This is a genomic window from Rhizobium altiplani (genome assembly GCF_001542405.1).
Classification (GTDB): Bacteria; Pseudomonadota; Alphaproteobacteria; order Rhizobiales; family Rhizobiaceae; genus Rhizobium; species Rhizobium altiplani.
The window spans coordinates 1-53910 of the sequence record NZ_LNCD01000086.1 but is presented as its reverse complement, the minus strand read 5'-3'; the positions used below and the strand labels follow the sequence as shown (position 1 = coordinate 53910).

Sequence of the window (53910 nt, the reverse complement as noted above, 5' to 3'; positions counted from 1 at the left end):
CCCCGCTTCGATCTTGCTCATGTCGAGCATGGTGTTGACGACGGAGAGCAGGTGCGCGCCGGATTCCCTGACAAGGCCGACATATTCCCGCTGGCGGTCGTTTTCGAGCTTGCCGAAATACTCGCCGAGCAGGATGTCGGAGAAGCCGAGGATGGCGTTGAGCGGTGTGCGCAATTCGTGGCTGACGGCGGCAAGGAACCGCGATTTTGCATCGTTTGCCGAGCGGGCGTCGGCGGCGCGGTTCTGCGCCTCCTGCCGTAACTGCTGCTCCACCGAGACATCGCGTAACTGGGCAATCACGCTGAAGAGCGTGCCCTCGCCGTCCTGCCGCGCGGTCATATCCATACGCAGGTAGGCAAACTGCCTGTTGTCACGCGAAACCGAAGGGCGCTCCAGCCGCAGATCGACCGCGGCAGTCGCCTCACCCTGGCGAAGCTGATCCAGCGCCTGCAGGAAAAGGATGCGGTCAGAGACATGTATCTGATCGACAAAGCCCTTGTCGATCGGATCACGCATCCAGGCGAGATATTCGCGCTTGTCACGACCGCCGACGGCAGTGACGTTGCCCTGCGGATCCAGGAAGAAGGCGAGACCGGCGGTTGCTTCCATGAAAAAGTCTTCGGCGACAGGCGCGGCAATCGGCGCTGTTGCCGTACCCTGACGCGACAGGGCAATGCTGCCCACCGCAGAAAACAGGAAGGCCGCGCAGACGGTTGCGACACCGACGGGTAGCGCAATGGCAGGACTGGTCACAGAAGAGAGCCCAACGGGGACCGCGACGAGAGCCGCCGACGAAAGCAGCGCCAAGCGGCGCAGGATCATCAATTCACGCTGGCGCACGGCTGTGCCCCCTCCTGTCCGGGAGAGCCAGCTTTCCACCGCCCGGTCCACGAGGGCTGCCGCCCGCTCTGCGATCTTACTCATTACACGCACGCAATACCCGCCCAAAAAAGGCTTTTTACCAGGGCCGACAATAGGCCTTGGGCGCTTAAGGAAAGGATAAGGGAAAAGCCGCCTCCACACCGCAGAAGAGCGAAATGTCCCGTTTTTGGACATATGGAAGCGGCTTTGTTTTTTACGGTTAACGGGCGGTAAGCGACGGATTTCGCTCACATTTCAGCTTGCTGTTAACCTTTGTGGCAGCTCTGCCGCAAGGTTTGCCTGCAATTACAGGAGGAGGCCGATGACATGCTTAACAGCGGTCGCTACAATTTGACCGAAATGCGGTGCAAATCCCGTTCATTAAAATTCGAACTAAATTTGAGGCAAATGCCGACGAGTTTTGAAAACTGGCATTCGCAACTCCGCTCTAAGGTCAAGCACACCGGAAGACCGGACCGATTCGGCGGTAAGACCGAACGGGAAAACAGGATGGCAACGACGATGTGGTTTCTGATCAAAGGATCATTCTGGTTCGGGCTTGTGCTCGTGTTGCTGTCGTTCTTCAGCGGCGAGAGCTCGACCCGCTCGCAGCCGACATTGCAGTTTTCCGACGCCTTTGTCGCGGCGACAGGCGCCTATGACTACGTGACAGGCATGTGCGGCGAGAAGCCGGAGGTCTGCGTCAAGGGTGCGGAGACCATGGCCGCGCTCGGCCACCGGGCCCGCGAAGGCGCCCGTGTCGCCTATGAGCTGCTGGACAGCCGTTTCGGTGACGACAACGCCGCCAAGCCTGCTGTCGCACCCAATGCGCCGATCACTCCCGTCGCGGCACTTGCGCCCTCCCATGCCGAGGCTCAGGCCGAGGCACAGGAACGCACCGCAGCGCTGAACCAGCCGATGCCCTATCGCCCGCCGGTTGACGACGGCGATGAAAGCCTTTCCGACACCGTGACGACGGGCACCATTCCGCTGCCGACGCCGCGTCCGGCCACCTGAGAATTCCGCGGGATTTTCCGCGACCAAGCTTGCACCGGAGATCCGCAAGCCGCGGAATGTCCCGTGCCTGACGTGCCTGCCCTGTTTATTTCCAGCTTTTGCTGCGCCGCGAGGATGCCCATCCTCCGCGGCGTTTCTTTTTAATGGTTCAAATCTGGCCGCGTTTCACCTATATGAAACCTGATAACGAAAGGCCACAATACATGACGTCCCTCGAGCAGATCATTGACGACTTCTCCTTCCTCGACGACTGGGAAGATCGCTATCGCTATGTGATCGAGCTCGGAAAGGCGCTTCCGGACCTTCCCGACGACAAGAAGACATCGGCCAACAAGGTGATGGGCTGCGCCAGCCAGGTCTGGCTCGTAACGCACACCGCGGGGGATCCGGACAATCCCGTCATGACCTTCGAGGGCGACTCCGACGCGCATATCGTGCGCGGGCTCGTGGCCATCGTTCTTGCAACCTATTCCGGCAAGACGGCATCGGAGATCGCGGCCCTCGACGCCTTCGACGTATTCTCGAAGATCGGCCTCGTCGAGCATCTCTCCTCGCAGCGCGCCAACGGCCTGCGCTCGATGGTCAACCGCATCCGCGAGGAAGCCCGCGTACGCGCGGTGGCCTAAGCAACCACCCGCCTCATCACGAATAGAGTTCGGGCCTGTAGCCCTCCGCACCCCAATGCTCCACGCGCGATCGGCGCGAGGGCGCCGGCGGTTTGTAATGCCGGGAGAGCGCCATCAGGGCCGTGCGCAGCATCAGTTTGGCCGATCGCGCCGGCCATTGGCGCTCGCGCTCGACGGTCTCCAACCCCTTCATGAAGCAGCAGACATCAAGCGCCACGCCGGCAAGTTCCGGTCCCATCGCTTCCAGCGCACGATTGACCGCGACGCGGGCGGCGATGGCGCTATCGGCAAGGTCCGCCATGCCGCCGCGTTCTCCTTTCGCACGGCTTGCCTGTTGCGGTTCCCAGGAGGCAGTGATGCGCGGCTGCAGCTGGCCGCGCGTGAAACCGGCAAGCAGCCTTTCCCCGGCTGCAAGCGCCTCATTCGGGAGGAATGGCCGGCCACTCCTCTCCTTCAGTCGCACAAGGCTTGAAAGCGGCGATTCCTCCCGGTTGATCCGAAGGGCTGCGGGCCGCCGTCCACATCTGCCACGGCATGGCCGCTTGCGCCGTGCTGCTCGATGAAGGCTTCCTCCCTCATGGAGGCGGCACGCCTGAGATAGGAGCGTGCGGCCGGACATAAGCCGTTCCGCCCGCCTGCCCGGCGGACCAGCCCGGCAGACACGGCCTCGGCCAGCAGACCCTCGGAAACGATGTGAAGCGAGGCGTCATCTGACTGCAGCGACCGGGCAGAACCCTCGCATGCCTGCTCCCGCGCCTGGCCACGTGCCAGAAACCTCAGAAGTTTTACCATGGCTCTGTTCGCATCACTCATTGCCGAGCACTCCGTTCGAACGAAATACAGACGTGACGGTCCGCTCGACGACCGCGACGAATTCGTCGAACGCTGGATCGTCGCGGCGATCCTCGACCACGTGGCAGGCATGGCCAACTGTCGTACGGTCACGGCCGAAGGCTGCGGCGATCTCATAAAGCGGGATCTGAAGGGCGACATGGCAAACATACATGGCGATCTGCCTGATATGGCAGAGCGTGCGGCGCCGGTCCCGACGCATCTGGATCCGATGGCTGGCAAGCATGACCATCTCGGTGACCGCCTCGGGAAAGGATGGCGCGGAGGCGCCTGGCAAAGTGAAATTGGCAATCGGCATATGAACACTCCTACGAATAGGACTTATTTCCTATGCTCTACACGGCTGCGAGTACGAACAAAAACGCGACGGCGCAATTTTCTGCTGATCCCATTGTTCATTTTCTTTAACAGGCGAAAACAAATAGGATTATTTTCCCCATTTCTTCCCCGACCAAAAACACAAAAGCCGGGCTTCCGCCCGGCTCTACAGGATCAAATCCTTGGCAACGATCAGCCGCGGCCGCGCTTGCGACGCTGGCCGAGCCCCATTTCCTTTGCGAGGCGCGAGCGCGCTTCGGCATAGGCCGGCGCTACCATCGGGTAGTCGACGGGGAGCTCCCATTTCTCGCGGTACTCTTCCGGCGAGAGATTGTGGTGGGTCATCAGGTGACGCTTGAGCGACTTGAAGTTGCCGCCGCACTCCAGGCATGTGATCTGTTCATCCTGAACGGATTTACGCACCGATACAGCCGGCTTCTGCTTCTCGACAACCGCCGTTGCAGCTTGCGGCGTCGACGTATTGCTAAGTGCCGAATGCACGTCAGAAATCAGGTTAGCGAGATCGCCAACCGGGACCACGTGGTTGCTGACATAGGCGGCAACAATATCTGCGGTGAGCTCGACCAGCAACTCCGGCCCGCTACCGGCTGCAGTATCCGTCATAATACGTTTCTCCTGTTTCAATGCTCCAAAGGTCTAAGCCTCGTCAGCCAAGACCGTCATCGTAGAGCCAACAGCAAAAAACCCAGGCTACGGCAACCTGTTTCGAAAAACTGAAATCCACCCCTAGATTCCTGAGGCCGAAACCCGTTCTTATACTGCCCGATTTCGAATTAGTACGCTACCACGCAGCCTTCTTCCTCAATTAAACACTGAAATCCAAAGCCAACGAGGAAATAAGCAACGTGATTCTAATTCAATATCAGAACTCTACTTGATCACCAATTATCACCGTTTTACGAAAACGCCAATTATTATTTCATATATATCTACCGAAAAATGTCTATTTCGCAAGAATTGCCTGCCACAAACCCAAACATTAACCATTAAGAAATCTGCAAAAGGGTGCAAAAATCAACTTAAAATACTGAATCGGAAGCGCTCTCATCTTTTGGCGAGGTCATCGCGCACCGATTGGGGGCCGAGGCGGTATCCAGACTGGTGCGCGGCCTTGGCAAGGAGGTGCGCCGCGACCGGCGCCGTCAGCAGGAAGAAGACGAAACCGGCGAGCGCCCGCGCAAAGACCGAAACCTCGCCCGCGGCGACACCGGCGGCGAAAAGCAGCATGCCGGAACCGACCGTTCCAGCCTTGGAAGCGGCGTGCATGCGCGTGTAGAGATCCGGCAACCGCACGACGCCGAGTGCGGCAACGAGCGCAAACAACGAACCGGCCAGCAAAAGGAAAGCGACAACAAGCGCTATCGCATAGTCCATCATTTCTTGCCCTTCCTGCCATTCTTGTCGCTGCGTTTGGCCGCGACTTTGGGCTTTTTCGGGGCACGCGCCTTTTTTTCGCTGTGCCGTTCCGCGACAGGAGCGCGCGACATCACGAAACGCGCGAAGGCGACCGTTGCCAGAAAGGCGACGAGTCCCAGCGAAATGGCGATGTCGATATAGAGGCTGAAGCCCGTCTTGACCGCCAATACGGCGATGAAGCCGATTGCCGTGCCTGACAGTGTATCGAGCGCCAGGATCCTGTCGGGCAGCGTCGGCCCGACGAGGACCCGCCATCCCGCCAGGAGAAAGGCAACCCCGAGGATGACCAGGGCAACCGCGGCGGCCGTGGACATGATGGCAAACGGGGAGATCATCGAAATGCCTCCATGATCCGGCGCTCGAAACCGTTGGCGATATCGCGCTTGGTCGCCTCGGGATCGGCGCAATCCAGCGCATGCACGTAAAGCGTCTTGCGATCGTCGGAGACATCGACCGACAGCGTGCCCGGCGTCAGGGTGATCATGTTGGCTAGAAGCGTGATCTCGAAATCGCGGTCGACGGTCAGCGGAAAGGCGAAGATGCCGGGTTGTAGCCGCATGTTGGGCGTCAGCACCGTGACGGCGACCTTCCAGGCCGAGATCGCCAACTCCTTGAGAAACAGAAGGGCAAGCCGCACGATCGCGAAGGACCGGCGAAGATATCCCCGGCTGCCATAGGGTTCGCGGATGATGGACAAGCACAGGGCGCCGATCGCAAAACCGAAGAGGAGGTTGTGCGGCGACGCGCTGCCGGTAACGGTCGCCCAGGCAATGGCGAGCAGCACGTTCAGCAACAGGGCGATCATGGCATCCCTCCATCCGGGAAGACCGACTGCAGATAAGCTGTCGGATCGATGAGGCCGGTCGCCGCAGCCTGCGCCATGTCCAGCAGCTGTTCGGGCAGGATGCCGAAAGCAACGACAATAGCTGTCAGGATGAAAAGCGGCAGCCCCGCCTGCCAGCTGATTGACACTGCCGCCTGCGGTGCCGTTGCCGGTCGCCAGTAGGCGAGCAGGAAGACGCGTCCGAATACGACCGTCAGCAGGAAGCCGCCGATCAGGATCGCGGCGGCCAGCCACCAGGCGCCGACGTCGATCGATGCTCTGACCAAAATCACCTTCGGCCAGAAGCCGGAAAAGGGCGGCAACCCACACGCGGCGACGAAGAGGATGAAAGAGAACGCGGCAAAACCGCCGCTCTTGCGATAGAGGCCGCCGAGCGCGGTCAGCGAGAAACTGCCGGCAAGGGCGGCAGCCTGCCCGGCGAGAAGATAGAGCGCCGTCATCAGCACCATCGAATGCAGCGCGTAGAAGATCGCGCCGGACAGGCCGCCGGGCGTGCCTAGCGCTATGCCGACCAGCATGTTGCCGATGCCCGAGATCACGACATAGCCGAGGAGCTTGCGGATATCGTCCTGCGCCAGCGCCCCAAGCGCGCCGACGACGATGGTCGCTGCCCCCACCGCCGCAATCAGAAGGCTCAATTGTTCGCGCTCGATCGGCAGCAGCATGACCATGACGCGAATGAGGGCGTAGACGCCGACCTTGGTCAGCAGACCGGCAAACAGTGCCGACACGACGATGCGCGGCGTATGATAGGAGGCCGGCAGCCAGAAGTTGACAGGAAAGGCAGCGGCCTTCATGGCAAAGGCCAGCAGCAAGAGGGCCGACAGGGTCATCAGCGGCGCGGTGTCGCGCACACTCTCCACCTTGCCAGCGATATCGGCCATGTTGAGCGTGCCGAAGACAGCGTAGACGATGCCGACCGAGATCAGGAACAGCGTCGTGCCGATCAGGTTCAGCACCGCATATTTCATGGCCCCGTCGATCTGCCCGCGCTCGGAGCCGAGGATCAACATCCCGAAGGACGAAATGAGAAGCACCTCGAACCAGACATAGAGGTTGAAGACGTCGCCTGTCAGGAACGCGCCGGAAACGCCTGCCATCAGAAGCAAAAGGAAGGGAAAGAAACCGTATCGGCGGCCGCTTTCGGTGACGTCCTTCAGTGCGAAGAGGCCGCCGGCAAGCGCGGCGATGGCGGCGGCCAGGGCCATCAGAGCGCCGAAGAGATCGACGGTGAAGGCGATCCCGAACGGCGGAAGCCAACGCCCCATGACCATGGTCAGCGGACCATCCGCGACGACCTTTGCCAATAGCGCGGCATCCAGCAACACCAGACCAGCGAGGCCCGGAATGGCGACCTGCGCCTGCAGCCGCAGCGAACCGCGCATCATCAGCAGCGCGGCGCCGAATGTAATACAGAGCGCCACGGGTGCAATGACGAGCCAGTTGGCGAGCGGCACAGGTGCCGTGACCATCGCAGACGAGAGATCGGTGATCGTGCTTACCGGAGCCGCCATCTAGTACCCCATCGGCGGCAGCGGTGGATCGACGGGTTCGGCGACACGCATTTCGTCGGTGTTGTCGGTGCCGATTTCCTGATAGGCGCGATAGGTCAGCACCAGCAGGAAGGCGAGGAAGGAAAACGAAATGACGATCGCCGTCAGGATCAGCGCCTGCGGCAGCGGATTGGCGGCGCCGTTAGGGAGCGTATCGAGGTTTGCCGCGATGATCGGCGGCACCTCGCGCGTCAAACGTCCTGCGGTAAACAGCAACAGGTTCACCGCGTTGCCGAGGACGGCGATCCCGAGCATGATCCGGATCGAGAATTTCGACAGCATCAGATAGATCGCGGCGGCGAAGAACAGGCCGACGAGGATCGCAAACAGCGGCTCCATCACTCGATCTCCCTTTCCTCAAGCGCCAGCGCGATCGAGGTGATGGCACCGACGACCACCAGGTAGACCCCGATATCGAAGAGCATGACGGTCGAGAGCGGCACCTCGACACCGGCTATCTCTGGATAGATCCACAGCCCGGTCATGAACGGCACGGCAAAGACGACCGACAGCAGACCGGCGGAGCAGGACATCAACAGTCCGGCCCCTGATATCGCCAGGGGATGGAAGACGATGGCGCGGCGCACGGCGCCGACGCCGCGGGCAATGCCGAAGATCGCCAGCGCCGAGGCGGCAATCAACCCACCGATGAAGCCGCCGCCCGGCTCGTTGTGGCCGCGCAGGAGCACAAAGACGGAAAAGAGCAGCATCAGAGCCGTCGACACCGGCGTGATCGTGCGGAAGATCAGCGTGTTCATGGGCGCTCGACTCCCAGATCCTCGGGCGCGTCAGGATCGTTTTCGGCAAGCTTGCGCTCAGTCTGCGCGCGGATGCGAATGAGGGCGAGGATCGCAAGGCCGGTGATGGCGACGACCGCGATCTCGCCTAGCGTATCGGTGCCGCGGAAATCGACGATGATGACGTTCACGACGTTGGCGCCGTGCGCGATGGTCTTTGAGTAAGTGTTGAAGAACTCCGTCAGCGCATTGTTGAACGGCCCCTGCGTGGCTTTCATCAGAAGCAGCGCGAAGCCAGAGCCGCAGGCGATCGCGATACAGCCGTCGAACATCTTCTGGCCGAGCGGCCGCCGATCGGTCGGCGACAATTGAAGGCGGGTCATGACAAGCGCCAGGATCACGACCGATAGGGTCTCCACCATGAACTGCGTGAAGGACAGGTCGGGCGCGCCGAACAGCAGGAAGATGATGGCGACGGAGAAACCCTGGATGCCAAGCGAGACGATCGCCGTCAGCCGGTCGCGCGCAATGACAACGCTGAACAGGCCAAGAACGGCGAGCAGGAAGATGGCCCATTCGTGGATCTGCACCTGCCGTGGCCAGACAGGCAGCGTCGGCATTTCGCCATAGAGCCAGAGGGGAACGAGCAGGATTGCGGCAAGGCAGAGGAAGGTGCAGGTGATGTAGAGTTCAAGTCGCCCCGGCTGGACGAACCGCGTTACGCGCATCGATAATCTAATCAGACCCACGATGAAGTAATCGAAGCCACGATCCGGTCCCGGTCCTAGCTTGCGCAGTACCGTCGCCATGGCCAGACGCGCCTGGTCTATCCGCCAATAAGCGAGCGTGCCTAGCGCAATCGTAAGAGCGGACAGAAGCAGCGGCAGGCCGACATGCGGGATAAGGGAAATCTCGAGCACGCTCGCCGATCCACGGATGGCGGATGCCGTTGGAGACGAGATGTAATGGTGCGCCGTTGCGGAGAACACCGCAGTCATCAGGCCCAATAGCGCCAGCAAGACAGGACCGACCCACAGCAACGGCGGTGCCTCATGCGGGTGCTTGGGCGTTGCAAGAACCGGTCCGAGAAACGGCTTTAGCGCCACAGCGAAGCCGACCGCGAACATCAGCGCATTACCTCCGACCGCAACCAGCGTAAAGACAATCGATCGCGGGTCCGCATGTGCCAGCGCGGCGTAAATCTCTTCCTTGGCGAGGAAGCCGAAGAACGGCGGCAGACCGCCCATGGAAATAGCCGCGGCGAGTGCTGCCGCAAAGGTCAGCGGCATCGCCGCTTTCAAGCCCCGCAGTCTGGTGATGTCGCGCGTGCCGGTCTCATGGTCGATGATGCCAGCAACCATGAACAGCGCACCCTTGAAGAGCGAATGCGCCATGAGGTAGAGCGCCGCGGCCTCTATGGCATAGGGCGCGCCGAAGCCGGTCAACAGCACGAGAAGGCCAAGCGAGGAAACGGTCGTATAGGCGAGTTGCAGCTTGAGATCGGTCTGGCGGATCGCAAGCAGCGTGCCGACGACCAGCGTCACGCCGCCGAAGAGCGGCAGCAAGGTCTCCCAGGCCGGTGTCCCGCCCATGACGGGATTGAGGCGCATCAGGAGATAGACGCCCGCCTTCACCATCGTTGCCGAATGCAGGTAGGCCGAGACCGGCGTCGGCGCCTCCATCGCGTTCGGCAGCCAGAAGTGAAACGGAAACTGCGCCGATTTGGTAAAGGCGCCACAGAGGATGAGGATCAGGATCGCCAGATAATATGGATTGCCACGCAGCAGATCGCCGGATTGCAGCAGCGTCGACAAATCAGTCGCGTTTGTCGTGCTCCAGATCAGGAGCAGGCCCGCCAGCAGCAGCAGGCCGCCACCGCCGGTAACGACGAGCGCCTGCAGGGCGGCGCGACGCGCTGCCTCGCGCTCGTGGTCGAACCCGATCAAGAGGAAGGAGGTAATCGACGTCAGTTCCCAGAAGATGAAGAGCATCAGCAGGCTGTCCGAGACGACGAGGCCGAGCATGGCGCCCATGAACAGGAAGATAAAGGAGAAGAAGCGCCCCTGATCCGGATGCCCCTTCATGTATCCGCCCGAATAGAGGACGATCAGCGTGCCGATCCCGGTAATCAGCAGCGCGAAGGTCAGCGAAAGACCGTCGAGCAGCCAGGAAAAGCGGAGGTCGAAGCTCGGCACCCAGGCATAGCCGCCTGTTATCACCTCGCCGCCCGCTATGACCGGCAGCAGGCTGGCGAAGTGCGCAAAGGCCAAAAGCGGCGCAAGCGCCAAGAGCCAAGCGGCGTTCGCCCCAAGGACGCGAACGAGAAAGGGAGCGAGAACGGCGCCGAGAAGTGGCAGACACAAGGCCGCAAATGTCAAAGCCGTGACACCGGCCATGTGCCCTCCTCTGCTGGCAGTGCTTCGTGGAGCCGGCGAAAGCCGGAAGTCCGTCAGGTTTACGAGAACAGGAGCGCGGTCACAAGTCTTGTTCGACCGGGAGCAACCGGCAGCGGCAGGATACTCACAGGGAACGGATCATCTCGGGTCGGTCAGCCCCTTGCAGTATCTTCGAAGCGTCTATTGAAGCGATAGTCACAGACTCTGTCCAGGGCGCCTCAAACCTCCGGGGCGATCGGTTTATCAACGAAATATCAACGGCATCGCCGTTTTCGCCGGAACGGGATGACGCTTTGACGAGCTCGGCATCCCTTGATCCATGCGACCTTTCGCACCACATTGCTGTCGAAAATCAAAGCCGCCCCCGGCGCGAAAGGAACAAGCCATGGCCGATACGACAATCGCCAAAGTTCGCAAGACCGACGCGGAGTGGAAGGAACAGCTGACTCCCGAGCAATACCGGATCACCCGCCAGCATGGCACCGAGCGTGCCTTTACCGGCCCCTATTGGGATTCGTTCGAAACCGGACTCTATCGTTGCGTCGGCTGCAATGCACCGCTGTTCCGCTCAGACACGAAGTTTGATGCCGGTTGCGGATGGCCGAGCTATTTCGAAGCTGTCTCACCCGACGCGGTGACCGAACTCCGCGATACGACCTACGGCATGGTCCGCACGGAGATCCGCTGCGGCACTTGCGATGCCCATCTGGGGCATGTCTTCCCCGATGGTCCGCCGCCGACCGGCCTGCGCTACTGCATCAACGGCCACGCGATGGTGTTCGAGCCGGAGAAATAAAAGCTCGCGTCCGAGCTGCTTAGAAGCGTTCGACGACTGCCTGGACGCTTTCATCCAGCGACAAGCGGGACGTATCCAATATCGCGCATTTCTTTGCCACGGCCTCGCGGCGGAGGAAGGATGCCCAGATCATCATTTCGGTGTTGGCAAGCTCTGGCTGCCGGCGTTCGACCGCCAGGCGATGCGTTCGTGTTTCGTCATCGCAGTCGGCCAGCAGCGGCAAATAGGCAATGCCTGTTGCTGTTGCCGCTTCTTCTAGAAATGCAAGGCGCATCTGGCCTTCGAGCAACTGATTTCGGCCGGAGTGCTGTGCCTCCGCGAGGCTCTCAAACCACTTGAAGGTCATGGCCCGCTGCCATCCGGCTGGCGAGCCGTAGTCCGCCGCCATCCGCGAGAGCGGGGGAACGCCGATGTCATCGAAATGGTAGACGTCGATTTCACCAGCGAACCGAGCGGCGATCGCCTTGGAAATCGCCGTCTTGCCCGATCCGGAAGCGCCAGTGAGAACGATGAGGCTCACTTCGTGACCCTAAGCTCCATGCAAGTCAGATCGAGCCAGCGGCCGAACTTCGTGCCGACCTCCGAGAAGGTGCCGGCAACGCGGAAACCAAGCTTTTCGTGCAGTTTGATGGACGCAGCGTTTGCCGCCTCGATGCCGGCGATCATCACGTGGATGTTGGCCTCGGCGGCACGCTCGATCAGCGCCCGCATCAGCAATTCGCCGATCCCCGCGCCGCGGCAATCCTTGTCGACATAGACTGAGTGTTCGACCGTGTGGCGGTAGCCGTCGAAGGCTCGCCAGTCACCATAGGAGGCATAGCCTGTGACCTTGCCATCCTTCTCCGCAACGATGACCGGGAAGCCCTTTGCCTTGCGGGCCTTGAACCACTCGATGCGGTTGTCGAGATCAACCAGAGTTTCGTTCCAGATGGCGGTCGTATGCTCGACAGCGTGATTATAAATATCGCGGATTGCCGGGAGGTCGGCTTCGGTGGCATCGCGCACGAGAACGGCGTGGTTCATATCAAGTCCAGTTTCAGTTCGGTTCCGGCAAGCGGCATACGCCCGGCATTCAGCGTTGTAAACCAACGAAATGACGGGACGAAAGCGATCATTCGCGATAGCAGAGAATTGATCGAAATGGACACGCAGGCCGGCTGATCAGACCCCGGAGCCTGCCATGCTGAAGCAGGTGAGCACCGCCGAGTAGTGCACGGCCGCCGCGGCGACCACGAAGCCGTGCCAGATGGCGTTCTGGAAGCGCAGCTTCTCCCAGACGTGGAAGATGACACCCAGGGAATAGATGATCCCGCCGATGAGGATCAGGAGCATCGATACAAAGGGGATGCGCTCCGCCACCGGCCCGGCCACGAAGACGCCGCTCCACCCCATGCCGAGGTAGAGAAGGATGGCAACCTTGTCGAAGCGGCCTGGAAGGGCGCACTTCAGGAAGATGCCGAGCCCCGCGATCGCCCAGATGCCGATGAGCATCCCGAACAGCAGCGGGCTGTCGGCGCCACGCTCCAGGAAGGGTGTGTAGGTGGCGGCGATCAGGATGAAAATCGAGGAATGATCGAGCCGGCGAAGGAACCACTTCGTCCGCGAAACCGGCCAGGCGTTATAGGAGAAGGAGATGCCGATCGTCAGCACGAGGCCTACGCTGTAGATCCATGCCGCCGCGAGTTCGCCATTGGAACTCCAGAGAGTGGCGTAGAAGATCAGAACGGTCGCGCCGATGAGCGCGAAAGCAAGCCCAATGCCATGGACGACCCCATCGGCGATCAGCTCATATTTGTCGTAAGCCCAGCCGATGCCGTTGAATTCTGTCATGCCGGGAAACCCCTCACCTTTCCAACCGATCGTCGCACCGAAACGGTGTGCAGGCAACACAACAGCGATGGCACGCCGTTACATCTTCGTGAGCCTTGGACGCTCTGGCTTCGGCGTGGAGATACACAGGTGGAAGGCAGAAGGGTAGCCTGAAAATGGGCCACCCTTGATGACATGCCACCTTAATGACTGAGAGCCTCTCAGCTCATGCAGTCTTCACAGAGCGGGGCATAGGGTACGGCGCCGAGACGCTTCTTCGAAATCGGCTCGCCGCAGCGGACGCAGGTGCCATACGTGCCTTTCGTGATCCGATCGAGGGCTGCGTCGATGGCGCGCAGCTCTTCCTGGCCGGCCTGGCCAAGCCCCTCCAGCACTTCGTCGTTCTCGCTCTCGATCGCGCGGTCGTCGCTGTCCTGCTCCTTGGTGCGCCCGAGATCAACGTCGATGCGACTCAGCCGCGATAGAAGCTCGCGCTGGCGGTTGCGTAGGATCTGCTCGTAGGTCTGCGTGTCGGTCATGGATATTCCTCCATCGGTCTTTTGCCGTTGTTCTTCTCAGCGCTGCCTATCGACCAGCACCGAGCATTTGGCATGCCTGACGACGCGGTCGGCGGTGGCACCGATGAAGTAGTTGCTGAAGTCGGGAATGTGCGAGGCGACGATGATCAGATCCGCATCATGCGCTTCGGCGGCAGCGAGGATACTGTGGGCGGGGCGGCCGTGACCGATCTCGATCATTGCCGGTATGCCGCTCGTGCGGATCAGCATGCCGAGTTTCTGTTCGGCATCGTCGATCGCGTTTTGCCGCAGCTCGGGCGGCAGATCGATCGCGACATAGGTGGGAACGTCCTCGACAACGTTGAGCAAAATGATCTCGCCACCTTTTTCAAGGAGCGTGGATGCCTTGCGGAGCGCCTTTTCGCCCCTGTCCAACCCGCCTATTTCTATCGGAACGATGATTCTCTTGTACATTCAGGCCCTCCAGCGCTGCCGTTTCTTACGGCCACATCCTCTCAAGAGATAAATAAGGCGCTTTGATCAAGATCAAGATCAGGATGGATTCTTGTCAACAGGCATCGAACGCTGAATCGTCAAAATCGGATCTTCTGTGAACAATCAGAATGCGCCATATAGGGATCAAGTACAGCGACCAAGGGAACCTCTGAGGCACATGAACCGGCGCAAATTCCTTGGTATTGCTACGGGCGGCGCTTTCGCCGCTACCGCCGGTATGCCTCCCCCATCCAAGGCAGGAGATACGCCCATGACCACTGAAACGTCCTACGCCCTGACCCGTCCTGCCTATGTCGATCAGTCGCATCTCGTCGTCACCGACCTGCCGCTGGTTTCCAATTTCTATCAATCGATGCTTGGCCTTAATGTCATCGAGAAAAGCGCGAGCGGCGAAATCCTCGGTGTCGACGGCACGCCGCTTCTGACGCTGACGACAGGCAAGGATGTGCGTGTCGCACCGCGCAACGCAGCCGGCCTTTTCCATACGGCCTTCCTGATGCCCAGCCGCACCGAGCTCGCCCGCTGGCTGCGCCACGCGGCGCACAACAATGTCGTCCTGGATGGCGCATCCGATCACCTCGTCAGCGAGGCCATCTATCTCTCCGATCCGGAAGGCAACGGCATCGAGATCTATGCCGACCGTTCCCACGACCAATGGAAATTCCAGCCGGACGGTCAGGTGGAAATGGCGACGCTTCGCCTCGATCTGCAATCGCTCTACAACAGCGCACCCAACGATGCCTGGAACGGAATGGCCGACGGAACGGCAATCGGCCACATCCACCTGCAGGTCGGCAACATTCCGGAAGCAGACACCTTCTACCGCGATATTCTTGGCCTGGAGCTGATGGCGCGCTATCCCGGCGCCAGCTTCTTTGCGACCGGCGACTACCATCACCATGTCGCCGCCAACATCTGGAACAGCCGCGGCGCCGGCACCCGCGCCGAGGGCATAACGGGCCTTTCCGACTACACGCTACGCTTCAACGACAAGGAAACGCTCAAAAAAGCTGTCACCAAGCTCGACGAACTGGAGATCAAGAGTGAAACGCGCAATGGCGGTGTCTTCCTGCATGATCCCTGGGGCATCGGCCTGACCCTGTCTGCCTGACCTTAGGAACCTGAAGGGGTTCCGCGCGTTTCCGTCGCGAAGCAACTGGGCTTCCGGGGATCGTCTATCGATGGGAATTGCCAACGGCATCCGCAAGCAGGCCAGCAAAATGACAGTGGGCACGACTCCCGTCAGCGCCTGGGCAGAAAAACTGACCCAGGACACGGAGGAGATGCCACAAGCGCCGATGCGTCGCCTGGAGAAGGACGGGCTTGATGTCAGCATGGCCTGGGCCGTCATCGGTATCTTTGGAGTGCTTGCACTATCGGCCATCTACATGATGTCGTTGATCCTCATTCCGGTGACGCTCGCCGTCGTCGTCGGCATGATCCTTGGGCTGCTGGCGGAAAAGCTCAGCAAGCTCGGCGTGCCGCGCATCACCAATGCGGTCATCCTGTCTACTGCGGTTGCGCTTGTGATCGCGCTTCTCGCCAATTCGCTTGCCGGACCGGTGACAAGGCTCGTCAACGAGGGCCCGGCCTTCGTCGAGAAGACCTTCAACCGCCTCATGCCCTATCTCGAGCGCATCAAGTGGCTGCACATTACGCCGGAGACTTTCCAGACCGGACCAATGTCGAGTGAGAAGCTTCTGGAGAACACTGGCAACGTCGTGCATCTCGTCAGCACCAATCTCACCCCTGCCCTCGTGCAGGCGTTGATCTTCTTCGCCGCGTTGCTGCTTTTCCTTGCCGGACGGGTGACGTTGCGCAAATCCATCATTATGGTGTTCCGGTCGCGCTCGCAGCGGCTTGCCGCCATCCGCGTGATCAACGGCGTGGAACAGGTTCTCGGATTTTATTTTGCGACGGCGTCGCTGATCTACGTCTGCCTTGGCCTCGTGATGATGGTGATCGCCTATGTAGGCGGCCTGTCGGCGCCGGTGCTCTGGGGCTTCTTCGCGTTCCTGTCGAGCTTCATCCCCTATCTCGGCATTACGATGATGACGCTGGCGGTCGCCATCGCGGGGATCATCACGCATGACGGCATCGTGGTGGGCCTTATGCCAGCGGCGGCATTCTTCATCGTCCACCTCGTCATGGAAAACCTGATCTTCCCGGCGGTCATGGGAAAGCGCCTGGAAATCAATCCCTTCGTGGTGTTTCTGGCGATCTTGTTCTGGACTTGGATGTGGGGCGCAGTTGGTGCTATGCTGGCACTACCACTATCGCTGATTGTCATGACCATCGTCGATGAACTTTTCATCGAAGAGAGACTGCAACCGCAATTGCCGAAATAATTGAGGTAAGAAGCGTCAGATGGCAGAAATCGATCTTGCAGATTCCAGCCAGAACCGGCTGAAGAGCGGCACCTCCCCTTGGAGCCACGCAGGAACAAAGCCCAATTACCAGCCACTTCAGGACAATCTCAAAGTCGACGCCATGGTGATCGGCGGCGGGATTACCGGCGCGCTGATGGGCCAGCACCTCGCGGAACGAGGTCTTTCCGTGGTCATCGTCGACCGCGAGACGCCGGGTCTCGGCAGCACGGCAGTGAGCACCGCCATGCTGCAGTGGGAGATAGACCGAACGCTCAGCGAACTCGAGCGTTTCCATGGCTTCGAACGCGCCGCCGGCATCTACAGGCGGAGCGCAGCCTCGGTCACCGGTCTCTCCAAGCTGATCGTCGCCCACCGGATCGCCTGCAACCTGCTTCCCCGGCAATCGCTGTTCCTCGCCAATAACCAGGAGGGCGCGGGCGATCTTCGCAGGGAGGTCGAGCTGCGTCGTCGTGCCGGACTGCCAAGCCGGTATCTGGAACATTGCGATCTCTTTACCGAGTTCGAAGTCGACCGCGATGGGGGCATCCTGTCGCGCGGCTCGGCGGAGGCCGATCCGCTGCTCCTGACCTGGGGCCTTCTGGACATTGCCGTGAAGCAAGGCGCGCGCCTGATCAGCGCCTCGGTCACCAAGCTACATAGCGAAGGCGGGCGGGTCAGCGCCGAAACAGACGGTGCGTTCGTCATCGAGGCAAAAACGGCGGTGCTCGCCACCGGCTACGCCATGCCGGGCATCGATATGCCAAAACAGCACCGGATGACATCGAGCTGGGCGCTGGCGACGATACCGCAGGATCCGGCAGCGCTCTGGCGCGATCAGGTGCTGATCTGGGAAGACAGCCACCCCTATCTCTACATGCGCACGACGCCTGATGGGCGGATCATCGCTGGCGGCGAGGATGACGACACCGTCGACCCCGCGGCCCGCGACGCCAAGCTGGCCGAAAAGATCATGACGATCCGGGAGAAGATGAAGCGGCTCTGGTCCAGCGCCGACACCCGCGTCGCGACGGCATGGTGCGGCACGTTCGGGGAGACGTCGGACGGCCTACCGCTGATCGGTCCGGTTCCCTCGATGCCACAAGTCTACGCCGCCTATGGCTATGGCGGCAACGGCATCACCTTCTCCTATCTTGCGACACAGGTTATCGGCGCACTGATCGGCGGAGGGTACCGCGACTGGTTTGATGATTTCGCGCTGGATCGCGACGCGCCCGACGTGCCCCTACCCTCGAACGTGAGTGAGGAAACGCTACAGAGCGCCCTTGGCTAGCTCACTGCGTCGTCCGGTCGTCGCCGGTGTCCTCGACATCCTGCAGCCGGACGAATTCGACACCCTTGGCCATGAGATCGACGATCGCCTTGGCGACGCCCTCGCCGGCGGCGTGGGTCGGCTGGTTGATGTGGGAGATCACGACGTCGCCGTCTTTGGCCGATGCAATGCGCTTTTCCGTGACAGCGGCGCCGAGCAGCGAGCCGCCGTCTCCATTCACCGAGTAACCGGCGATGCGGTACCCCATGTCGCGAATCTGGGCGATGGCGGAGAGGTCGTATTTGGCGGTCGAGCCGCGGAACCAGTGCGGCGGGGCAATACCGGCTGCGAGCATCGCATCGGCACCGCCCTGCACTTCCTGCCGCACGGCCTCGGGCGAGCCCGCGGACGCGATGCCATAGATCGAGACCGGCTTGTCGACGGCTGGAACGTGATTCTGACCGTGGTTCTCGAGTTCGAACAGATCGGGATTCTCAAGGAAGACCTGCAGCGCCTGCGGATTGTGCTTCAGCCAGCGCGCAGTGACGAAAATGGTCGCGGGAATGCGCTCCTGGACCAGCACCGAGAGGATGCGGTCGTCGGCCTGACCCATGCAAGCGTCAAAAGTCAGCGCCACCCGCGCGTGACCCTTGATGCCCGACCGGGCAATGCGCAGATGCGGCTCAACCAGCTTCGGCCCTGCTGCCATCTTGGGGGCCTGCACGACCTTCGAGGGCGCGGTGACGACCGGCGCTTCCTCCGGCGGAGGAGCGGCAGCGGACACAATCGAGGCGGATGCGATCAGCAACGCCGAAACGAGAAGAATACGATTCATGCCAAAGAGAAGCCGTTCTTGGTTCAAGCGCTGCATAATGCACACCGCGTTCAGGCGCCATGTGGTTTGATGCCGCCTGCGGTCGCTGCTGCGATTCGCCGCCGGCTTCAGCGGCAATTCTGATGCCTGAGGACTAAGGCTTCAGAAAGGCAACTCACGGCGCGCGCCGCGATCAATCATAGAGGTAATATTTTTCCCACTTCTCGCGCGGGACCTTTTCACCAATCTTGTATTGCAGATCGCGGACATTGATGTGCTGCGGGCCGGTAATGCAGGTGTAGGAGAGATGATACCAGTCGCCCTTGCTGCGGAAGACCGCGCCTGGCGCCTCCAGCCTGTCGTCGCTCGGAACGGGATCCTTGAACGTGTAGGCGATGACCTTGTCGGGCTTGTAGCCGGTCTCGTCCTTGTTGATTCGGCTCATCGCCTCCGTGTCACAGCTCTGTTCGAGGCGGGTCGCGGGATCAAGCTTTTCGAGTTGCTTCTTGATGGCGGGATCGACTGCGAAGGCTGGAAAAGCAAGGCTAAATGCGGACAGAAGCAACACGAGACGTTTTGGCATTACGGTGGGATTCCTTTGCATTCTCATTCCGGAATCGCCTGTGGAGAACCGTGGTTTGACGGTCGTACGAGGGGCGAATTCCGGGTGGCATAGCGGACTTTCTTAAACAATGTGGTGACATCAAGGCAACGTGAGCATTCCTTCGGTTTTGCCACAGGGCCGTCTTGGGCGCTTGATCCCAGGCATCCGCCTCTCTATCTCTTGCCCACCTGACATCACGTTTCCGGAGCTTTCCTTGACCGTCTTCAAGAACCTGCCGAACCCACCCGTCGCCGCCAAGAAGCCGATCTCCGATACGCGCCACGGCATCACCCGCACCGACGACTATGCCTGGCTGCGCGCCGACAACTGGCAGGCGATGTTCAAGGATCCCGCGATCCTCGATCCCGCGATCCGCCAACATCTGGAAGCCGAAAACGTCTACATGAACGCGGCCATGGAAGACACAAAGGTGCTGCAGAAGACGCTGTTTTCGGAGATGCGCGGCCGCATCAAGGAAGACGACAGCTCCGTGCCGATGAAGGACGGCGACTACGCCTACGGTACCTTCTTCGTGACCGGCGGCGAACAGCCTCGCTATTTCCGGATTCCGCGTAACGGCGCCGTCAAGGACGAGGCTATCCGCACCGTTCTGCTCGACGGCGACAAGGAGGCCGCGGGCAAGGCCTATTTCAGGCTCGCCGGCCTCGATCACTCGACCGACCACAGCCGTGGCATCTGGGGTTACGACGACAAGGGTTCTGAGTTCTATACGCTGCGCGTGCGCGACCTTGCGACTGGCGAGGACCTGGCCGACGTGATCGGGAACACCGGCGGCGGCGGCGTCTGGGCGCCCGATGGCAAGAGCTTCTTCTATTCTGCTCTCGATGAGAACCACCGCCCGTCGAAGGTGTTCCACCACATTCTTGGCACGCCTCAATCTGAAGACCGGCTGGTTTATGAGGAAAAGGATGCGGGCTTTTTCATGGGCGTCGGCGGTTCGCTGCTCGACGACTTCATCTACATCGACATCCACGATCACGAGACCTCGGAATACCGCCTGCTGTCCACCAAGGACCTGACGGCCGAGCCGAAGCTGGTCGCCGAGCGCGAGGAAGGCATCGAATATTCGATGACGGAAGGCGGCGACGTCTTCTACATCCTGACCAATGACGGCGACGCCAAGGATTTCAAGATCATGGAAGCGCCGATTGAAAACCCGGGCAAGGCGAACTGGCGCGAGGTCGTGCCGCACAAGCCGGGAACCTTGATCATCAGCCACATGGCCTATGTCCGCCACCTGCTCTGGCTGGAGCGCAAGGACGGCCTGCCGCAGATAATCATCCGTGACCGTCGCACCGGCGAGGAACACGCGATCGCCTTTGCCGAAGAGGCCTATTCGCTCGGGCTGCAGGGGGCCGCGGAATACGACACCGACGTCATCCGTTTCTCCTATTCCTCGATGACGACGCCGTCGCAGCTCTACGACTACAACATGGTGACGCGCGAGCGCACGCTGTTGAAGACCCAGGAGGTGCCCTCGGGCCACAATCCGGACGATTACGTCACCCGCCGCGTGTTCGCGCCCGCGTGGGATGGCGAACAGGTGCCCGTCACCCTGCTCTATCGCAAGGACACGCCGCTCGACGGTTCGGCACCCTGCCTGCTCTACGGCTACGGCGCCTACGGCATCACCATTCCGGCCGGCTTCAACACCAACTGCCTGTCGCTCGCCGATCGCGGCTTCGTCTATGCCATCGCCCATATCCGCGGCGGCAAGGACAAGGGCTTTGCATGGTACGAAGACGGCAAGATGGAAAAGAAGACCAACACCTTCAAGGACTTCATTGCCGCCGCTGACTATCTGAATCAGGAGAAGTTCACCTCCTATGCCAACATCATCGCCGAGGGCGGCTCGGCCGGTGGCATGCTGATGGGCGCCGTTGCCAACATGGCGCCGGAAAAGTTCGCCGGCCTGATTGCCGCCGTTCCCTTCGTCGACGTGCTGAACACCATGCTCGACGACACGCTACCGCTGACCCCGCCGGAATGGCCGGAATGGGGCAACCCGATCGAGAGCAAGGAAGACTACGAGCAGATCGCCGCCTATTCGCCCTACGACAATGTCGGCGCCAAGGCCTATCCGCCGATCCTGGCGCTCGGCGGCCTCACCGATCCGCGCGTCACCTATTGGGAGCCGGCAAAGTGGGCGGCGCGGCTGCGCGAAAAGACCACCGGCTCGGCACCGATCCTGTTGAAGACCAACATGGATGCCGGCCATGGCGGCGCTTCGGGACGCTTCCAGCGCCTCGAGGAGATCGCCTTCGAATATGCTTTCGCGATCAAGGTCGCGGGCAAGATATAATCGGCTGGAGGAGCCCGTGACGGTCTATGTGGCGCTCCTGAGGGCGATCAATGTCGGCGGCACGGGCAAGCTACCCATGGCGGAGCTGAAGGCGGTCTGCGAAGAGCTCGGCTTCAGCGACGTGAAGACCTACATCCAGAGCGGCAACGTGCTGTTTCGCGCCGATGCAGCAGAGGTCGAGGTCGAGCAGAAGCTGGACGACGCGCTGGGAAAGCTGCTCGGCAAGAAACCCGGCGTGATGCTGCGCAGCCGCAAGGAGTTGGAAGCGATTGCCGCCAACGCGCCCTTCCCCGATGCCAAGCCCAACTATCTCCTGGTAAGCTTCCTACCGGAAGCGGCGCCTGATGATGCACTGGACAAGATGGTGGCCCCCGATGGCGAAGAGGCCGTTCTCGCCGGGCGCGAAATCTATGTCCACTTCCCTGTTGGCTCCGGCAAATCGAAGCTCAAGCTGCCGGCCTTGAAACCAGGAACGGCGCGCAATCTCAATACCGTGCGCAAGCTCGCCGAGATGGCGGCTGCCATGGAAGACGACCGCTAGGCCGGATCACTGGCGAACGATCTGCGGCTGAAACAGCAGCTTCACGAAGCTGCGCAGCACGAGAACCTGGTCGGCGAGCCCCTGCGGTTCCTTCAACGCCTTCGACAGGACGATGCCGCCCTCGAGCACCGTCGAAACCATGTCGGCCAGTTGGTCGATCTCGATCGGTTCGCGCGGCGTGTAGACCACCATGATCTCCTCGAACATGCCGCGGAACCGCCGTCGCCAGGCGAGCACCGCCTGCTTGTTGATTTCCTGGATGTCGCGGTCGAACAGGCGTTCATAGTAGCAGACCGTGGCCACGAGGCAGCCCGGATGGCCGTTCGGCAGGTCGGACAGCAGTTCGGCAAGCAGCTTCAGACCGAGCATGAAGGATTGCAGCGGATCTTCGGTCAGCTCGCGGGCGCGGGTGAATATCTCGTCGTAGATTCGTTCGTCGTTTTCGATGTACCGCTCGAGCAGCGCCTTGGCGAGCGAGTTCTTGTCCCGGAAGTGGTAGAAGAAGCCGCTCTTGGTGATGCCGGTCTCGGCGATCAGCTCTTCGATCGAGGTGCCGCCGAAGCCCTTCTGCAGGACGGCAGTCTCGGCCACATCCAGGATGCGGGTTCTGGTCTCCTCGCCCTTGCGCATCAAATTCCCTGTACCGCCGGTACGGTTTTTGCCCGCCAGCTCTGGTCTATATGGAGGCCTTTTGTCATCCGCCCCGCGGAAGCGGCTGAAATCAAAGGCAAACATCATGCGATGCCCAACTATACCGCAAGTCGTCTAGTTTCGCAGCCCGGAAGCGGAGAACTTGTTCGTGAGAATTGCTTGCACATAGAGGGATTGTCATGGCCAAGTACAGACACAGCCTGCCGCAACTCAAGGGCGGCGCATTCGTCACCGACGGCGGCATGGAAACGACCTTCATCTTTCATGACGGGCTGCAGCTGCCGCACTTCGCATCCTTCGTGATGATGGCTTCAGAAGAAGGCCGCGACCGGCTGCGCGCCTACTATCGCCGTTACCTCGACATCGCCCGCAAGCATGGCGCCGGCTTCATTCTCGACAGCCCGACATGGAGGGCGAGCCCCGATTGGGCGGAAAAGCTGGGTTACACGCCGGATGCGCTGCATGACGCAAACGTTCAAAGCATTGCCCTGCTTGCGGGATTGCGCGAGCGGCACGAGGAGCCGGGGCGGCCGATCGTGCTCAGCGGCGCGATGGGGCCACGCGGCGATGGGTACAAGGCCGGCCGGATGAACGCGGCCGAAGCCGAGGATTATCACAGCGTCCAGATCAGCGGCTTTGCCGAGAGCGATGCGGACATGATCTCCGCCGTCACGCTGAACAACATCGACGAGGCAATCGGTATCGCCCGGGCGGCCTCGGCCCGGGATATGCCCTGCGTTATCTCCTTCACGGTCGAGACCGACGGCAAGCTGGTGACCGGGCGCAGCATGCAGGAGGTAATCGAGACGACGGATGCGGCGACGGGCGGTTCGGTGGCCTATTACATGATCAATTGCGCGCACCCGACGCATTTTGCCGAGGCGCTGGATCATCGCGCGGGATGGACAAAACGCATTCATGGGCTGCGGGCAAATGCCTCGCGCATGAGCCATGCCGAACTGGACGACAGCGAAACGCTGGATGCCGGCGATCCGGTCGATCTCGGGCAGCGGTACAGGGAGCTGATGCAGAGAATGCCGCAAATCAGGATCGTCGGCGGCTGCTGCGGCACCGATCACCGGCATGTTGCCGCGATCTGCGAGGCTTGCCTGCCGGCGCTTCCGAGTGCCGCGTGACGGTCAGTTCTCTGCCGCGTCGCGGTCAGTGTTCTGCGGTGTGCGCAGCCTTGCCGGCGTTATGACCGCTGATGTCGGCGCCGGCGCTGCGCGAAAAGCGCAGGTTCCAGAAGGTCGCCGTGATCGAGATCGCGGTGACGAAAAGGAAGGCGGCGGAGAAATCGTGGAGCTCCGGCGTCTCGCTGCCGTTGACCGTCATCGACGTGTGGAGCGCCAGCGCGCCGACGCAGATGCCGAGCGACAGCATCAGCTGCTGGAACGTCGTGTAGAAGCTGGTGGCCGAGCTCATGCGATCGCGGTCGATCTCATCGTAGGCCACCGTGTTGTAGGCCGTGAACTGGAACGACATGAAGAAGCCGCACATGACGAGGATCGCGAAGATCAGCCCCAGCGGCCAGTCGGGCCGGAAGGCGGCGCAGAGGGCATAGCCGCAGGTGGCAATGATGCCGTTCGCGACCAGGCTGCTGCGGAAGCCGAAATGGCGCAGTACGCTGGGTGCGACGGCCTTCATCGCCATCGAGCCGAGGGCCGCTGCGGTGACGAGCTGGCCGGCCTTGGCCGCCGACAGTCCGAAACCGAGCTGGAAATAGAGCGGCAGCAGGAAGGGCTGCGCGCCCTGCGTGATACGGGTCAGCGAACCGGCGATGACCGACGTGCCGAAGCTCGACACCTTCATCAGCGAAAAGTCCATGATCGGCGCCGGGTGGCGGCGGGCGTGCTTGAGATAGGCTACGCCGAAGAGCAGACCGACCGCGATGAGGAACAGCGAGAACGCACCCTCGCCCGGACGGCTCGAGCTTTCAAAACCAAACAACAGCGAGCCGAGCGCAATACCGGAGAGAATGAAACCAACCGTATCGAACGGGCGCTTCGCCTCGCCCTTGAAGTCCTCGATGAAGATCGAGACCAGGGTGAAGCCGATGATGCCGATCGGCACGTTGATGTAGAAGATCCAGCGCCAGTCGAGATAGGTGACGATCAGGCCGCCAACCGGAGGGCCGAGGATCGGGCCGATCAGCGCCGGCACCAGCAGCCACGACATGGCGTTGACCATGTCCTTGCGGGAGACGCTGCGGAGCAGCACGAGGCGCCCGACCGGCAGCATCATCGCGCCGCCAAGGCCCTGCAGCAGTCGCGCCAGCACGAGACAGAGGAGATTAGGCGACAGCGCGCAGAAGATGGAGCCTGTCACGAAGACGGCGATCGCCGAGCGGAAAACGGTGCGCGAGCCGAAGCGATCGGCAATCAGGCCGCTTGCCGGAATGAAAATCGCCAGGCTGAGAAGGTAGGAAGTCAGCGCGATGCTCATCGACGGGGCGCTGACGCCGAAATCGCGTGCCATGGTCGGCAGCGCCGTCGCCAGAACGGTGGCGTCGAGCTGCTCCATAAACATGGCGCTCGCCACGATCATCGCTACCACGCGGAAATTGGGCTTGGCGCGCCCGACGGCAGCCGCCTGATAGATCTGATCCGACATCGTCAGGGATCACTCGCAATGGCGTGGCCGGCGCGGAAGCGATGGCCGCGGTATGGTATGGCGTGATGCCAAAAGGGGATTAGAGATCCTTGTATACGCCCGCAAATGTGGCGTCGTTATGCTTATATGGAAAGGCAGCCGTGCCATCCGGGAATGGCTGGGCTACTGGAGCGCCGCACGACCAGCCGCAAGCTCGGAGCAAGGGCTCCCGGCTTGCGTCATGCGTGCCGGAGCCCTACCTAAAGCATATGACCCTTGCTCAGAATGCATCCCCTTCGCGGCCCTTCGCCTTCGACAACAGCTATGCGCGGTTGCCACAGCAATTCTTTACGCGCCAGGCGCCCTCGCAGGCCGCCGAGCCGTGGCTGATCAAGCTGAACGAACCGCTTGCGGAAGAACTCGGCCTCGATGTCGAGGCGCTGAAGCGCGACGGCGCGGCGATCTTTTCGGGCAACCTCGTGCCTGAAGGCGCCGATCCGCTGGCGATGGCCTATGCAGGGCACCAGTTCGGCTCCTTCGTGCCATTGCTCGGCGACGGGCGGGCGATCCTGCTTGGCGAGGTGATCGACCGAAACGGCCAGCGCTGGGACATCCAGCTGAAGGGTGCGGGCCAGACCGCCTATTCCCGCCGCGGCGATGGCCGTGCCGCGCTCGGCCCGGTGCTTCGGGAATATATCGTCAGCGAAGCAATGTATGCGCTCGGCGTCCCGGCAACCCGCGCGCTGGCCGCCGTTTCGACCGGGCAGCCCGTTTATCGCGAGAACATTCTGCCAGGTGCAGTGTTTACCCGTGTTGCCGCAAGCCACATTCGCGTCGGCACGTTCCAGTTCTTCACCGCGCGGGGCGATACCGACGGCGTTCGGGCGCTGGCCGATTATGTGATCGACCGGCACTATCCGGAACTCAAGGACAGGGACAATCCCTACCTCGCGCTCTACGAGACCGTCTGCGAGCGGCAGGCGGCCTTGATCGCCAGGTGGCTGCATATCGGCTTCATCCACGGCGTCATGAATACCGACAACATGACCATTTCGGGCGAGACGATCGATTTCGGCCCCTGCGCCTTCATGGACGAATACCATCCCGGCACGGTCTTTTCCTCGATCGACCAGGGCGGCCGCTATGCCTATGCCAATCAGCCCGGCATCGGCCAATGGAACCTGGCACGGCTTGGCGAAACCCTGTTGCCGCTCTTTGATGCGGATGCGGAAAAGGCCGTCGAGCTCGCCAACAGCGTGATCCAGCAATATGGCGAGCGCTTCCAGATCCACTGGCTGCGCGGCATGCGCGAGAAGATCGGCCTATCGACCGTCGAAGACGGCGATCTGGACCTTATTCAATCGCTGCTTGCCGCGATGCAGGCAAGCCAGGCCGACCTTACCCTCGCCTTCCGCCGCCTTTCCGACGCCGTCGGTCCAGGAGATGGCGAGGCACTGTTCCTCTCGGCTTTCCGGGAACCGGATGGGGCGCGCGAATGGCTTGCCCGCTGGCGCGACCGCCTGACCCGTGACGAGGGCCGGACCGAGGCCGAGCGCAGGGCGGCCATGCGCTCTGTCAATCCCGCCTTCATTCCGCGCAACCACCGCATCGAGCAGGCGATCAACGCCGCCGTCGAGGATGCCGACTTTTCGCTGTTCGAGGCGTTGCTTGCCGTTCTCGCCAAGCCGTATGACGACCAACCGGACTTTGCGGCCTACATGGAGCCGCCGAAGCCGGAAGAACGTGTGCTGCAGACCTTCTGCGGCACGTGATCGGATGCAAACCTATCCCCTCTGACACCTATGGTCGCAGTTGACGCCCATTGCGACCGCTCTATCTCGCTGATTAGAAGGCATTTTTCGCGCCTGACCGCACCCGGCTAACCTTAGCGGGAGTTCCCCATAATGGTAGTAATCGTCATTACCTCCGTTCTTTTCATGCTCCTCGGCCTTGCCCTGGTCGGCGGCGGGCTTTGGCTCATCATCCTTGGCGGCAGCTTCTTTTACCTCTTCGCCGGTGCGATGTTTCTCATCACCGCCGTCCTGCTTCTGCTGCGTCGTGCAGCCGCCCTGTGGGTCCACGCGGCTCTGATCATCGTTGCGCTTGTCTGGGCGATCTGGGAGGTCGGTTTCGATTGGTGGCAACTCGGCCCGCGCGGCGGTCTGATCATCCTGCTCGGACTGTGGCTGCTGACGCCCTGGATCCGTCGGCCCCTCGGCTTCCAGAGTCCGACCGGGACGTCCTACGCGTCCAGCCACTGGCCGCTAACCATTCCGGTGCTGATCGCCATAGCCGTTGCGAGCTTCTCGATGACGACCGACCCGCATGACCTGCACGGCAACCTGCCGACCGAGGCTTCCGGCACGACGACATTCGGCGGCACCGTTCAGGACGGCGAATGGCACCAGTATGGCCGCACCCCATTCGGCCAGCGCTACTCGCCGCTCGACCAGATCAATGTTAGCAACGTCAAGGATCTCAAGGAGGTCTGGCGTTATCAGACCGGTGACGTGAAGCGACCCGATGATGTCGGCGAAACGACCTACCAGGTGACACCTCTCAAAGTGGGCGACACGCTCTACCTCTGCACGCCGCATAACTGGGCGATCGCGCTCGACGCGACGACCGGCAAGGAAAAATGGAAATACGACGCCAATTCCGGCATGAACCCTGACCGGCAGCACCAGACCTGCCGCGGCGTCACCTATTACCACGATACGGCGACGGCCGCCGGCCAGTCCTGCGTCGATCGGGTCTACCTGCCGACCTCGGATGCGCGGCTGATCGCTCTCGATGCGCTCGACGGAAAGGTCTGCACGAGCTTTGCGGATCAGGGTGTGCTGCATCTTGAGCAGGGCATGAAGTACAATCCGGCCGGCTACTACTATTCGACCTCGCCGCCGGTCGCGGTCGCCGGCAAGCTGATCATCGGCGGGGCCGTCAACGACAACTATTCGACGCAAGAGCAGTCCGGCGTCATCCGCGCATTCGACATCAATTCAGGTGCTCTGATCTGGAACTGGGACTCCGGCAATCCCGATGTGACAACCCCCCTGCCCCAAGGCCGGACCTATACGACCAACTCTCCGAACAGCTGGTCGGTCTTCAGCGTCGATGACGGGCTCGGCATGGTCTACATCCCGCTCGGCAACCAGGTGCCGGACCAGCTCGGTATGAACAGAAGCGAGAACGTCGAGAAATTCTCCTCCTCGATCGTCGCGCTCGACATCAACACCGGGCAGCTGAAATGGGTTCAACAGTTCGTCCATCACGATCTCTGGGACATGGACGTGCCGGCCCAGCCGGTGCTCTTCGACATGAAGAAGCCCGATGGGACCGTCGTGCCGGCGCTGGTAGGCCCGACCAAGCAGGGCGACATCTACGTGCTTGACCGTCGTACCGGTGAGCCGATCATTCCCTTCAAGGAAATCCCCGCGCCATCAGGTGCCATCCCTGAGGATCATACGTCGCCGATGCAGCCGATCTCCGACCTCACCTTCTCGCCGCCGCCGCTGCAGGAGAAGGACATGTGGGGGGTGACTCTGCTCGACCAGCTCGCCTGCCGCATCGATTTCCACCGATACAAATATGAAGGGCGATATACGCCGCCTTCGCTCGTGGGCTCGATCATCTACCCCGGCAATTTCGGCACCTTCAATTGGGGCAGCGTTGCTGTCGACCCGGAGCGGCAGATCATGTTCGGCATGCCGACCTATCTTGCCTTCACCTCGCGGCTGGTTCCCGCCTCCGACATCCCGCCGAAGGGGCAGGATGAGAAAGGGAGCGAACAGGGCCTCAACCGCAACGACGGCGCACCCTACGGGGTATTCATGGGACCGTTCCTCGGACCGCTCAAGGTCCCCTGCCAGGCGCCGCCATGGGGCTACGTCGCCGGCGTCGATCTCCTCACCGGCAAGATCGCCTACAAGCTGAAGAACGGCACCGTGCACGACATGACGCCGCTGCCGCTGCCGTTCAAGGTCGGCGTACCCGGCATCGGTGGCCCGATGCTAACCAAGGGCGAGGTCGCCTTCCTCGGGGCTGCCGTCGACAACTACCTGCGAGCCTACGATGTCACCAACGGCCAACAACTATGGCAGGCCCGTCTGCCGGCCGGCGGCCAGGCGACGCCGATGACCTATACGACCAGCGACAACAAGCAGTTCGTCGTCATCGTCGCCGGCGGACATGGCTCGGTCGGCACCAAGGCCGGTGACTATGTGATCGGCTACGCCCTGCCCTGACGCCTCGAGACCCATTGGATGGCCGCCACTTGTCCCGGCCATCCGAGCCCGCCGACACAAGCTCCGGGCAGGACTGCCGCGCCATTCTCCGCGCATTGCTCAAAGGAGAATTTTCATGAAGATCGGCAGCAGCATTTCCAGCACCTATGGACTGAGCAACCTCTTCAGCCAATCCGGCCAACGCAACAAGCAACAGACGGGTGATATCGAACTCAGCGTTCGCCAGAGCGGCGCGGCACTGCAGCCAAGCAGCACGCCGACGTCGATCTCCAGCACGATGTGGGCGCTGCGGAGCAGCGCCACCGTGACCATGGACGGCACCGAAGATCCCGCGAAAGCACGCCATGACGCTGTTGTCTCCGAGTTTACCGATCTCGCCGACCAGACTCCGGCGGAGCGGATCCGCGACCAGGTCCTTCAGCGGCTCGGCCTGACCGAGGACGATCTCAAGGCGATGCCGCCAGAACAGCGCGAGGCCATCGAAAAGCAGATTGCCGACGAGCTGAAGCGGCAGCTGACCGGCGACGGCGACAGCAAGGACCAGCCGAGCACCGACACGATCATCGGTGCCTAGATGCGGAGCTGGCGTAGTCGCGCTTTGCAATCCGGTCGATCCGGCGGACCGTTTCTGACGACCAGAAGGCGGCAGAGCGGGCTCGATGACGGATTGGGGCATTTTTTGCTGTCGGCACTGGAGGGAGGATGATCTAACCGCACAAGCTGGATCCGCATCAACGTCCAGGGAGGGAAGATCGTGATGAAGAAGCGGTTTGCGATCGCGGCAGACGCTGCGCTCCTGCTCGCGAAGAACGCCGCAGAGGTCCCTGACAGCCACGCCTTGGTTGCCCCGACGCTCTTGCGATCCCAGGTATTGGCCCGCCTCTACTCGGCGGTTCGTAATGGCGATCTGGACAAGAGGGAAGCTGACGATCAGCTGGACTATCTTCGCGGTCTGAGAATTCGACTGCTCGGCGACCGCGTGTTGCAGCGGTACGCGTGGAACATCGCCAGCAAACTCGAATGGACGAATACCTATTGTGCCGAATACATCGCCGTCGCGCAGCTCCAAGCGGACGCATTGGTTACTCTGGACCCTGATCTTGCCGCGGCGGCGCAGTCCTTCGTCCGCGTTGCCTCGGTGGAGGATCTGCTCGCAACGATCGCGTGAGTATGGCGATAGGCGACAACAGGGCGGCTGCTTTCGGCGCAAAGCGGTCATGTTGAGTTGCCAAAGGACCAGTGGCGCCACATTTCACGAAACGTGCCTGGCACAACGCTTCAGTTCGGCGATGAAGCCTTCACAAACTGATTCAGATCGATGCGACGGAGATTCACGTTTCCGTAGCATCTCTTTGAGAAGAAAGCGCTATCCGACCATATCGGCCACGATCTTTCCGACCTCGGCGAAGACAGGGTTGATCTCGGAGACCGGCGCCTTGGCCTGCGTCACGTAAGCCGCGACCAGGATCGCACCGTGACCGGGCGGCCAGACGACGGCGATATCGGCAGCACTGCCGTTGTTTCCGGTGCCCGTCTTGTCGCCGATCTTCCACGTGTCCGGCAGGCCGGCGCGCAGCCGCGCGCCGCCTGTCGTGTTCGCCACCATCCACGCCACCAGCTTGTCACGCGACGGTTCCGACAGGGCCGAGCCCAGCGTCAGGTTACCGAGTGTGTCGACCATCGCGTCCGGCGTGGTCGTATCCTGCGGGTCGCCGTCCTTGGCTTCGTTGAGCGCCGTTTCCCAGCGGTCGAGCCGCGTCGATCGATCGCCGAGCGTGCGCAGCCATTTGGTCAACTCGGCCGGTCCGCCGAAGCTCTCCAGCAGCAGGTTGCCTGCCGTGTTATCGCTCGGTGTGATCGCCGCCTCGCAGAGTTCGCCGATGCTCATGCCCTCGCCGCCAACGTGCTTTTCCGTTTCCGGCGAATAGGTGACGAGCTTGTCCTGCTCGTAGACGACGCGCCGCTCGAGATTTTCCTGCCCCTTGTCGACACGCGCCAGCACCAACCCCGCAGCCAGGACCTTGAAGGTGCTGCAGAGGGGGAAGCGCTCGGTCTCGCGGTAACCGAAGGAGATGTTGGTCTCCGTGTCGATCGCCGACACGCCGATGCGACCGCCGATCGCCTTTTCGAGCGCGTCCATCCGCCGGTTGATTTCATCGTCGCTGTCTTCCGACCACGCAACGCGCGGCAGGAGCAAGGCAGGTGAAAGTAATGCCGAACCGAGAAGGGTCCGGCGACGGATCGAAAAGCCACGCATGAAAATTCCTCTGCCTCAAATCAACGAACACTTGGCTAGAGACTGATTGTGGCCCCGATGAGTCGCGTCAAGCGGCTGCGGACTGCGTGACCTCGACGGTAACATGCGAGAGGCCGGCAACGGGTCCGAGCTTTGCCTTGTAGAAGGCAGGACTTTCCGCCTGTGGGGTCACCAGAGCGACGATCGCGGCGTGGTGGCCGGGACCGACCTGCCAGACATGGAGATCGGTGATCCGCTCGCCGCCCGTTTCCAGCGCCGAACGAATCTCGTCCTGTAGATCTGCCTCCTGCGGCACGACATCGAGCAGCACGCGGCCGGACGACCGCATCAGGCCCCACGACCACTGGGCGATGATAAGGCCCCCGACGATGCCCATCAGCGGATCAAGCCAGAGCCAACCGTAGAGGCTGCCGAACAGCAGTGCGGCGATGGCAAGAACCGAGGTCAGCGCATCCGCGATGACATGGACGTAGGCGGCGCGCATGTTGTTGTCCGAGGCATGTGCGGAATGTGCATGGTCGCCATGGTGGGCATGATCGCCGTGATGGTGATGCTCGTGATGGTGGGAATGGCCATGGCTGTGGCCATGATGGTCGTCCTTCAGGAGCCAGGCGCTCGCCAGATTGACCAACAGACCGACGACAGCGACGCCGATCGCCTGGGCGAAACTGATCTGCACGGGATGGGTGATGCGCAGGAAGCTCTCCCAGGCCATCAGGAGCGCAATCAGCATCAGAATGATGGCGCTGGCAAAGCCCGCGAGATCGCCGAGCTTGCCGGTGCCGAAGGTGAAGCGCGGATTATGCGCCTGACGGCGGGCATAGAGATAGGCAACCGCCGAGATCAGCAGCGCACTCGCGTGCGTCGACATGTGCCAGCCATCGGCGACCAGCGCCATGGAGCCGTAGTAGGTTCCGGCGCCGATCTCGACCACCATCATGACGGCGGTGAGCGCAATGACGAACCAAACGCGCCGGGCGTTGCGGTCGTGGTCAGCACCCAGGAAAACGTGGTCGTGCTCAAGTGTTTGGGTCTGTGCGGCCATCGCACGCTCCTCATGTCGGTTGTCTCAGCGAATGTAGGTTCGCAGAACTTCGGATATTTCCTCGACGGCCTCCATCCGGGCCTTCTCATCGGCGGCATGCAGGACATGCTCGTGAAGGTGGTCGTCCAGCACTTCACCGGTCAGGCCGTTCAGGGCGCCGCGGATCGAGGCAAGCAGCTGCAAGATCTCTCCGCAGGGTCGCTCCGCCTCCAGCGCGCGCTCGACGGCCTCCAGTTGGCCTTTCAGACGGCTGACGCGAGCCAGCAGCTTCTTCTTCTGGTGCGTGGTGTGGGACATAAGCTTATCCATTTAGCATAGGGGGGTACCCTATATACAAGTATCCCTGAGATGAAAAGCGATATCAACGGCCTCGCGATTTCGGCGCCAAGAGTGATCAGCGGCGGCTAACAGATCGGCATGACACTTGCCGATCTAGCTCTCGATGTCGGTGACCGAGCGATCGGACGGCTGCGTCAGGCGACGCTGTTCGCTTCCAAGCGCGAGCTCATAAAACCCATTGACAAACACCGCGTTCTGGTTGATCTATCAACACATGATCAAGAACGCGCACATCACCAGCTCGTATTTTTGGCTGTACCTGTAAGGGGCGGCCGGACAGATCATATTGTCAACAAGCCGCCGTCAGGCGGCTTTGTTGTATCGGCAGCGTCCTGACGGCAGAACACCACACAAGGACGCGAAGACCATGCTTGAAATCGAAGACACCGAAATCTCATTGATCCGCCCGCCGGTGATCAATATCCGCGCCGCCAAGCCGCGTGACCTGCCCGAACTCAACGAAATGATCGGCCTGCTCGCCAAGCACCACGGCGATCCGGCCGCCTCGAGCCCGGAGCAGCTCGAGCGTGACCTGTTCGGTCCGGTTCCATGGATCAGCGCCCTGGTTGCCGAAAGCGATGAAGGCCTGATCGGCTACGCCATTCTTGTGCCGCTCTACAGGGCGCAGGACGGTGCTCGCGGCATGGATCTGCATCATCTCTTCGTGCGGGACGGCCATCGCGGCCATGGCGTCGGTCAGCATCTCGTCAACCGCGCCCGCGACACGGCCCGCAGTGCAGGCTGCGGCTATCTCTCAGTCAGCGCCGCCACCGGCAATGTACAGGCCCATCGCTTCTACGAGAATATGGACTTCGTGCCTCGCCCGGTCACCGGCATGCGCTATATGCAAGCTTTGGCATGAGCGGCATTGACCGCCCCGGACAGCCTGCAAGGAGAAACGGATGACCCGACTTGCAATCGTCCTCACCGATGGATTCGCCGACTGGGAGGTCGCCCAACTGACGGCCTCCGCGCGCTCCTATTTCGGCTTCGACGTGGTGATCGCAACGCCCGACGGCGCTGAGGTGCGCTCGATGGGCGGCATGCGCGTTGCGTCCGACACCGTCGCGGAAAACCTGCATGCCAATGCCTTCGACGGGCTGGTGCTGTGTGGGGGCACGATCTGGGAAACGGAAAAGGCACCCGATCTGAAGCCTGTGATCGACGACTTCACTACGCATGGCAAGCTCGTGGCGGGAATCTGCGGCGCGACTCTGGCGCTTGCGCGCGCCGGAGCATTGAATGCGACCGACCATACCAGCAACGCCGCCGACTTCATCGCCAGCGCGCCGGGCTATGCCGGCCAGGCGCACTACAAGGACAGCCCGCAGGCAGTGCGCGCCGGAAAGCTGGTGACGGCGCCGGGATCGGCACCGATGACCTTTGCTGCTGAAATCTACCGCGCCCTCGGGCACGCCGGCGACGACCTCGATCAATATGTCCTGATGTTCGGCGCCGAGCACCAGCCGAAGGCGGCCTAGGCCGACGCGCCGCTTGTCTTATCGAAGGACCGGCTCACCGTGGAAGCGGCGGCGTGAGGGCTTGGAAACACCGAAGCCCACCTCCATCATCAGACGCGGCTTCGTCTTGGCAACCGTGCCCAGATGAAAACCGAAGGGATCCTCGGCGAAGCCGAAGCCGGCCGCGCCGGTCAGCGTCATCACGCTCTCCTTGCCGTAGAATTCGAGGATCTCGTGCGCGGGGTGGCCGACCAGAAGGGTCAACTGGTGCTTGAGGCGCCGCTTGTTGTGGCTGCCCCTGACATAGACATGCGGACCGGTGCCCTCGTCGACATCGACGAGATAGAAAAAGAACTTCAGCATCCGCCAGTCATCGAGATCGAAGTGATACTTGTCGAGCGATGCCAGGCTGCGGTCGGCTTCGCTTGCTCTCGTCGGAAAACTCCACCAGGTGCGGGTGGTGATCAGCCGGGCCTGCGCACCGAGATAGCAGCGCGCAATCTCCGACAGAACCGGATCGCGCTGGACAGCACGAACGGCTGGGCAATCAAGCGCTCGCTCGAAATGGTGGCCGCTCAGGATCGACCGCCCCCATTGCTGCTCCACGGCTCGGTGATCGGACGCCAGGAACTCGATCTTGCGATCGAAATTTCCAAAGCATGGGGTCGCGCCTGCAAAGCTGGCGATTTCACGGGTGATCGCCTCGGGTAGGCTCAGGTTCGGAAATATCCCGTCGCGCCGCAGCGACGCGACGGCATCTGCATGATTCACGCCTTTGAAGAGCGTCGGCAGATTCTCGATCGCACCATTGCTGCGCCGCGCGGTCAGCCAATGCACCTTGCGCGCCGGGACGGTGCGCGCCAGCAGGAACATCGGCAGCCAGGCAGGATTTTCGCGGATGTCGGCCATGTAGGTCGGCAACCGGGCGACCATGCGCCGCAATTTGCCGCCCTTGCGGGCAACAGTTTCGAGATCATCCGCAGAGTTGACCGACGTAACATGCATGCGGCTGTCCTTTCGGAAGACGTTCTTGGGCGTCGTTCGGAAAGCGAACCGGGGTTCGCCACAGGGCATTCCAGTGCGTGGAGCCGAGTGGAGTGCTGCAATGCGGCATTTTTGAGATATCGCTAATATTAATGGCTCGGAACCGCCTTCAGGTAAGCTGCGATCGCCTCGAGCTCCGGCTTCGGCAGACGAGCGAGGTTGCGCTGCACCTCCGCCATCGAGCCGCCTGCCGTATCGAAGTCGGGCGTGAAGCCGGTTTCCAGATAGTTGGCGATATCGTCCTGGCTCCATGAGCCGACGGTCTTCGAGCCTGGCGTAATGTTAGGGATGCGGCCCCGGCCTTCCGGATTCGGTGCTCCCGACAGCCAGGTGTTTGCCACGAAGCCGCCAAGCCGATCGCGCGGCGTGTGGCATTCGCCGCAGTGGCCGGCGCCTTCGACCAGATACTGGCCGCGCTTGACCTTGTCGTCGACATTGGCCGCGAGCACGACGCGCGGCTCGTCGTTGAAATAGAGGAACTTCCAGCCGCCCAATGCCAGCCGGATGTTATAAGGGAAAGGCAAGTCGTGCGGCGGGGCGACGTTCCCGCTCTTCGGCAGCGTCTTCAGATAGCCGAAGAGATCGTTGATGTCCTTGTCGCTGATCCGGGCATAGGAATTGTAGGGAAAGGCCGGATAGAGATGCTGTCCGTTCGGCGAGACGCCACGCTTCATCGCATTGCCGAACTGCGCCAGCGTCCATGTCCCGATACCCGCCTTCTCATCGGGCGAGATGTTGGGCACGTGGAATGTGCCAAAGGGGCTCTTCAACGCCAGGCCGCCCGACAAGGTGAGCTTGGCATCGCCCTCCGATCCCGGCGCGGCGTGGCAACTGACGCAGCCACCCGTCCAGAAGACCATCTCGCCGTTCTTCAGGTCGGGGTCGCCGAGGTTGGCCCAGTGGCTTTCGGGGAGCGCGGTGGGCGCGGTGATGAAATAGAAGACCGCCCCGCCAACGACGAATACACCGACGAGACAGAGCAAATACCGGACGAACCTGCGGATCATTCACCGCTCCTGTTGCCAACCGCTTTGCGGAAAACATAAAACGATCCGCACCGGCGGCAAGGCTGGCACGGATCGTTCGAGCAAAATGCCTGGATCGCTATTCGGTCTTTATTCTGAATTTCTCATGACAGCCGCCGCAGTTGCCGCCAAGCGTCTTCAGGGCGCCGCCGACTCCGGCTGCGTCGGTCGGAAGCTGGGCGAGAACCTTGTCGGCATCCGCTGAAAGCTTCGCCGCACGAGCCTTGAAATCCTCGTGATCTTCCCAGATCTTCGGACTTGCTGCCTTATCCCCGGTTTCGGTGCCTGGCTTGAATTGATCCGGGAAAACCTTTGCCGTTTCCGAGATCGTCATCAGGGCAGCCTTCACCGCTTCCGCGTCATAAGGCTTCTCGCCCTTGGCGATCGCTGTCATTGCCCCTGCCGCGCCCCCGACCTTCTTCATCAGCGCAGAACGTGCTTCGTGCGTGCCGTCCTCCGCTGCAATCGCAACGCCTATCACCCCCAGACCGGCGATGAGCACTGCCGCGGTTATAGCTTTCAGTCTCATGTCTGCACTCCTGTTTGATTACCAAAGGTCCTCAAAGCCCCGGCTTCGCTGGACGGGCGGCATCATTGCAAATTTTTCAGACCAAAAAAGTAACAAGTGGGTGAGACATCAGGAAAGATGGACCGTCAGGTGGCGGCGCCCTCCTCATAGGGACACGCGCCAGCCATGCCATGCCGTCAGTATTGAGACGGCGATCAGAAGGGCGCCTGCGACCCGTCCGACGAGGATCGTCGCCTTGGGATTGGACACCAGCAAAGTGCGGCTTCGCGCCGCTGTCAGCGCTAGAGTGCCATAGACAGCCGCTTGGGTCGCCATCGTCATAAAGCCCATGACCAGGCCCTGCGCCCAGATCGGTCCATAGATCGGCTTCAGGAATTGCGGGTAGACGGCGATCATGAAGAGATAGGCCTTGGGATTCATCAGGCAGGTCGCCGCGCCCTGGCGGAATGCCCGCCAGCCCGAGCCCAGACCGCCCGCCCCGACGGTCTCCACGGTGATCGAACTGCGAATCAGCGTGAAGCCGATCCAGGCCATGTAAGCGGCGCCGGCAAAGAGCAGCGGGTTGAACAGGGTCGGCAGGAGGACGGCGAGCACACCGACACCGATAGCGCCATAGAGCGAATGCACCGCCCCGCCCGCCACGATGCCGGCGGTCGCAGCAATGCCCGTGCGCCTGCCGCCGCTCAGGGAGTTGGCCAGCACGAACAGCATGTCCATCCCCGGGACAATGATGATGCCGAAGAGAAGGGTGAAGTAGAGCCAGAGATTTTCGCTGTAAGTCATGTCAGTTGCCCGCTATCCAATTCAAGGTCGTTTTCCAAGACCGTGTTGATTTTCAATTCGATAGGGAAAGCTATACGACTGCCCAACTGACAGTGTATTGTCAGGAGCCTGGACCAACGGAGGCGAAAAATGCGCAAGGCCTCACGGCTTTTCGAGATCATCCAGATCCTGCGATTGGCGACCAGACCGATGACGGCGGCGGCCATGGCGGAGACGCTTGAGGTGACCGTGCGCTCGATCTATCGCGACATCGCCGCCTTGCAGGCGATGCGGGTTCCGATCGAGGGCGGCCGGGGCATCGGCTACATCATGCGGCCGGGCTTCGACCTGCCGCCGCTGATGTTCTCGGTCGAGGAAATGGAGGCCATCGTCTTGTCGCTGGCTTTGCTCGATCGAACCGGCGACGAGGAACTCAAGCAGGCGGCCAAGGGCGTCAACCAGAAGATAACAGGCGCCGTACCTGCGCCGCTGCGCCAGGCGATGGAACGAAAAGCGCTCTACGCCTGGGGATCGGTTGCCCAATCTCCTGTCGGGCTCGATCTTGGTCTGGTTCGTCGCGCCATCCGCGACGAACAGAAGCTGCAACTTGACTACCGCGACGAACTCGGCCGCGCGACGGAGCGCAGGATCCAGCCGATCGCCCTCATCTATTACTCGCAGACCGCCAACATTGTCGCCTGGTGCGAGCTGCGTCAGGCAATCCGCAATTTCCGCAGCGATCGTGTGGAGCATTGCGAAGCTGCAGACGCCTATTTCCGAGGCGAAGGCGACCGGTTGCGGCAGCTCTGGACGAGCGAGTGGATGAACACGCCAGCCACCGCAACCGCCTGAGTGGATGAAAGGTGCGCGCCAGTGCTCTCCGCTTTGCCCGAGTTTCACGGTCGGTGAAGTTGGCGCGAATCAGGTTTCGAACTCTTCGTCCAGGACAGGGGCGTCAGGCTTCTGCCGATCCAAACTCTCACGATAGCGGACGCAACCTCGGAGGAACTTCGGCCAGGGAGGCACCGCGATGTCGGGATTGAGCTTTTCCGGCAGCATTTCCCAGAGCTGAGGATGATGCCAACAGAGGTCGTGACCTGTGGCGTCGCGGTGTTTTCTGATCGCGTCGCGGAGGCGCTTCGCCTCCGTGATCAATTCGTTGCGCGACATCGTATCGAGGTCGGCATCCATCTTGCGTTCCTTCCAGTTTCATCGCTCGTGTTCACGCGTCGTCTTCGCGCTTGGGAACCTCAAGCTCGATCATCACTGGCGCATGGTCGCTCGTATGTTCCCAGCTCCTGGGCTTCCTGCGCACGCTCGCCGACTTGAGCCATGGGGCGATCATCGGGCTGAGCAGGAAATGGTCGATCCGGAGACCCGCGTCGCGTTCGAAGGAGTTTCGCCAGTACTTCCAGAAGGTATAGATGCGCTCGTTCGGATGCAGGTGCCTTACGGCGTCGGTCCAGCCTTGTGCGACCAGATCGGCATAGGCCTTGCGAACCTCCGGCCGGAACAAGGCGTCATCCAGCCAGCGCTCCGGCTTGTAGACGTCGATTTCCGTCGGCATGACGTTGAAGTCACCAGCCAAAACGGCCGGAATTTCGAGGTCGCGCAATTCGGCTGCATATTCGTGCAGCCGTCGGAACCAACGGAGCTTGTAATCGAACTTCGGGCCAGGGGCCGGATTTCCATTCGGAAGATAGAGGCACCCGACAAGGATGCCGTCGATGGCTGCCTCAATGTAGCGGCTGTGCGTGTCATCAGGATCGCTCCGAAGACCGCGCCGCGTCAGTATCGGCGTCGAGCCCCTGGATAGGATCGCGACGCCGTTCCAGCTCTTTTGTCCGTGCCAGATTGCGCCGTAGCCGGCCCGCTCGAGCGCACCGCGTGGAAACCGGGCGTCTTCCGTCTTCAGTTCCTGCAGGCATACGACGTCGGGCTTGTCCTCCTTCAGCCAGCGAAGAAGGATCTCGAGGCGTCCGTTCACGCCGTTGACGTTGTAGGTCGCAATCTTCAATTGCCGAGGCACGTTTCGATGGGTTTCGATCGAAGGGAAATGGAAAGCCAGACGCTAAAGTCCAGCCTCCAAAACGTCCGCTTCGGATTGAATGGGCGACGGGATTGTTATCACGACCACGACCGCGCCTCCGTCGCCCACCGTAACAGCAAAATAGGATAGGGTGATGCGGGTCTATTGCGGAGGTTACGCCATGCCAAGTCCGTTCGAAGCCGTCAGTGCGTACTTCCATGCGAAAGACGGGAACCGGCCGTTCCTGATGCGCCACGCCTTCTCCGAGGATATTGCGCTGGAGATGGTGGTCAAGACCGACGCCATCTCCTTTCCAAGTTCAGCCAAGGGCCTGCCTGAGATCGAACAGACTCTCTGCCGGCGTTTCGCGAACGACTTCGAAAATGTCTATACTTTCTGCCTGGCTCGCCCCACAGACGCCAATCGACGCCATTTTCCATGCCATTGGCTCGTCGGCATGTCGGCGAAGAATAACGGAGACATCCGAATTGGCTGCGGCCGCTACGATTGGTACTTTTCCGACATCCAAGGCCTTGTCCAAAGGCTAGTCATTCGCATCGATCGGATGGAGATCATTTCGGCGGATCATTTGGGAGCGGTCATGGATTGGATCACATCGCTCCCCTATCCGTGGTGCCAACCGGAGGACATCGTCCAAAGCATGCCCAGCATCGTCGAACTGGCGCCAATCGCACATTATCTGCAAGAGATCAGATCAATTCCCCCGGACTTCTGAGGCCAGCGCGTTTGGTGGAGGTCCGCTATGTCTTAATTAATAGCCATGCTGCGTCGCAGGCAGTATTATTCATGATCGGTCGGCATCTGTTGGCAACGGCCGCTTGGGAGTTTCGTGCTTCTGCCTGAGCGGAGCATCGAATGAAATGACAGACCTATCAAACGTGATCTCCTTTACAGATGACATCAATGTCGTGTTCGAGGCTCTTTCGGAGTGGTGCTACCTGCACAAGAGAGACCCGAATAGCCTCGAAGGCTGCCGAGCCGCCTCAACGCTCTTCGATCTTTTCCAAGATGGCTGCGACACAAAGGACGGCCTTTTGAGCGCGATGGATCGAAGCGAGATAGCACAGCAGGTGCAGCAAGCCCTACCGATGGGTTGAAGGCGGCACCCTTTGCCGGCCCTATCCAGGCAACGATTGGTAGCAGCCTAGCGGAGCTTCAGCGTCCGGCTGTCCTCACGGCCGAAACCGTGAACTTCGATGCGGTCGGCCCAGATTTCCACGATAGCGAAGGTATTCTCGGTCTCGGTATCGACCATCCCCTTGAAATTGAGGAAATGGCATCCCTCGAGCGTGCCGAAATTGCCGGCGTGGTTGTGGCCGCTGAAGTAGGCCGCGACATGTTCGTGCGCCGTCAGAAGAGTGATGATGCGCTCGCGGTCCCAGCTGTCGTGCGCGTTCGGCGGATAGACGGGGTAATGGTTCATGACGATAACCCGCTCGCCTGCAGCACGGGCTTTGTTAATCTGGTCGGAAAGCCAGGCGACCTGCTCGTCGCTCGGCATGGCGTTCCACTCCTGCGCGTTGACGGCGCCGGCTGCCCTAAGCTCGGCGAGCCGACGGGCGGCTATGTCCCGATAGGGATGCCCTTCCGGCGGCGCAAAGGTGCTGACCTCGTTGCCATCGAGAACGATGAACCGCCACCCCTGCCTGGCGAAGCTGTAGTAAGTCGATGCCAGACCGACGCGGGCGGCGACATCGGCCAACCGATCGGCTGCGACGGAAAAATCATGATTGCCGAGCAGGAAGAAATTTTCGTGTCTCAGGCGGTCGTAGACGGGGAGGATGTCGTCGAAGCTCTCGAAGTCCCGATCGATGATGTCGCCGAGCGTGATGACGAAGCTCAGTTCCTCGCCATTGAAAACCTCGACCGCCGCGGAGAGCTTGGCAAAGCTTCTGGCATAGTGGCGGTTCATTCCGACATGCGGCTCCCTCGCCGCATATTGCGAATCTGCGACGACGCCGAAACGGAGAATGGGAAGATCGGAAAAGGATGTCATGTCAGCGCTTTAGGCGCGCGGCATGACAAGCTTGTGACAGTCATCGAAAACAAAAACACCCGGCGTTTCGAGGCGCCGGGTGCTGACATCTTTTTTTGTGCGAGCCGATTACTTCGCTGCGGCTTCGTAGCGCTCCAGGACGTAGTCCCAGTTGATCAGGCTATCGACGAAAGCTTCCAGGTACTTCGGACGCGCGTTGCGGTAGTCGATGTAATAGGAGTGTTCCCATACGTCGACGCCGAGGATCGGGGTCGCGCCGTGAACGAGCGGGTTTTCGCCGTTCGGGGTCTTGGAGATTTCGAGCTTGCCATTCTTGACGGAAACCCATGCCCAGCCCGAGCCGAACTGGGTCGTGCCGGCAGCGATGAAATCGGCCTTGAACTTGTCGTAGCCGCCGAGGTCGGAATTGATGGCAGCTTCGAGCTTGCTCGGCAGCTTGTTGCCGCCGCCGCCCTTCTTCATCCACTTCCAGAAGTGGACGTGGTTATAGTGCTGGGCAGCATTGTTGAAGAGGCCGGCATTGGTGCCGAACGACTTCTTCACGACGTCTTCGAGGGAGAGATCGGAAAGGCCTGCCTCTGCCGCGAGCTTGTTGCCGTTGTCGACGTAAGCCTTGTGGTGCTTGTCGTGATGGAATTCCAGGGTTTCCTTCGACATGAAGGGCTGGAGCGCTTCGTAGTCATAGGGAAGTTCGGGCAATTCGAAAGCCATTGTGGGTCTCCTCTTGGCAATAGTTTGCGTAATCGGCAGGTGAGGCGGAACATAGGAGCGCAAGCATGGAGAGGCAACCTGCGAAATATCAAAAAAGACGGGCAGAGAGGAAAAATTGCCTTCGCCAAGCACTTGGCTTTGCAGCCCTAAATCGCTGATCATGGGCGAGTTTTACAACAGCTGGAAGACGGGCTTTTCAGATGCAGAGGAATAAAATCCGCTTTTGCATACTTGCCATGGCAATCGCTGCGGCGGGAACCGCCCGCGCCTCCTCAGGCGACGCCTGGCAGGAGTTCGCGTCCGAGGTTGAAGCCAAGTGCAAACAGGCGGCGCGCGCCTCGATCGAGTTTCCACATGCGGTCGTCGATCCGTTCGGCAGCGAGCACTACGGCATCGCCCTTGTAACCGGCAAACCGAAGGGCGCGAACGGCTTCGTTAGCTACTTTTGCGTCTACGACAAGCAGACGAAAAGTGTCGAACTCGGTAGCGAGCTTGAGACGGACGGCATGCGGATTCTCCCTGAGGAATAAGGTCGCCAGGCGGCTGTTGCGCGAATGTCACAGGTCAGCCCCTCGAACCTGTTGATTGTCATCTTGCGTATTTTGACAGCGACCGCGCCGCCGTTTCTAGATGCACGCACAGCATGCGTGTACGGAATCAAGGCAATTTTCGATAGGTTCGCTTAATTAGCTGAAATCCATATTTCGCCGGCGTTTTGACAGTACTTTTGGGGCATAAGTCATGGTCATGAGTTTTTTTCGTCGCGCAGAAGACGGCGGCAAGTCGCTGTCGACAACAGGATACCGACCCGCTTCGATAGCGGATCATCGCCCGGCCGCCGAAGAGCCGCTGCGCTATGCTATCCCTGACGTCAACGATTTCGCTGCTTTCGGTTCCGCACTGGAGGAAAACCAGCGGACGTCGGAAGACCTGCTGTCGAGCCTCACATCGCTGCAGGAGCGCGTTTCCTCGCTGCTCGGCACTCACAGCCAGTCGCTGAACGAGACCGGTGCGCTCCGCGCCGAATGCGCGCGCATCAGCTCGCTTCTCGACTACGAAAGCCATGCGCGTCAAAAGGCTGACCAGGACAATCTTCGCCTGACTGCCGAGAACAAGGCTTTTTACGCCGACAACGCGCAGCTTCGCTCCGAGATCGACGCCTTCCGCGACGAGCTGACAAGGCTGCAGAGCGTGCATCAGGTCACGCGCGAAGAATTCACGATCATCGAAAACCGGCTGCTCGATGCCGAACGTGAACTGACGGATCGCGCCATCCAATTCGATGAAGCCTCGACACTCCTGAAGCGCGCTCAGACGGAGCTCGACCAGCGCAGCCGCGAACTCTCGGCCACCCGCGAAAAGCTCGACAACGAGACGACGGCGCACCAGCTGCTCATCGAAACCTCGCGCCGCGAAAACGGCACCCAGGCGCGCGAAATGGCCCGTCTCAACGAGGAACGCAGCCATCTGAAATCCAGCCTCATCGAACAGGAAGCCCAGGTGCGCAACCTGCAGATGGCCGTTGCGAGCCTGAAGCAGGACCTCGCCCTCTTCGAGGAGCGCCACAAGCGGCTCGAAGTCGAGCACGAGACCCTGCAGGCCTCCTCGGCGCTCGAGATCGCCCACCTGACGACGAAGCACGAGGCGATCGGCTCCAAGGCCGAACTCGTGGAGAAGCTACTCGTCACGGCAAACGGCCGAAACAAGATGACGGATGAGGAACTGCAGGCAGCCCGCGCCGATCTCAAGCGCGTCAAATCGGAACTCGTCACCGCCCTCTCCCGCTCGGAGCGCCTTGCCGAGGAACTGCAGCGCGCACGCACGACCGGCGCCGAGAGCGAGTCCGCCCGCCGCGAACTCGCCACGCAGACCAACGAGCTGACGCTGAAGCTGCGTGAGGCGGAGAGCCTGCGCGTGCGCCGCGACCGGGATGCCGATGCGCTGCGCCGCGACATCGATACGCGCATGGATTCCGATCGCTACGAAATCGGCCAGCTGCGCACCAGCCTGGAGATTGCCAAGTCGGAGATCCGGCAGTTGCGCGCCGAGCGCGCCATCCTGACCGGCCAGCTCGAAGTCGCACGCAGCGAACGGCCGGGCGTCGTGGTCCCCACCGCCGCCCTCGAGGAACGCGACGAAGTCCGCATGCCGACAGCAGGCTTCACACCGATGATCGACATCTCCGAAAAGTCGTTGCGTGCGCCGTCGGCCGACAGCACGCCCGCCGAATAAGGCTTGACGGCGTCAGGCTTCGGCCTGATGCCAAGCCTTGCTTTTGCCGGTATTATATTGGTTTCTTAAGGGGCTAAGGCCGATCGCGTGAACAAAGACTTACGCGACCTGCCTTAGGTCTTTGTTCATGTGCATGTCCTTGCCTCGAACGGCTGCGCGCTTTCGGAAGGCATGCATTGGCCCGGAGGAGACCATGGCGCTCGGCACGTCGCATCGCTTGCAGGAAGGCATCGAATCCGTCGAGACCATGACCCGGTTCGCGTTCGCGATCCTGGCGCTCGCCTCCGGCGTCTACACCTATCTCGGCGTGCGGAGCATCCTCGACGGATCGGCAACCGCCGTGTTCTTCGCGGCGCTCATCTATTCCAGCGCCGTCTCGGTGGCGATCTACGCCTTCTGGACCTACATGGCCCGTTTTTATCCGCACGTGACCAGTACAGGCGGGCGGACGGCCATGCTTGGTGTCATGGCGCTCGGCTGCGCGATGATCATCGCCATGTCGAGCTGGCTCAACGCGGCCGCGCTGGCGGGTTCCGCGGCGCTCGAACAGCATCTGGCCGAAACGCTGGAAGACTACACGGCCGATCTCGACCAGGCGCACCAGAACGCGCTTGCCGCCCAGAGCCTGCTGCCCGACATCCAGCGCACGCAGGAACGGTTCCAGCGCCTCGCCGACCAGGAACGCGAGACCGGCGCGCTGACCGGTACGACCGGGGCCGGCAGCGTCGTGCAGCTCCTGTCGCAGATGGCCTCGCAGCTGACCGAGCTCGAAAACGGCATCAACGCCTCGCGCGAACGGGTGACGACGCTCTTCGACGCGGGCCGCAAGCATCTCGAGACGATGCGGACGCTGGTGTCGGCGCCGGGCGCGATCAATCCGCGCGCCGATCAGTTCGCTGCCGAAGTCGTCGGGCTTTCCGGCGTCATCACCTCGCTGGAGCAGACCTCGATCGCGCCGTCGGTCAAGCGCGCGGCGGAAGACCTGTCGCTCGGCTTCATCGCTCCGGTGGCGGATGGACGCGAGGCGGATCTTGTCACCCGGCAAGACCAGGTGATGGAAACGATCCGATCCTCCGTCGCGGCGCAATCGAAGGTGCTCTCACAGGCAGCCGACCAGATCCTCGAGCGCAAGCCGGTGTCCGAACGGCGGTTCGTTCCACTCTCCTCGGCCGAAGCGGTGCTGCGCTACGCCGGCGACTTCATCCCCAGCTGGGCCGGCGCCATCTCGATCGATATCTTGCCGGCGGTGCTGATCTTCATGCTGTCGATCGTCCACTCGACGCCGCGCCAGCAGGAGCAGCGCCTGCCCTTCGCCGAACGGATTACCGCGGCCGAACTGTTGCAGGCCCTGGAAGTGAGGCGTGAGATCCAGCAGCAGGGTGCCGACGTCGAGGCCGCCATGGATGCTGCAGAGCGCAGTGAAGCGGCGGACCAGTCGAATGTCGCGAGCTTCGACCTGTCAGGCAAAGGACCACGCAAAGGACCGCCGGCATGAGACTGGAAACGGCGGGGCAAAGGTTGAAGGACTACGTGCTCTCCGCCGATGACGGCACGCTGATGCGGCATGCCTTCCACGCTCTCCTCGCCGCAGCCGCCGTCTTCGTGGTGATAGACTGGCATGAAATCAGCTCCGACAGTCCCAACAGTCCGGCCTCCGATCCACTTACGCCGGGTGCCCTGCCCATGCTTCCGCCGGCTCTCACGCAGGGCAAACCCCAAAACGCACCTGGCGAGATCACCGCGGACCCCGAGGTCCTGATGAGGCCGATCCGCTTCGAACTGCGGGCGGACGGCGTGCTCCTTGCGCAGGGCACGATCGAACCCGGCGCGGCCGCACGCTTTGACGCCGAAATCCGGGCCCGTGGCGAGTACGTCAAAACAGTCGCGCTCGATTCGCCGGGCGGATCGATTGGCGACGCGATCGCCATCTCCACGGTTATCCGCGAACGCAAGATCGCGACCAGCGTCGCCAGCGGCGCGCTTTGTGTTTCCTCCTGCCCGATCGTCATGGCCGGCGGCGTCGTCCGTACGGCCGACAAGGATGCTGTCATCGGCGTACATCAGGTCTTCAACGCCACCAGGGAGAAGCTGTCGCCTGATCTCGCCATGTCCGAAGCCCAACGCACCACCGCCGATATCACCCGACATCTCGACGACATGGGAATCAAGCCGGACCTCTGGATCCACGCCATGGAAACGCCCCCCGACAGGCTCTACTACCTGTCTCCCGACGAGATGAAGGAATTCGCGCTGGTTGCGCCGGCTGTGGGGGTGGTGTCCAGGAAGACGAAATAGGCAGCCTGCCAATGCCCTAAAGCACGTGGCGATCTTCCGATTCTCTTGCCGCGCCTTGTTCTCGGCAACACGCAACGAGTGCCAAAAACGACTGCTTACGGCTCGAAACGCTCCTCAGTATGAGGAGAGCGGCAGACCGCGTGATCGGAAATTCGAACCGCGGCCACCTTTGTCATTGCGCTATTACCCATCGGTCGAGACCGTGACGGATTTCCAAGCCTCAATCTCCTGCTGCAGGCGCTCGATCCTGTCAGACACGAGTTTGAGCGCATCGCTTCCAAGCAGGAGTTGCGGTGGAGGATTGGCAGACTCGATGAGGCTAAGCACGGCTGCCGCGAGTTTGTTGGGATCGCCAAGCTGCTTGCCGCTTTTTGCTTGCCGCGCTTCTCGGATCGGATCGAACAGCGCGTCGTAGTCGTCGATGGACCGCTCAGTCCTTACCATCGAGCGGCCGGCCCAGTCGGTCCGGAACGAGCCGGGGCAGAGTGCGGTGACGTGGACGCCGAACGGCGCCATTTCCGCACGCATCACCTCCGATATTCCCTGAAGCGCGAACTTGCTGCCGCAGTAATAGGCGATGCCGGGCATGGTGATCATGCCGCCCATCGACGTGACATTGACGATGAACCCGCGGCGCCTCTCGCGAAACCGCGGCAGGAAAGCCTTGGCAACCGCAACAGCGCCGAAGACGTTCACGTCGAACTGACGACGCATTTCGTCGAGCGGCGACTCCTCGAGGAGCCCTTCGTGACCGTAACCGGCATTGTTGATCAGGACGTCGACCGGGCCGTGGTCTATCTCAGCCTGCTCGACGACGTCCGGTATCCTGTCGAATTCGGTCACGTCGCAAAGGACGGAACGGACCGCCGGCAGGCGTTCCGCAAGCCTTGCTTGCGAGGCTTCGGAGCGGACGGTGCCAATGACGGTATGTCCCTGTTCGCTGGCTGCCGTCGCGACTGCCAGGCCGAACCCGGAATTCGCGCCTGTGATGAAGAAAGTCTTCTGTGACATGTTTGACAATCTCTTCTTGATTGGTGAGAACCATTTGACTGATAGTCTTTCCATACAGGTTCATCGATTGCGGAAACTATGAGTGTCTTGCTAAATCCTATAAATGCGAAGGGTGCGCCATCAAGGCGCCGGGAGCTTGTGGAACTGGCCGGACGCCTCGCCCCGCGTCACGGCTACAATCCGACGGGGCTTCACGGTGTCCGCATCCTCAGGACCGAAGAGGTCCTCCACGACATCCCCGTCCTCTACAAGCCTGGTGCGGTTTTCGTGCTGCAGGGTCGCAAGCAGGGAATGCTTGAAGACGAGGTCTATCTCTACGACGAAGAGCATTATCTGGCGGTCTCGGTCCCGGTTCCGTTCCGGATGGAATCCGTAGCCAGCGCAGAATGCCCCCTGCTCGCGGTCTATTTCGAATTCGACATGCAGCTCGCGGCCGAGATCGCCTCGGACGTCGAGGCACGGTGTTCCGGACCGGCGGGCACCGCGGCGAGAAGTCTTATGTCCAGCAGAATGGAACCCGACATCGAGGATGTCGTGCTACGCCTGTTGCGAGTGCTCAACGATCCCATGGAGATTGTGGTTCTGGGCGCAGGCATCCTGCGCGAGTTGCACTATCGCATCCTCGTCGGCCCGCAGGGCGCACAGATGATTGCGGCGCTACAGCAGAAAGGCACCTCCGGCAAGATCGTCCAAAGCCTCGCCCGATTGCGCGAAACCTACAGCTTGGAGATTTCAGTGACGGCGCTCGCACAGGAAGCGGGCATGAGCGTCCCCTCCTATCACGCACATTTCAAGGCGCTGACAGGCAGCAGCCCGATGCAATACGTCAAAGCGATGCGGCTTCACGAAGCAAGGCTGATCATGGCGCGCCAGGAAAAAACGATCGCAGAGGCCGCGCTGTCGGTTGGTTACCTCAGCCCAGCCCAATTCAGCCGCGACTTCAAAAGGCACTTCCGCCGCACCGCCTCAGAGGAGGTGAAATGGGTCCGCAGTCACCTCGGCGAGCTTGCCTTGCGACCATGAGGTGTCCGGTAGCGGCGCAAATGCGTGACGAATGTCGGAGATGCAACGCCTTCAGCGTCGGAGGCTGTTGGCAGCGGCAAGCATTTCCGCCGCGTTTGGAAAGATGCAGAGGCTGTCAGGCCCGTCGCGCGCTTCAATCTGCACCCAGCGAACGATGCCATCGCTGTCGATGAGGAAGTGCCCGACAAGCTGTGTGGGGTGGCTTGCGAAGATGGCATGATCGATTTCAGTAAGCTCGAAGCCGTCTTGGGCGTTGAGTAAGGCGTTGGCCGCCATCGGGTGTAACGCTTCCGGCAATTCACCCGTCGGGTTAATGCGAGCGGCCTCGAATTGCTCCATGCTTGCCCGATAGGGCCATACTGGTTTCTCGCCGCTGCCCTCGGGCAGGAACTCACCGTGCGGCACGCCGAAGGCCCGGTGCGTCGAGCAATCCTCGTCACATAGGAGCACGGCCGGCGTCGGCCGGTGCTCGAAATATATGCGGGCGCGCTCTACCGGCGTGTTGATCACGGCAACTGTTTCCACCCCCGCGGCGCGCAGGGCAGGCTGTAGACTACCGAGTTGTCCCACCTGACGCCGGCAGAACGGGCAGTGCAGCCCGCGGAAGAAGGCGATCAGAAAAGGGTGACCGTGGAGGCTCGCGAGTGAGACCGTTCCTTTTTGATTTGCCGACGGAAGTGCGAAGGCGGGAGCGTATTCCCCTGGTTGGAGCGGGCGCTTCTGGTCTCCCATGGCATTTGTCCTTTGCTAGGAGTTCAGGTGAATGCTGGGCTTGATCCAAGTCCAACACCTATCACGCCACGGCACCACTCGCTATGTTCACGGTGCAATCGGGTGGAGTGCGAGGCTTCAGAAGTCTTGCGACGGCGACACGTCCCCTTGTAGCGCGAAAGAGATGTCCGTATCGGCGTCGCCTTTCGGCCCTTTGCGGCCATCAAACGCGCCACTTGCATCAGACAAAAGCCACGCCTCAATCGCAATCGAAAGTTAAGGTTCAAGCGACAAACGCGCGCAGCGGGCGTTGACATCTGGTCTCGGCCGCGTCGGGTCGTTCCACTTTTGCGCGTCGAGAGGCGATGTGAAATTTCGGTTGCTTGCAGTATTTCTAATTATCTTGCCGGCCGTCTCGGCCGCGCAAGAACACAAGCGTCGTTTTGCCAAATATCAATTCTTCTATTGCGCGGCCGTCCATATGAAGCTGGCCGAAGTCTACAGGAAAACAGGTTTATCGGACGCCGAAGCCTTTCATACCTCAGAGGCGAACTTCCTGTACGAGAAAGGAAAGAATGGCCTCATTGAGATTGGAAAGTCTCCGGAGGACGCCGCTGAGCGAGTGAAAAAGCATAGGGATGGCCTTGATAGCGAATTGCAGAGTACACCAAGCAAGATATCCAAATTATGCTGCACCTCTGTAACTCATTTTTTCCAGAGCGAGCGAGCCGGCCCGAAATCGGGCGTAGCAATAGCTACGCGAGTGACCTGCATACATAAATGGTACGATGTCTGCTTGTGGCGGCGCAAAGCGGCCTAGAACGGAGGCGAGTGATACGCTCAAACTCTCCGCCGCCGATGTGGCGTGACTACAGTAGGTTCTTGTGGACACGGCCATCCTTGACGATGACGGACAAATTCTTTTCCGGCGCTTCGATCAATCGAAGATCGTCAAGCGGATTTCCGTTCCATACCAGCACATCCGCGAGTGCCCCTTCTTCGATAACCCCGAGTTTCCCCGCATAGGGTGTTCGCAAATTTGAAAGAGCGAGCAGCTCGGCATTGACCGAAGTTGCCATCTTCAGCGCGTCGGCATTGCTGAACCAGTTGGACAAATGGGTCAGCATGATGTTTTGACGGGGCGTCAGCTGCGGCGAGAAGAGGACATCCGATCCCCAGGCAAGCTTGATGCCGTACTTCTTGGCGTAGTCGTACACCTTCGGCGTGCCGGCAAAGAGTTGTTTGACGCGCTCAACACCCGGACCCGTTTGCGACGCGGCGTCTTCCATGCTCAGAAACGGCTGGGTGCTCAGCCAGACGTTCTTGTCCGCGAACATTCTTGCCGTGTCCTCATCCATCAAATGGGCGTGCTCGACGCAGGCGACGCCCCCCGCGATAGCGCGCTGCACGGTACGGGGAGCGTAAGCGTGGATCGTGACATAGGTGTTCCAATCCCTGGCCACCTCGACGGCGGCCCGGATCTCATCTTCACTGAACGTCGTCATGTCGAGAGGGCTGCGAGGCGAGGAGACACCGCCGCCGCCCACCAGTTTGATATGGGACGCGCCCTGCAGGAGTTGCTCGCGGACGCGCCGCTTCAGGGAGCCTGATATCATCGACGATCGCCGAGGCGCCAAGCAATTCGCCGACACTGAGTTGGCCATCTTTCGCGGGTATTTCCGACGGCATCCTGAGGTCGCAGTGCCCCCCGGACGTGGTGATCATTGCCCCCGGAGGAAAGATGCGGGGACCCGGAATGATGCCGGTGTCGATTGCCTGTTTGAAGGTGAAGACGGGCCCGCCCAGGTCTCTCACGGTGGTGAACCCGCGCATGAGGGTCCGGTCTGCTTCGGCAGTCGACGCGGCGTAAATTATACCGGGATCACCTGCAAGAAGTACGTTCAATGGCACCGCGGCAAAGATCGAATGCCAATGGGCATCGATCAGGCCCGGCATCACTACGCTGCCAGCGCAGTCGATGACGGTCGCGTCGGCGGGCGGAGGATTGCCGTTCGCGTCAATGGACGACACTACCATTGCCTTCGATCAGTATTTGGACTGAGTCCCGCAGGGCAGTTGTCTTACCATCGAACAGACGAGCCTGTCGCGGCATCAGCTTTTGCGGGGGCGAGGACTGCGCGCTTGCCAGACCGGGTAGGCCTGCCGCGATCGCGGCCGAACCGACAGTCTTCAGAAAACTTCTGCGAGAGTAATCCGGAGGTGGCTCGAGACCCTGTGGAGCTCGGGGTTTGCACATCCGCAACTCGCCGATGACGCTAAGCGATTATACTTCCGGCCTAAACGAAACATTGCTTTTTCCATCTCAAGGCGCTGAAATACAACCCGACGCTAACATGGCCTTTCTGGATAATCTACGGGCACTTGGTCTGGGCATCAAGCTGGACGGGCGTCAAGTGAAAGCGATAGCTCTATCGGCAACCCAACCTCGACCACCATTGCGGGCAAAAGGGTGAAGAATGGCAACTTCATTTTGGGCGGGTAAAGCTGCGAAATACTCAATTTCAGTTCTGGTTTTTCTGTCGCTTGCGGTGAGTGGGGCTTCTGCGGCGGAGCCCCGTCAGGCGCGGGACGAGTTGAAGGCATTTCCCGAGGCGCCAGCGGGCCAGCAACGACACGTTATCTTCCTGGCGAAGCGTTCCGACGAAGATGCGCGCCGGGTTGGCGTGATCGTCGGTCGAACCGAGTTGGTGGACTGCAATCGACATACCTTTGGCTCCCAGCTGGAGAAGCGCACGGTCGATGGCTGGGGATATGACTACTACGTCGTTACCGGAGTTGGCGTGGTCGCGAGTACGCGGATGGCGTGCCCGGATAATACCAAGAAGAAAACGTTCGTGCGGAGCTCGGACGAGCCGCTCTTGCGATACAACAGCAGGCTTCCCCTCGTGGTGTTTGCACCCGTCGACGTGGAAATCCGGTACCGGATTTGGAGAGCGGGCCGAGAGAGAACGACAGACTGACGACGCTCCGTCGCGGATCGCCAATATCGTGTTCGGCGGCAAGACCAGGACGTTTGGCGCGGGCCTGCTACCGCGTTCTGTTTTCCCTTTTGCCGATGCCTCGGCCCCGGTCCCCTTTGGGGGGGCATGTTCTAGAGCCTTTCATGTTTTGACGGAAGCGTAGCCGGCATTTGAGAAGTAGTTGGCGCATTCCTCTGGCTTTATGGTGTCGGCGAGTAAGCCCAGGTGGCGCCACGTTTCCTCGATGGTTCGCTTTTGAGCCTGGCGCATCCAGTGCTTGATCTTGGCGAAGGCTTGCTCGATCGGATTAAGGTCGGGGGAATATTTCGGCAGGAACCATAGCCTGGCGCCGACGGCCCTGATGGCATCGCGGATGGCCTTGGCTTTGTGAGAGCCGAGATTATCGAGGATGACGATGTCGCCAGGTTTGAGGGTCGGGATCAACTGCTGGCGGACATAGGCGTGGAAGCATTCGCCATTAATGGGACCGTCGAAGACGCAGGGCGCAGTGAGCTTGTCGCAGCGGAGGGCGCCGAGGAAGGTCAGGGTGCGCCAGCGGCCATGCGGGGCAAAGCCGCGCAATCTTTTGCCCCTCGGCCCCCACCCGCGTAACGGCGCCATGTTGGTGCGGATCCAGGTCTCGTCGATGAAGACGAGCCGCTTCGGATCGAAGCGGTCTTGCCAGGCTTTCCAGCGGGCTCTGCGCCGGGCAATGTCGACGCGGCCCTGCTCAAGGGCGAACAGCGTTTTT

Annotated in this window: 60 protein-coding genes and 2 pseudogenes (1 of these 62 only partly in view); 26 read left to right on the top strand and 36 right to left on the bottom strand. The window is 61.2% G+C overall.

What is annotated here, in order from left to right:
* Positions 1 to 924 carry the 5' portion of a sensor histidine kinase gene (locus tag AS026_RS21090; RefSeq protein ID WP_037217279.1) on the bottom strand. The gene continues 609 nt to the left of window position 1, outside the view, so 924 of the gene's 1533 nt are visible here — the first part of the coding sequence; it begins with the start codon at positions 922 to 924; the stop codon falls past the left edge of the window.
* Positions 925 to 1383: 459 nt separating this feature from the next.
* On the opposite strand from AS026_RS21090, the gene AS026_RS21085 reads away from it, so the two are divergent.
* On the top strand, positions 1384 to 1878 hold the full coding sequence (locus AS026_RS21085) for a DUF5330 domain-containing protein (RefSeq protein WP_062371597.1): 495 nt from the start codon (positions 1384 to 1386) through the stop codon (positions 1876 to 1878).
* 203 nt (positions 1879 to 2081) lie between these two features.
* On the top strand, positions 2082 to 2504 hold the full coding sequence (locus AS026_RS21080) for a SufE family protein (protein WP_026372173.1): 423 nt from the start codon (positions 2082 to 2084) through the stop codon (positions 2502 to 2504).
* A gap of 16 nt (positions 2505 to 2520) precedes the next feature.
* On the opposite strand, the gene AS026_RS44605 is transcribed toward AS026_RS21080, so the two are convergent.
* From AS026_RS44605 to AS026_RS21030, 11 genes are all read right to left on the bottom strand, one after another.
* Positions 2521 to 2967, bottom strand: a complete 447-nt coding sequence (locus tag AS026_RS44605) for a DUF6456 domain-containing protein (RefSeq protein ID WP_425349824.1) — start codon at positions 2965 to 2967, stop codon at positions 2521 to 2523.
* The gene (locus AS026_RS44600) at positions 2958 to 3317 is read right to left on the bottom strand and encodes a hypothetical protein (protein ID WP_425349823.1); all 360 of its coding nucleotides are present in this window, start codon (positions 3315 to 3317) and stop codon (positions 2958 to 2960) included. Before AS026_RS44600 ends, AS026_RS44605 begins: the two co-directional genes overlap by 10 nt.
* Positions 3310 to 3654, bottom strand: a complete 345-nt coding sequence (locus tag AS026_RS21070) for a helix-turn-helix domain-containing protein (RefSeq protein ID WP_082728566.1) — start codon at positions 3652 to 3654, stop codon at positions 3310 to 3312. Before AS026_RS21070 ends, AS026_RS44600 begins: the two co-directional genes overlap by 8 nt.
* A gap of 212 nt (positions 3655 to 3866) precedes the next feature.
* Positions 3867 to 4298, bottom strand: a complete 432-nt coding sequence (locus tag AS026_RS21065; protein ID WP_018859452.1) for a Ros/MucR family transcriptional regulator — start codon at positions 4296 to 4298, stop codon at positions 3867 to 3869.
* Between the two features lie 441 nt (positions 4299 to 4739).
* The gene (gene mnhG / locus AS026_RS21060; RefSeq protein WP_025661034.1) at positions 4740 to 5072 is read right to left on the bottom strand and encodes a monovalent cation/H(+) antiporter subunit G; all 333 of its coding nucleotides are present in this window, start codon (positions 5070 to 5072) and stop codon (positions 4740 to 4742) included.
* Positions 5069 to 5446: a cation:proton antiporter gene (locus AS026_RS21055; protein WP_025661035.1), complete on the bottom strand. Its 378-nt coding sequence runs from the start codon at positions 5444 to 5446 to the stop codon at positions 5069 to 5071. Before AS026_RS21055 ends, mnhG begins: the two co-directional genes overlap by 4 nt.
* A complete protein-coding gene (locus AS026_RS21050) occupies positions 5443 to 5916 on the bottom strand; it encodes a Na+/H+ antiporter subunit E (protein WP_025661036.1) in 474 nt (157 codons plus the stop codon). The genes AS026_RS21055 and AS026_RS21050 overlap by 4 nt, the downstream gene beginning before the upstream one ends.
* Positions 5913 to 7469, bottom strand: a complete 1557-nt coding sequence (locus AS026_RS21045) for a Na+/H+ antiporter subunit D (protein ID WP_062371560.1) — start codon at positions 7467 to 7469, stop codon at positions 5913 to 5915. Before AS026_RS21045 ends, AS026_RS21050 begins: the two co-directional genes overlap by 4 nt.
* Complete coding sequence (locus AS026_RS21040) at positions 7470 to 7847, bottom strand: Na+/H+ antiporter subunit C (RefSeq protein WP_025661038.1); 378 nt, start codon at positions 7845 to 7847, stop codon at positions 7470 to 7472.
* A complete protein-coding gene (locus AS026_RS21035) occupies positions 7847 to 8266 on the bottom strand; it encodes a Na(+)/H(+) antiporter subunit B (protein ID WP_062371558.1) in 420 nt (139 codons plus the stop codon). Before AS026_RS21035 ends, AS026_RS21040 begins: the two co-directional genes overlap by 1 nt.
* Positions 8263 to 10641: a putative monovalent cation/H+ antiporter subunit A gene (locus AS026_RS21030; protein ID WP_062371556.1), complete on the bottom strand. Its 2379-nt coding sequence runs from the start codon at positions 10639 to 10641 to the stop codon at positions 8263 to 8265. Before AS026_RS21030 ends, AS026_RS21035 begins: the two co-directional genes overlap by 4 nt.
* Positions 10642 to 11026: 385 nt before the next feature.
* On the opposite strand from AS026_RS21030, the gene msrB reads away from it, so the two are divergent.
* Positions 11027 to 11437, top strand: coding sequence for a peptide-methionine (R)-S-oxide reductase MsrB (gene msrB, locus AS026_RS21025; RefSeq protein WP_062371553.1), 411 nt, complete (start codon positions 11027 to 11029; stop codon positions 11435 to 11437).
* Positions 11438 to 11456: 19 nt separating this feature from the next.
* Here the strand turns inward: msrB and AS026_RS21020 are convergent, their stop codons facing one another.
* From AS026_RS21020 to AS026_RS21000, 5 genes are all read right to left on the bottom strand, one after another.
* On the bottom strand, positions 11457 to 11957 hold the full coding sequence (locus AS026_RS21020; RefSeq protein WP_018116551.1) for a hypothetical protein: 501 nt from the start codon (positions 11955 to 11957) through the stop codon (positions 11457 to 11459).
* Positions 11954 to 12460: a GNAT family N-acetyltransferase gene (locus AS026_RS21015; protein ID WP_018116552.1), complete on the bottom strand. Its 507-nt coding sequence runs from the start codon at positions 12458 to 12460 to the stop codon at positions 11954 to 11956. Before AS026_RS21015 ends, AS026_RS21020 begins: the two co-directional genes overlap by 4 nt.
* 138 nt (positions 12461 to 12598) lie before the next feature.
* The gene (trhA, locus tag AS026_RS21010; protein WP_062371552.1) at positions 12599 to 13267 is read right to left on the bottom strand and encodes a PAQR family membrane homeostasis protein TrhA; all 669 of its coding nucleotides are present in this window, start codon (positions 13265 to 13267) and stop codon (positions 12599 to 12601) included.
* Positions 13268 to 13467: 200 nt separating this feature from the next.
* Entirely contained in the window at positions 13468 to 13785 is a 318-nt protein-coding gene (locus AS026_RS21005) for a TraR/DksA family transcriptional regulator (protein ID WP_018116554.1), read from the bottom strand.
* Positions 13786 to 13821: 36 nt separating this feature from the next.
* On the bottom strand, positions 13822 to 14238 hold the full coding sequence (locus AS026_RS21000; RefSeq protein ID WP_018116555.1) for a universal stress protein: 417 nt from the start codon (positions 14236 to 14238) through the stop codon (positions 13822 to 13824).
* Positions 14239 to 14530: 292 nt separating this feature from the next.
* Between AS026_RS21000 and AS026_RS20995 the strand changes: the two genes are divergently transcribed.
* From AS026_RS20995 to AS026_RS20985, 3 genes are all read left to right on the top strand, one after another.
* Positions 14531 to 15391 carry a VOC family protein gene (locus AS026_RS20995; RefSeq protein ID WP_062371549.1) on the top strand — a complete coding sequence of 287 codons (861 nt, stop codon included), beginning with the start codon at positions 14531 to 14533 and terminating at the stop codon, positions 15389 to 15391.
* Between the two features lie 70 nt (positions 15392 to 15461).
* Positions 15462 to 16628, top strand: a complete 1167-nt coding sequence (locus AS026_RS20990) for an AI-2E family transporter (protein WP_025661043.1) — start codon at positions 15462 to 15464, stop codon at positions 16626 to 16628.
* Positions 16629 to 16647: 19 nt separating this feature from the next.
* Entirely contained in the window at positions 16648 to 17940 is a 1293-nt protein-coding gene (locus AS026_RS20985; RefSeq protein ID WP_062371546.1) for an NAD(P)/FAD-dependent oxidoreductase, read from the top strand.
* Position 17941: 1 nt separating this feature from the next.
* On the opposite strand, the gene AS026_RS20980 is transcribed toward AS026_RS20985, so the two are convergent.
* Both AS026_RS20980 and AS026_RS20975 read right to left on the bottom strand, forming a co-directional pair.
* Positions 17942 to 18754 carry a polysaccharide deacetylase family protein gene (locus AS026_RS20980; RefSeq protein WP_025661045.1) on the bottom strand — a complete coding sequence of 271 codons (813 nt, stop codon included), beginning with the start codon at positions 18752 to 18754 and terminating at the stop codon, positions 17942 to 17944.
* A 172-nt stretch (positions 18755 to 18926) separates the two neighbouring features.
* The gene (locus AS026_RS20975; RefSeq protein ID WP_018116560.1) at positions 18927 to 19316 is read right to left on the bottom strand and encodes a DUF930 domain-containing protein; all 390 of its coding nucleotides are present in this window, start codon (positions 19314 to 19316) and stop codon (positions 18927 to 18929) included.
* Between the two features lie 235 nt (positions 19317 to 19551).
* On the opposite strand from AS026_RS20975, the gene AS026_RS20970 reads away from it, so the two are divergent.
* Both AS026_RS20970 and AS026_RS20965 read left to right on the top strand, forming a co-directional pair.
* Entirely contained in the window at positions 19552 to 21660 is a 2109-nt protein-coding gene (locus AS026_RS20970; protein WP_062371544.1) for a S9 family peptidase, read from the top strand.
* Positions 21661 to 21676: 16 nt separating this feature from the next.
* Positions 21677 to 22201, top strand: a complete 525-nt coding sequence (locus tag AS026_RS20965; protein ID WP_018116562.1) for a DUF1697 domain-containing protein — start codon at positions 21677 to 21679, stop codon at positions 22199 to 22201.
* 6 nt (positions 22202 to 22207) lie between these two features.
* On the opposite strand, the gene AS026_RS20960 is transcribed toward AS026_RS20965, so the two are convergent.
* Entirely contained in the window at positions 22208 to 22831 is a 624-nt protein-coding gene (locus tag AS026_RS20960) for a TetR/AcrR family transcriptional regulator (RefSeq protein WP_062371592.1), read from the bottom strand.
* A 200-nt stretch (positions 22832 to 23031) separates the two neighbouring features.
* Here AS026_RS20960 and AS026_RS20955 point away from each other — a divergent pair, with 200 nt between their 5' ends.
* Positions 23032 to 23988 (top strand): homocysteine S-methyltransferase family protein, encoded by a 957-nt coding sequence (locus tag AS026_RS20955; RefSeq protein ID WP_062371542.1) that lies wholly within the window; start codon positions 23032 to 23034, stop codon positions 23986 to 23988.
* A gap of 25 nt (positions 23989 to 24013) precedes the next feature.
* Here AS026_RS20955 and AS026_RS20950 read toward each other — a convergent pair whose 3' ends face one another.
* Entirely contained in the window at positions 24014 to 25465 is a 1452-nt protein-coding gene (locus AS026_RS20950) for a DHA2 family efflux MFS transporter permease subunit (protein WP_062371540.1), read from the bottom strand.
* A gap of 248 nt (positions 25466 to 25713) precedes the next feature.
* Between AS026_RS20950 and AS026_RS20945 the strand changes: the two genes are divergently transcribed.
* The 4 genes from AS026_RS20945 to AS026_RS43505 all read left to right on the top strand — a co-directional run bounded on the left by AS026_RS20945 (position 25714) and on the right by AS026_RS43505 (position 30856).
* A complete protein-coding gene (locus AS026_RS20945) occupies positions 25714 to 27216 on the top strand; it encodes a protein adenylyltransferase SelO (RefSeq protein WP_025661049.1) in 1503 nt (500 codons plus the stop codon).
* Between the two features lie 132 nt (positions 27217 to 27348).
* Entirely contained in the window at positions 27349 to 29688 is a 2340-nt protein-coding gene (locus AS026_RS20940) for a glucose/quinate/shikimate family membrane-bound PQQ-dependent dehydrogenase (protein ID WP_062371537.1), read from the top strand.
* A 115-nt stretch (positions 29689 to 29803) separates the two neighbouring features.
* On the top strand, positions 29804 to 30262 hold the full coding sequence (locus AS026_RS20935; RefSeq protein WP_018116567.1) for a hypothetical protein: 459 nt from the start codon (positions 29804 to 29806) through the stop codon (positions 30260 to 30262).
* Between the two features lie 183 nt (positions 30263 to 30445).
* A complete protein-coding gene (locus AS026_RS43505; protein WP_018116568.1) occupies positions 30446 to 30856 on the top strand; it encodes a type II toxin-antitoxin system VapC family toxin in 411 nt (136 codons plus the stop codon).
* Between the two features lie 198 nt (positions 30857 to 31054).
* On the opposite strand, the gene bla is transcribed toward AS026_RS43505, so the two are convergent.
* The 3 genes from bla to dmeR all read right to left on the bottom strand — a co-directional run bounded on the left by bla (position 31055) and on the right by dmeR (position 33287).
* Entirely contained in the window at positions 31055 to 31945 is an 891-nt protein-coding gene (bla, locus tag AS026_RS20925; RefSeq protein ID WP_062371535.1) for a class A beta-lactamase, read from the bottom strand.
* A gap of 67 nt (positions 31946 to 32012) precedes the next feature.
* Entirely contained in the window at positions 32013 to 32990 is a 978-nt protein-coding gene (dmeF, locus tag AS026_RS20920) for a CDF family Co(II)/Ni(II) efflux transporter DmeF (RefSeq protein WP_018859475.1), read from the bottom strand.
* Positions 32991 to 33014: 24 nt separating this feature from the next.
* Positions 33015 to 33287 (bottom strand): Ni(II)/Co(II)-sensing transcriptional repressor DmeR, encoded by a 273-nt coding sequence (dmeR, locus tag AS026_RS20915; RefSeq protein ID WP_018116571.1) that lies wholly within the window; start codon positions 33285 to 33287, stop codon positions 33015 to 33017.
* 120 nt (positions 33288 to 33407) lie between these two features.
* Between dmeR and AS026_RS20910 the strand changes: the two genes are divergently transcribed.
* Genes AS026_RS20910 through AS026_RS20900 form a run of 3 tightly spaced genes read left to right on the top strand, consistent with a single transcriptional unit; the run spans position 33408 to position 34810 of the window.
* Positions 33408 to 33665, top strand: a complete 258-nt coding sequence (locus tag AS026_RS20910; RefSeq protein WP_062371533.1) for a hypothetical protein — start codon at positions 33408 to 33410, stop codon at positions 33663 to 33665.
* A gap of 31 nt (positions 33666 to 33696) precedes the next feature.
* The gene (locus AS026_RS20905; RefSeq protein WP_018116573.1) at positions 33697 to 34191 is read left to right on the top strand and encodes a GNAT family N-acetyltransferase; all 495 of its coding nucleotides are present in this window, start codon (positions 33697 to 33699) and stop codon (positions 34189 to 34191) included.
* A gap of 40 nt (positions 34192 to 34231) precedes the next feature.
* A complete protein-coding gene (locus tag AS026_RS20900) occupies positions 34232 to 34810 on the top strand; it encodes a type 1 glutamine amidotransferase family protein (protein ID WP_018859477.1) in 579 nt (192 codons plus the stop codon).
* Positions 34811 to 34828: 18 nt separating this feature from the next.
* On the opposite strand, the gene AS026_RS20895 is transcribed toward AS026_RS20900, so the two are convergent.
* From AS026_RS20895 to AS026_RS20880, 4 genes are all read right to left on the bottom strand, one after another.
* Complete coding sequence (locus AS026_RS20895; RefSeq protein ID WP_062371590.1) at positions 34829 to 35794, bottom strand: phytanoyl-CoA dioxygenase family protein; 966 nt, start codon at positions 35792 to 35794, stop codon at positions 34829 to 34831.
* Between the two features lie 128 nt (positions 35795 to 35922).
* A complete protein-coding gene (locus AS026_RS20890) occupies positions 35923 to 36840 on the bottom strand; it encodes a c-type cytochrome (protein WP_062371531.1) in 918 nt (305 codons plus the stop codon).
* 97 nt (positions 36841 to 36937) lie between these two features.
* On the bottom strand, positions 36938 to 37387 hold the full coding sequence (locus tag AS026_RS20885) for a c-type cytochrome (RefSeq protein ID WP_018116350.1): 450 nt from the start codon (positions 37385 to 37387) through the stop codon (positions 36938 to 36940).
* Between the two features lie 144 nt (positions 37388 to 37531).
* On the bottom strand, positions 37532 to 38170 hold the full coding sequence (locus AS026_RS20880) for a LysE family translocator (RefSeq protein WP_018116351.1): 639 nt from the start codon (positions 38168 to 38170) through the stop codon (positions 37532 to 37534).
* Between the two features lie 129 nt (positions 38171 to 38299).
* Here AS026_RS20880 and AS026_RS20875 point away from each other — a divergent pair, with 129 nt between their 5' ends.
* Entirely contained in the window at positions 38300 to 39001 is a 702-nt protein-coding gene (locus AS026_RS20875; RefSeq protein ID WP_025661058.1) for a helix-turn-helix transcriptional regulator, read from the top strand.
* Between the two features lie 69 nt (positions 39002 to 39070).
* On the opposite strand, the gene AS026_RS20870 is transcribed toward AS026_RS20875, so the two are convergent.
* Positions 39071 to 39340 carry a hypothetical protein gene (locus tag AS026_RS20870; protein ID WP_062371528.1) on the bottom strand — a complete coding sequence of 90 codons (270 nt, stop codon included), beginning with the start codon at positions 39338 to 39340 and terminating at the stop codon, positions 39071 to 39073.
* A 31-nt stretch (positions 39341 to 39371) separates the two neighbouring features.
* Positions 39372 to 40166 carry an exodeoxyribonuclease III gene (gene xth / locus AS026_RS20865; RefSeq protein WP_062371526.1) on the bottom strand — a complete coding sequence of 265 codons (795 nt, stop codon included), beginning with the start codon at positions 40164 to 40166 and terminating at the stop codon, positions 39372 to 39374.
* A gap of 193 nt (positions 40167 to 40359) precedes the next feature.
* On the opposite strand from xth, the gene AS026_RS20860 reads away from it, so the two are divergent.
* Together AS026_RS20860 and AS026_RS20855 are read left to right on the top strand one after the other, a co-directional pair.
* On the top strand, positions 40360 to 40914 hold the full coding sequence (locus tag AS026_RS20860) for a hypothetical protein (protein ID WP_062371524.1): 555 nt from the start codon (positions 40360 to 40362) through the stop codon (positions 40912 to 40914).
* Positions 40915 to 41059: 145 nt separating this feature from the next.
* Entirely contained in the window at positions 41060 to 41296 is a 237-nt protein-coding gene (locus AS026_RS20855; RefSeq protein WP_062371522.1) for a hypothetical protein, read from the top strand.
* 47 nt (positions 41297 to 41343) lie between these two features.
* On the opposite strand, the gene AS026_RS20850 is transcribed toward AS026_RS20855, so the two are convergent.
* Positions 41344 to 42195 (bottom strand): metallophosphoesterase, encoded by an 852-nt coding sequence (locus tag AS026_RS20850; RefSeq protein ID WP_062371519.1) that lies wholly within the window; start codon positions 42193 to 42195, stop codon positions 41344 to 41346.
* Between the two features lie 108 nt (positions 42196 to 42303).
* On the bottom strand, positions 42304 to 42906 hold the full coding sequence (locus AS026_RS20845) for a superoxide dismutase (protein ID WP_018116360.1): 603 nt from the start codon (positions 42904 to 42906) through the stop codon (positions 42304 to 42306).
* 200 nt (positions 42907 to 43106) lie between these two features.
* Between AS026_RS20845 and AS026_RS20840 the strand changes: the two genes are divergently transcribed.
* The 4 genes from AS026_RS20840 to AS026_RS20825 all read left to right on the top strand — a co-directional run bounded on the left by AS026_RS20840 (position 43107) and on the right by AS026_RS20825 (position 47433).
* Positions 43107 to 43436 carry a hypothetical protein gene (locus AS026_RS20840; RefSeq protein WP_025661062.1) on the top strand — a complete coding sequence of 110 codons (330 nt, stop codon included), beginning with the start codon at positions 43107 to 43109 and terminating at the stop codon, positions 43434 to 43436.
* 211 nt (positions 43437 to 43647) lie between these two features.
* Positions 43648 to 45138 carry a coiled-coil domain-containing protein gene (locus AS026_RS20835; RefSeq protein ID WP_062371515.1) on the top strand — a complete coding sequence of 497 codons (1491 nt, stop codon included), beginning with the start codon at positions 43648 to 43650 and terminating at the stop codon, positions 45136 to 45138.
* 193 nt (positions 45139 to 45331) lie between these two features.
* A complete protein-coding gene (locus AS026_RS20830; RefSeq protein ID WP_062371513.1) occupies positions 45332 to 46633 on the top strand; it encodes a hypothetical protein in 1302 nt (433 codons plus the stop codon).
* Positions 46630 to 47433, top strand: coding sequence for a COG3904 family protein (locus tag AS026_RS20825; protein WP_062371510.1), 804 nt, complete (start codon positions 46630 to 46632; stop codon positions 47431 to 47433). The genes AS026_RS20830 and AS026_RS20825 overlap by 4 nt, the downstream gene beginning before the upstream one ends.
* 183 nt (positions 47434 to 47616) lie before the next feature.
* Here AS026_RS20825 and AS026_RS20820 read toward each other — a convergent pair whose 3' ends face one another.
* Complete coding sequence (locus AS026_RS20820) at positions 47617 to 48444, bottom strand: oxidoreductase (RefSeq protein ID WP_062371508.1); 828 nt, start codon at positions 48442 to 48444, stop codon at positions 47617 to 47619.
* 78 nt (positions 48445 to 48522) lie between these two features.
* Here AS026_RS20820 and AS026_RS20815 point away from each other — a divergent pair, with 78 nt between their 5' ends.
* Positions 48523 to 49467: an AraC family transcriptional regulator gene (locus AS026_RS20815; protein ID WP_062371506.1), complete on the top strand. Its 945-nt coding sequence runs from the start codon at positions 48523 to 48525 to the stop codon at positions 49465 to 49467.
* A gap of 51 nt (positions 49468 to 49518) precedes the next feature.
* Here the strand turns inward: AS026_RS20815 and AS026_RS20810 are convergent, their stop codons facing one another.
* Positions 49519 to 50199: a peroxiredoxin-like family protein gene (locus AS026_RS20810; RefSeq protein WP_062371504.1), complete on the bottom strand. Its 681-nt coding sequence runs from the start codon at positions 50197 to 50199 to the stop codon at positions 49519 to 49521.
* Between the two features lie 346 nt (positions 50200 to 50545).
* Here AS026_RS20810 and AS026_RS20805 point away from each other — a divergent pair, with 346 nt between their 5' ends.
* Positions 50546 to 50998 (top strand): hypothetical protein, encoded by a 453-nt coding sequence (locus tag AS026_RS20805; RefSeq protein ID WP_062371501.1) that lies wholly within the window; start codon positions 50546 to 50548, stop codon positions 50996 to 50998.
* Between the two features lie 49 nt (positions 50999 to 51047).
* Here the strand turns inward: AS026_RS20805 and AS026_RS20800 are convergent.
* Positions 51048 to 52488: pseudogene (locus AS026_RS20800) on the bottom strand (metal-dependent hydrolase family protein).
* 167 nt (positions 52489 to 52655) lie between these two features.
* Here AS026_RS20800 and eco point away from each other — a divergent pair.
* Positions 52656 to 53159 (top strand): serine protease inhibitor ecotin, encoded by a 504-nt coding sequence (gene eco, locus AS026_RS20795; RefSeq protein WP_025661069.1) that lies wholly within the window; start codon positions 52656 to 52658, stop codon positions 53157 to 53159.
* A gap of 141 nt (positions 53160 to 53300) precedes the next feature.
* Here the strand turns inward: eco and AS026_RS20790 are convergent.
* A pseudogene (locus AS026_RS20790) lies at positions 53301 to 53910 on the bottom strand (IS630-like element ISRel6 family transposase); the annotation flags it as partial.

What these genes read in the sequence shown, in the direction of transcription:
- AS026_RS20820 (WP_062371508.1), bottom strand. Translation starts at nt 48,444, where the DNA reads ATGTCACAGAAGACTTTCTTCATCACAGGCGCGAATTCCGGGTTCGGC.
- AS026_RS20835 (WP_062371515.1), top strand. Translation starts at nt 43,648, where the DNA reads ATGGTCATGAGTTTTTTTCGTCGCGCAGAAGACGGCGGCAAGTCGCTG.
- AS026_RS21040 (WP_025661038.1), bottom strand. Translation starts at nt 7,847, where the DNA reads ATGGAGCCGCTGTTTGCGATCCTCGTCGGCCTGTTCTTCGCCGCCGCG.
- AS026_RS20950 (WP_062371540.1), bottom strand. Translation starts at nt 25,465, where the DNA reads ATGTCGGATCAGATCTATCAGGCGGCTGCCGTCGGGCGCGCCAAGCCC.
- dmeF (WP_018859475.1), bottom strand. Translation starts at nt 32,990, where the DNA reads ATGGCCGCACAGACCCAAACACTTGAGCACGACCACGTTTTCCTGGGT.
- AS026_RS21030 (WP_062371556.1), bottom strand. Translation starts at nt 10,641, where the DNA reads ATGGCCGGTGTCACGGCTTTGACATTTGCGGCCTTGTGTCTGCCACTT.
- AS026_RS20940 (WP_062371537.1), top strand. Translation starts at nt 27,349, where the DNA reads ATGGTAGTAATCGTCATTACCTCCGTTCTTTTCATGCTCCTCGGCCTT.
- AS026_RS44600 (WP_425349823.1), bottom strand. Translation starts at nt 3,317, where the DNA reads ATGAGTGATGCGAACAGAGCCATGGTAAAACTTCTGAGGTTTCTGGCA.
- AS026_RS21085 (WP_062371597.1), top strand. Translation starts at nt 1,384, where the DNA reads ATGTGGTTTCTGATCAAAGGATCATTCTGGTTCGGGCTTGTGCTCGTG.
- AS026_RS20975 (WP_018116560.1), bottom strand. Translation starts at nt 19,316, where the DNA reads ATGCCAAAACGTCTCGTGTTGCTTCTGTCCGCATTTAGCCTTGCTTTT.
- AS026_RS20850 (WP_062371519.1), bottom strand. Translation starts at nt 42,195, where the DNA reads ATGACATCCTTTTCCGATCTTCCCATTCTCCGTTTCGGCGTCGTCGCA.
- AS026_RS21080 (WP_026372173.1), top strand. Translation starts at nt 2,082, where the DNA reads ATGACGTCCCTCGAGCAGATCATTGACGACTTCTCCTTCCTCGACGAC.
- AS026_RS20900 (WP_018859477.1), top strand. Translation starts at nt 34,232, where the DNA reads ATGACCCGACTTGCAATCGTCCTCACCGATGGATTCGCCGACTGGGAG.
- AS026_RS20910 (WP_062371533.1), top strand. Translation starts at nt 33,408, where the DNA reads ATGACACTTGCCGATCTAGCTCTCGATGTCGGTGACCGAGCGATCGGA.
- AS026_RS20945 (WP_025661049.1), top strand. Translation starts at nt 25,714, where the DNA reads ATGACCCTTGCTCAGAATGCATCCCCTTCGCGGCCCTTCGCCTTCGAC.
- AS026_RS21070 (WP_082728566.1), bottom strand. Translation starts at nt 3,654, where the DNA reads ATGCCGATTGCCAATTTCACTTTGCCAGGCGCCTCCGCGCCATCCTTT.
- dmeR (WP_018116571.1), bottom strand. Translation starts at nt 33,287, where the DNA reads ATGTCCCACACCACGCACCAGAAGAAGAAGCTGCTGGCTCGCGTCAGC.
- AS026_RS21035 (WP_062371558.1), bottom strand. Translation starts at nt 8,266, where the DNA reads ATGAACACGCTGATCTTCCGCACGATCACGCCGGTGTCGACGGCTCTG.
- AS026_RS20935 (WP_018116567.1), top strand. Translation starts at nt 29,804, where the DNA reads ATGAAGATCGGCAGCAGCATTTCCAGCACCTATGGACTGAGCAACCTC.
- AS026_RS20895 (WP_062371590.1), bottom strand. Translation starts at nt 35,794, where the DNA reads ATGCATGTTACGTCGGTCAACTCTGCGGATGATCTCGAAACTGTTGCC.
- AS026_RS20830 (WP_062371513.1), top strand. Translation starts at nt 45,332, where the DNA reads ATGGCGCTCGGCACGTCGCATCGCTTGCAGGAAGGCATCGAATCCGTC.
- bla (WP_062371535.1), bottom strand. Translation starts at nt 31,945, where the DNA reads ATGCGTGGCTTTTCGATCCGTCGCCGGACCCTTCTCGGTTCGGCATTA.
- AS026_RS20905 (WP_018116573.1), top strand. Translation starts at nt 33,697, where the DNA reads ATGCTTGAAATCGAAGACACCGAAATCTCATTGATCCGCCCGCCGGTG.
- AS026_RS20810 (WP_062371504.1), bottom strand. Translation starts at nt 50,199, where the DNA reads ATGGGAGACCAGAAGCGCCCGCTCCAACCAGGGGAATACGCTCCCGCC.
- AS026_RS21005 (WP_018116554.1), bottom strand. Translation starts at nt 13,785, where the DNA reads ATGACCGACACGCAGACCTACGAGCAGATCCTACGCAACCGCCAGCGC.
- AS026_RS20990 (WP_025661043.1), top strand. Translation starts at nt 15,462, where the DNA reads ATGGGAATTGCCAACGGCATCCGCAAGCAGGCCAGCAAAATGACAGTG.
- AS026_RS20980 (WP_025661045.1), bottom strand. Translation starts at nt 18,754, where the DNA reads ATGAATCGTATTCTTCTCGTTTCGGCGTTGCTGATCGCATCCGCCTCG.
- AS026_RS20955 (WP_062371542.1), top strand. Translation starts at nt 23,032, where the DNA reads ATGGCCAAGTACAGACACAGCCTGCCGCAACTCAAGGGCGGCGCATTC.
- AS026_RS21015 (WP_018116552.1), bottom strand. Translation starts at nt 12,460, where the DNA reads ATGAACCACGCCGTTCTCGTGCGCGATGCCACCGAAGCCGACCTCCCG.
- AS026_RS20870 (WP_062371528.1), bottom strand. Translation starts at nt 39,340, where the DNA reads ATGGATGCCGACCTCGATACGATGTCGCGCAACGAATTGATCACGGAG.
- AS026_RS20995 (WP_062371549.1), top strand. Translation starts at nt 14,531, where the DNA reads ATGACCACTGAAACGTCCTACGCCCTGACCCGTCCTGCCTATGTCGAT.
- AS026_RS21045 (WP_062371560.1), bottom strand. Translation starts at nt 7,469, where the DNA reads ATGGCGGCTCCGGTAAGCACGATCACCGATCTCTCGTCTGCGATGGTC.
- AS026_RS20890 (WP_062371531.1), bottom strand. Translation starts at nt 36,840, where the DNA reads ATGATCCGCAGGTTCGTCCGGTATTTGCTCTGTCTCGTCGGTGTATTC.
- trhA (WP_062371552.1), bottom strand. Translation starts at nt 13,267, where the DNA reads ATGACAGAATTCAACGGCATCGGCTGGGCTTACGACAAATATGAGCTG.
- AS026_RS20825 (WP_062371510.1), top strand. Translation starts at nt 46,630, where the DNA reads ATGAGACTGGAAACGGCGGGGCAAAGGTTGAAGGACTACGTGCTCTCC.
- AS026_RS20860 (WP_062371524.1), top strand. Translation starts at nt 40,360, where the DNA reads ATGCCAAGTCCGTTCGAAGCCGTCAGTGCGTACTTCCATGCGAAAGAC.
- AS026_RS21000 (WP_018116555.1), bottom strand. Translation starts at nt 14,238, where the DNA reads ATGTACAAGAGAATCATCGTTCCGATAGAAATAGGCGGGTTGGACAGG.
- AS026_RS20855 (WP_062371522.1), top strand. Translation starts at nt 41,060, where the DNA reads ATGACAGACCTATCAAACGTGATCTCCTTTACAGATGACATCAATGTC.
- AS026_RS20880 (WP_018116351.1), bottom strand. Translation starts at nt 38,170, where the DNA reads ATGACTTACAGCGAAAATCTCTGGCTCTACTTCACCCTTCTCTTCGGC.
- AS026_RS20875 (WP_025661058.1), top strand. Translation starts at nt 38,300, where the DNA reads ATGCGCAAGGCCTCACGGCTTTTCGAGATCATCCAGATCCTGCGATTG.
- msrB (WP_062371553.1), top strand. Translation starts at nt 11,027, where the DNA reads ATGGCCGATACGACAATCGCCAAAGTTCGCAAGACCGACGCGGAGTGG.
- eco (WP_025661069.1), top strand. Translation starts at nt 52,656, where the DNA reads ATGGCAACTTCATTTTGGGCGGGTAAAGCTGCGAAATACTCAATTTCA.
- AS026_RS43505 (WP_018116568.1), top strand. Translation starts at nt 30,446, where the DNA reads ATGAAGAAGCGGTTTGCGATCGCGGCAGACGCTGCGCTCCTGCTCGCG.
- AS026_RS21065 (WP_018859452.1), bottom strand. Translation starts at nt 4,298, where the DNA reads ATGACGGATACTGCAGCCGGTAGCGGGCCGGAGTTGCTGGTCGAGCTC.
- AS026_RS20960 (WP_062371592.1), bottom strand. Translation starts at nt 22,831, where the DNA reads ATGCGCAAGGGCGAGGAGACCAGAACCCGCATCCTGGATGTGGCCGAG.
- AS026_RS20885 (WP_018116350.1), bottom strand. Translation starts at nt 37,387, where the DNA reads ATGAGACTGAAAGCTATAACCGCGGCAGTGCTCATCGCCGGTCTGGGG.
- AS026_RS20815 (WP_062371506.1), top strand. Translation starts at nt 48,523, where the DNA reads ATGAGTGTCTTGCTAAATCCTATAAATGCGAAGGGTGCGCCATCAAGG.
- AS026_RS21055 (WP_025661035.1), bottom strand. Translation starts at nt 5,446, where the DNA reads ATGATCTCCCCGTTTGCCATCATGTCCACGGCCGCCGCGGTTGCCCTG.
- AS026_RS20840 (WP_025661062.1), top strand. Translation starts at nt 43,107, where the DNA reads ATGCAGAGGAATAAAATCCGCTTTTGCATACTTGCCATGGCAATCGCT.
- mnhG (WP_025661034.1), bottom strand. Translation starts at nt 5,072, where the DNA reads ATGATGGACTATGCGATAGCGCTTGTTGTCGCTTTCCTTTTGCTGGCC.
- AS026_RS20985 (WP_062371546.1), top strand. Translation starts at nt 16,648, where the DNA reads ATGGCAGAAATCGATCTTGCAGATTCCAGCCAGAACCGGCTGAAGAGC.
- AS026_RS21050 (WP_025661036.1), bottom strand. Translation starts at nt 5,916, where the DNA reads ATGATCGCCCTGTTGCTGAACGTGCTGCTCGCCATTGCCTGGGCGACC.
- AS026_RS20845 (WP_018116360.1), bottom strand. Translation starts at nt 42,906, where the DNA reads ATGGCTTTCGAATTGCCCGAACTTCCCTATGACTACGAAGCGCTCCAG.